This window comes from Neiella marina (assembly GCF_002165625.1).
Lineage (GTDB): Bacteria > Pseudomonadota > Gammaproteobacteria > Enterobacterales > Neiellaceae > Neiella > Neiella marina.
The window spans coordinates 1-47,289 of the sequence record NZ_NGNS01000030.1 but is presented as its reverse complement, the minus strand read 5'-3'; the positions used below and the strand labels follow the sequence as shown (position 1 = coordinate 47,289).

General features: G+C 49.8%; 36 protein-coding genes and 1 pseudogene. 24 read left to right on the top strand and 13 right to left on the bottom strand.

Going from position 1 to position 47,289, the window contains the following annotated elements; genetic code table 11:
- Positions 1 to 306: 306 nt before the first annotated feature.
- The 6 genes from CBE68_RS17415 (at position 307) to CBE68_RS17390 (ending at position 10,712) form a co-directional block, all read left to right on the top strand.
- Positions 307 to 3,714: a transporter substrate-binding domain-containing protein gene (locus CBE68_RS17415; protein WP_087507479.1), complete on the top strand. Its 3,408-nt coding sequence runs from the start codon at positions 307 to 309 to the stop codon at positions 3,712 to 3,714.
- Positions 3,715 to 4,005: 291 nt separating this feature from the next.
- Complete coding sequence (locus CBE68_RS17410) at positions 4,006 to 4,656, top strand: response regulator (RefSeq protein WP_087507478.1); 651 nt, start codon at positions 4,006 to 4,008, stop codon at positions 4,654 to 4,656.
- Between the two features lie 23 nt (positions 4,657 to 4,679).
- Positions 4,680 to 5,813, top strand: coding sequence for a GGDEF domain-containing protein (locus tag CBE68_RS17405; protein ID WP_087507477.1), 1,134 nt, complete (start codon positions 4,680 to 4,682; stop codon positions 5,811 to 5,813).
- A 207-nt stretch (positions 5,814 to 6,020) separates the two neighbouring features.
- Positions 6,021 to 6,236, top strand: a complete 216-nt coding sequence (locus tag CBE68_RS17400; protein ID WP_087507476.1) for a hypothetical protein — start codon at positions 6,021 to 6,023, stop codon at positions 6,234 to 6,236.
- Positions 6,237 to 6,432: 196 nt separating this feature from the next.
- Entirely contained in the window at positions 6,433 to 7,560 is a 1,128-nt protein-coding gene (locus tag CBE68_RS17395) for an efflux RND transporter periplasmic adaptor subunit (protein WP_087507475.1), read from the top strand.
- 5 nt (positions 7,561 to 7,565) lie between these two features.
- Positions 7,566 to 10,712, top strand: a complete 3,147-nt coding sequence (locus CBE68_RS17390) for an efflux RND transporter permease subunit (RefSeq protein ID WP_087507474.1) — start codon at positions 7,566 to 7,568, stop codon at positions 10,710 to 10,712.
- A 69-nt stretch (positions 10,713 to 10,781) separates the two neighbouring features.
- On the opposite strand, the gene gorA is transcribed toward CBE68_RS17390, so the two are convergent.
- Positions 10,782 to 12,131: a glutathione-disulfide reductase gene (gene gorA / locus CBE68_RS17385; RefSeq protein ID WP_087507473.1), complete on the bottom strand. Its 1,350-nt coding sequence runs from the start codon at positions 12,129 to 12,131 to the stop codon at positions 10,782 to 10,784.
- 145 nt (positions 12,132 to 12,276) lie between these two features.
- Here gorA and prlC point away from each other — a divergent pair, with 145 nt between their 5' ends.
- Complete coding sequence (gene prlC, locus CBE68_RS17380; RefSeq protein WP_371870523.1) at positions 12,277 to 14,310, top strand: oligopeptidase A; 2,034 nt, start codon at positions 12,277 to 12,279, stop codon at positions 14,308 to 14,310.
- Here the strand turns inward: prlC and CBE68_RS17375 are convergent.
- A complete protein-coding gene (locus CBE68_RS17375; RefSeq protein WP_143824614.1) occupies positions 14,307 to 17,822 on the bottom strand; it encodes an ATP-binding protein in 3,516 nt (1,171 codons plus the stop codon). The genes prlC and CBE68_RS17375 overlap by 4 nt on opposite strands.
- 114 nt (positions 17,823 to 17,936) lie before the next feature.
- Here CBE68_RS17375 and CBE68_RS17370 point away from each other — a divergent pair, with 114 nt between their 5' ends.
- The 5 genes from CBE68_RS17370 to CBE68_RS17350 all read left to right on the top strand — a co-directional run bounded on the left by CBE68_RS17370 (position 17,937) and on the right by CBE68_RS17350 (position 25,079).
- Positions 17,937 to 18,692, top strand: coding sequence for a class I SAM-dependent methyltransferase (locus CBE68_RS17370; protein WP_087507470.1), 756 nt, complete (start codon positions 17,937 to 17,939; stop codon positions 18,690 to 18,692).
- Between the two features lie 121 nt (positions 18,693 to 18,813).
- The gene (locus CBE68_RS17365) at positions 18,814 to 20,790 is read left to right on the top strand and encodes a methyl-accepting chemotaxis protein (RefSeq protein WP_087507469.1); all 1,977 of its coding nucleotides are present in this window, start codon (positions 18,814 to 18,816) and stop codon (positions 20,788 to 20,790) included.
- A gap of 68 nt (positions 20,791 to 20,858) precedes the next feature.
- The gene (locus tag CBE68_RS17360; protein WP_229744801.1) at positions 20,859 to 22,010 is read left to right on the top strand and encodes a multidrug effflux MFS transporter; all 1,152 of its coding nucleotides are present in this window, start codon (positions 20,859 to 20,861) and stop codon (positions 22,008 to 22,010) included.
- 331 nt (positions 22,011 to 22,341) lie between these two features.
- A complete protein-coding gene (gene fabV / locus CBE68_RS17355; protein ID WP_087507467.1) occupies positions 22,342 to 23,535 on the top strand; it encodes an enoyl-ACP reductase FabV in 1,194 nt (397 codons plus the stop codon).
- 146 nt (positions 23,536 to 23,681) lie between these two features.
- A complete protein-coding gene (locus CBE68_RS17350; RefSeq protein ID WP_087507466.1) occupies positions 23,682 to 25,079 on the top strand; it encodes a GAF domain-containing sensor histidine kinase in 1,398 nt (465 codons plus the stop codon).
- A 39-nt stretch (positions 25,080 to 25,118) separates the two neighbouring features.
- Here CBE68_RS17350 and CBE68_RS19095 read toward each other — a convergent pair.
- Positions 25,119 to 26,510, bottom strand: a pseudogene (locus CBE68_RS19095) (alpha/beta hydrolase family protein).
- 795 nt (positions 26,511 to 27,305) lie between these two features.
- Between CBE68_RS19095 and CBE68_RS17335 the strand changes: the two are divergent.
- From CBE68_RS17335 to CBE68_RS17325, 4 genes are all read left to right on the top strand, one after another.
- Complete coding sequence (locus CBE68_RS17335; RefSeq protein WP_087507463.1) at positions 27,306 to 29,345, top strand: S9 family peptidase; 2,040 nt, start codon at positions 27,306 to 27,308, stop codon at positions 29,343 to 29,345.
- Positions 29,346 to 29,353: 8 nt separating this feature from the next.
- Positions 29,354 to 29,485, top strand: coding sequence for a hypothetical protein (locus tag CBE68_RS19035; protein ID WP_268234496.1), 132 nt, complete (start codon positions 29,354 to 29,356; stop codon positions 29,483 to 29,485).
- Between the two features lie 58 nt (positions 29,486 to 29,543).
- Positions 29,544 to 29,798 (top strand): hypothetical protein, encoded by a 255-nt coding sequence (locus tag CBE68_RS17330; protein ID WP_087507462.1) that lies wholly within the window; start codon positions 29,544 to 29,546, stop codon positions 29,796 to 29,798.
- 126 nt (positions 29,799 to 29,924) lie between these two features.
- Positions 29,925 to 30,761: an alpha/beta fold hydrolase gene (locus tag CBE68_RS17325; RefSeq protein WP_087507461.1), complete on the top strand. Its 837-nt coding sequence runs from the start codon at positions 29,925 to 29,927 to the stop codon at positions 30,759 to 30,761.
- Positions 30,762 to 30,788: 27 nt separating this feature from the next.
- On the opposite strand, the gene CBE68_RS17320 is transcribed toward CBE68_RS17325, so the two are convergent.
- The 5 genes from CBE68_RS17320 to CBE68_RS17300 all read right to left on the bottom strand — a co-directional run bounded on the left by CBE68_RS17320 (position 30,789) and on the right by CBE68_RS17300 (position 34,420).
- Entirely contained in the window at positions 30,789 to 31,775 is a 987-nt protein-coding gene (locus CBE68_RS17320; RefSeq protein ID WP_087507460.1) for an alpha/beta fold hydrolase, read from the bottom strand.
- Positions 31,772 to 32,272 (bottom strand): hypothetical protein, encoded by a 501-nt coding sequence (locus CBE68_RS17315; RefSeq protein ID WP_143824613.1) that lies wholly within the window; start codon positions 32,270 to 32,272, stop codon positions 31,772 to 31,774. Before CBE68_RS17315 ends, CBE68_RS17320 begins: the two co-directional genes overlap by 4 nt.
- A gap of 123 nt (positions 32,273 to 32,395) precedes the next feature.
- Positions 32,396 to 32,905: an S-ribosylhomocysteine lyase gene (gene luxS, locus CBE68_RS17310; protein ID WP_087507458.1), complete on the bottom strand. Its 510-nt coding sequence runs from the start codon at positions 32,903 to 32,905 to the stop codon at positions 32,396 to 32,398.
- 85 nt (positions 32,906 to 32,990) lie between these two features.
- Positions 32,991 to 33,863, bottom strand: a complete 873-nt coding sequence (locus CBE68_RS17305) for a cation diffusion facilitator family transporter (protein WP_087507457.1) — start codon at positions 33,861 to 33,863, stop codon at positions 32,991 to 32,993.
- Between the two features lie 92 nt (positions 33,864 to 33,955).
- The gene (locus CBE68_RS17300; protein ID WP_087507456.1) at positions 33,956 to 34,420 is read right to left on the bottom strand and encodes a Spy/CpxP family protein refolding chaperone; all 465 of its coding nucleotides are present in this window, start codon (positions 34,418 to 34,420) and stop codon (positions 33,956 to 33,958) included.
- A 209-nt stretch (positions 34,421 to 34,629) separates the two neighbouring features.
- Here CBE68_RS17300 and CBE68_RS17295 point away from each other — a divergent pair, with 209 nt between their 5' ends.
- The 4 genes from CBE68_RS17295 to CBE68_RS17280 all read left to right on the top strand — a co-directional run bounded on the left by CBE68_RS17295 (position 34,630) and on the right by CBE68_RS17280 (position 40,649).
- A complete protein-coding gene (locus CBE68_RS17295) occupies positions 34,630 to 35,322 on the top strand; it encodes a response regulator (RefSeq protein ID WP_087507455.1) in 693 nt (230 codons plus the stop codon).
- Complete coding sequence (locus CBE68_RS17290; RefSeq protein WP_087507454.1) at positions 35,322 to 36,677, top strand: ATP-binding protein; 1,356 nt, start codon at positions 35,322 to 35,324, stop codon at positions 36,675 to 36,677. Before CBE68_RS17295 ends, CBE68_RS17290 begins: the two co-directional genes overlap by 1 nt.
- Before the next feature lie 120 nt (positions 36,678 to 36,797).
- Positions 36,798 to 37,268 (top strand): tRNA (cytidine(34)-2'-O)-methyltransferase, encoded by a 471-nt coding sequence (locus CBE68_RS17285; RefSeq protein WP_087507480.1) that lies wholly within the window; start codon positions 36,798 to 36,800, stop codon positions 37,266 to 37,268.
- Positions 37,269 to 37,445: 177 nt separating this feature from the next.
- The gene (locus CBE68_RS17280; protein ID WP_158100658.1) at positions 37,446 to 40,649 is read left to right on the top strand and encodes a tetratricopeptide repeat-containing diguanylate cyclase; all 3,204 of its coding nucleotides are present in this window, start codon (positions 37,446 to 37,448) and stop codon (positions 40,647 to 40,649) included.
- 7 nt (positions 40,650 to 40,656) lie between these two features.
- Here the strand turns inward: CBE68_RS17280 and gpsA are convergent, their stop codons facing one another.
- From gpsA to CBE68_RS17265, 3 genes are read right to left on the bottom strand one after another with little or no spacing between them, the layout of a single operon-like run.
- Positions 40,657 to 41,670, bottom strand: a complete 1,014-nt coding sequence (gene gpsA / locus CBE68_RS17275; RefSeq protein ID WP_087507452.1) for an NAD(P)H-dependent glycerol-3-phosphate dehydrogenase — start codon at positions 41,668 to 41,670, stop codon at positions 40,657 to 40,659.
- A gap of 5 nt (positions 41,671 to 41,675) precedes the next feature.
- Positions 41,676 to 42,179, bottom strand: coding sequence for a protein-export chaperone SecB (secB, locus tag CBE68_RS17270; RefSeq protein WP_087507451.1), 504 nt, complete (start codon positions 42,177 to 42,179; stop codon positions 41,676 to 41,678).
- Between the two features lie 58 nt (positions 42,180 to 42,237).
- Complete coding sequence (locus CBE68_RS17265) at positions 42,238 to 42,666, bottom strand: rhodanese-like domain-containing protein (protein ID WP_087507450.1); 429 nt, start codon at positions 42,664 to 42,666, stop codon at positions 42,238 to 42,240.
- Positions 42,667 to 42,921: 255 nt separating this feature from the next.
- Between CBE68_RS17265 and gpmM the strand changes: the two genes are divergently transcribed.
- From gpmM to CBE68_RS18805, 3 genes are all read left to right on the top strand, one after another.
- Entirely contained in the window at positions 42,922 to 44,466 is a 1,545-nt protein-coding gene (gpmM, locus tag CBE68_RS17260; protein WP_087507449.1) for a 2,3-bisphosphoglycerate-independent phosphoglycerate mutase, read from the top strand.
- A 12-nt stretch (positions 44,467 to 44,478) separates the two neighbouring features.
- Complete coding sequence (locus CBE68_RS17255) at positions 44,479 to 45,609, top strand: murein hydrolase activator EnvC family protein (RefSeq protein WP_087507448.1); 1,131 nt, start codon at positions 44,479 to 44,481, stop codon at positions 45,607 to 45,609.
- A 182-nt stretch (positions 45,610 to 45,791) separates the two neighbouring features.
- Positions 45,792 to 45,938: a hypothetical protein gene (locus tag CBE68_RS18805; protein WP_158100657.1), complete on the top strand. Its 147-nt coding sequence runs from the start codon at positions 45,792 to 45,794 to the stop codon at positions 45,936 to 45,938.
- 45 nt (positions 45,939 to 45,983) lie between these two features.
- Here CBE68_RS18805 and CBE68_RS17250 read toward each other — a convergent pair whose 3' ends face one another.
- Positions 45,984 to 46,367, bottom strand: coding sequence for a hypothetical protein (locus tag CBE68_RS17250; RefSeq protein ID WP_143824612.1), 384 nt, complete (start codon positions 46,365 to 46,367; stop codon positions 45,984 to 45,986).
- A gap of 92 nt (positions 46,368 to 46,459) precedes the next feature.
- Positions 46,460 to 46,729: a YkgJ family cysteine cluster protein gene (locus CBE68_RS17245; protein WP_087507446.1), complete on the bottom strand. Its 270-nt coding sequence runs from the start codon at positions 46,727 to 46,729 to the stop codon at positions 46,460 to 46,462.
- A 41-nt stretch (positions 46,730 to 46,770) separates the two neighbouring features.
- Here CBE68_RS17245 and panM point away from each other — a divergent pair, with 41 nt between their 5' ends.
- Positions 46,771 to 47,166: an aspartate 1-decarboxylase autocleavage activator PanM gene (gene panM, locus CBE68_RS17240; protein ID WP_087507445.1), complete on the top strand. Its 396-nt coding sequence runs from the start codon at positions 46,771 to 46,773 to the stop codon at positions 47,164 to 47,166.
- Positions 47,167 to 47,289: the final 123 nt, after the last annotated feature.

Sequence of the window (47,289 nt, the reverse complement as noted above, 5' to 3'; positions counted from 1 at the left end):
TGTTCTATAGTGACTTGCTGTTATCGGTGGGCCGATGTTGTTAAGTCAGTGTTGTTTTGTTGATGTAAATGTTATGTGGTTGGTGGCTTTGTCGATACTCGCAAAACCACGGGTCTGGGGCAGGAAAAAACACCGGCTGAAGGACTAGTAAAATTACGAGTAGGGCTGCTGAGTTGGGCTGGGTAAAATAACCTCAAGAAAACAATTCGCTATTTACAACAGGAGTTTAGTCATCCTGTTGGTCCTCTCAGGGCTATCTTTAGTGATCCTTGGAATTACTAGTAAAGCAATCAGGTAGGTATTTTTATGAAGCCGATACTGAACACGCCATCTGGGTGGCAAGCGCTGCTTGTTGGGTTGTTGTTGCTGTTCAGTTTCCGAGCCTGGGCTAATCCCGTGTTGACGCCTGAGGAACAACAATGGCTGCTGGAGCATCCGGTGGTTACTGTCGGCAACATCTCGTCAGCGCCACCATTTAGCTACAGCGAAAATGGTCAGGCAAAAGGTTTCTTACCTGAATTAGTTGAACTGATCGCCGAACAAGCAGGCTTCAAAGTAGCTTGGCAAACTGAGTTAACGTTTGAACAGTTGCTATCTGCAGGACAGGCAGGGCAAGTGGATTTGCTGGCTGGTGGCGTTAAGACTGACCTGCGTAGCCAACACTTTTACTTTTCTGCTCCTGTTATCGATCGCTCCTTGGCTGCTTTTACCAATCTCGCGCCAAGCCATAATCTCATCGATCTAACGACTAACGTTGCCGCGATGCCAGCTGGCTCTTTTCTCATCGACAAGCTGCAGCAGGATTATCCAGCTTTGACGGTGATCCCAACCCAAGGTGTTGCTCAAGCATTTGAATTGGTTTCGCAGGGCAAAGCCGACTTCACCATTGCAGACGAGCCAACAGCGGCATTTATCGGCCGAAGTTTGGCCATTGACAACATTCGCGTGGCGCAAACAAAACAAGAGCTATCTCTCTATGGTCGGCCAATCCATTTGATGGCACCGAAAGCTCACCCACAATTGAAGCGAATTGTCGATAAGGCCATGAATAGTCTCGAGCCGGCCAAGCTAAAAGCGTTGCGGCAGAAATGGCTGAGTGTTGACGACCCCTTGAGCCTGACTGTCGAAGAGCGCCAATGGTTAAATCAAGCGCCGGTAATTCGGGTGCAGGCATCGGCTGAATACATGCCGTTTGATTTCCTTGACGACGGTCGGCCAAGCGGATATTCGCAGGACTTATTGGCACTGCTCGCCCAAAAACTAGGGCTGAAGCTTGAGTACGTCAAAGGCCTCGAATGGCACGATTACTTGGCCAAGATGCAAAACCGCGAAATTGACCTGATGGCATCGGTGTATTACTCCGCGGAACGTCAGGCATACCTGACTTATACCGATAGCTATCTGCAGGGCGGCGCTCATATGTTGTATGGTCGCTCTGGGAGTGACAGGGTTCAGCGGATTGAGGACTTGAAAAACAAGGTGGTCACGGTGGAGGCCGGATCGCTGCCTCATACCTTCTTAGCTAACAATTATCCTGAGATTGAATTACGATCGGTCACTTCTATTCGGCAAGGGCTAGAATCGGTATTGCGACAAGACAGTAACTATTTTCTGTGTGATGTGATTGTCTGTAATGCCTACATTTACCATTACTTTATGAGCAACCTGGAAGTGAGTGGCTCACTTAATATTGGTGCATTGGAAGGTGGACTGGGACTGCATTTCGCGGTGCGCTCTGATTGGCCAATACTCGCGGCTATATTGCAAAAAGCTCAGGATGCAATTACTCCGCAGGAAGAAGCGACGCTCAGAGAATCTTGGATTCGTCAAATTGGCGGGCCGCAGGCCTACCTGACAGATTTAACAGCGAGTGAGAAACAGTGGCTGGCCAACAACAATCGATTGATATTCTCAGCAGCGGCGAAAGCTCGCCCATACAGCTACTTGAATCGAGACAATGAGTTTGCCGGTGTCAGCTCGGATATTGTCGAGCGTCTAGAAGATACGCTTGGCATTGAAGCGTTCTACAAACCGGCTACCTCTTGGGCAGAAGCCCTGGCTTTGCTCGAGACCGGCCAAATTGATTTCATTCCATGGATATACATCACCGAGCCTAGAACCCAACATTTTTTGTTTTCGGAGCCTTATTTTACCGACAACTTGGTGCTATTTACGCGCAGTGATTTTCATTATGTCAGCGGCTTGGAGGATATGACTCATCGTTCACTGGCAGTGGTAAGAAAATCGGCCATTGCCGACAAGATCAGTGCCGACTATCCGCTAATCAAGCTGGTTTCATACCATAGCATTGACGATGCATTGCAGGCTGTGTCATCCGGTCAGGCCGATGGCTTAGTACACTCCAATGCCATTATGGATCAAGTATTGCGCTTGTCGGATATCGACAACATTGAATTTGCCGCCACCACACCTTATCGCTCTGAGCAGGCATTTGCTGTTCATCCATCGAAACCCGAACTGGTGCCGTTGATTAACAAAGTGATTGCGGCCATTTCTGAACAAGAGCGTGCTCTGTTACTCGACAAATGGACCCATGTTCGAGTGGTTGAAAAAACAGATTGGCGCGCTGTGTTGCTGTGGCTTGGCATCATTATCTTGCTCGCAGCCGCGGCCGTTGGCGCCATCACTATTCGCAATCGCCGAATTGCCTTTCAGGCTGTCCAAAAGAGTGAAGCGCTGCTGGCCAATGCGCAACGAATGGCAGGTATGGCGAGCTGGCAGTGGCTAGCGACTGACGATTCGATGATTTGGACTGCAGAAGGCGACCAAATCATCAACTTGCCACATAATCGCCAAATGACTCGACGTGGTTATTTGAAACTCATTCATCCAGATGACCAACTGGCGGTTAAACAACGTTGGGCGCAATCGATTGATCAGGGGGTATATCAATCGGAGCACCGACTGATTATTGATGACAAGGTTAAGTGGATACGGGAAATTGCCGAGCTGAGCACTGATGCAGAGGGTAATTTGGCGACTGCTGCAGGCACCACACAAGATATTCATGGTCAGAAAATGAATGAGTTGCAGTTGGCAGAACATGCTGGTGTGTTGCAGAAATTGGCAGCCAAATTGATCAACGTGCAAGAGGAAGAGCGCCGTCGCGTGGCGCAAGAGCTACATGATGATTTCGGTCAGCGCTTGGCGGCGATATCCATTGACGCTGGAAGTTTGGAGTTAGAGCCCAGTATCAGTTCGGCGCGTGAGCGAGTCACGCTGCTTAAATCCAAACTCATTCAAGTGGCTGCTGATGCCCATGACCTATCGCGCCGTCTTCACCCAGCAATGATTGATGATCTTGGCTTAGCCGATGCGTTAACCACAGAAATTGATAGCTTCACTCGACGCGAGTCGATTGACGTTGCTTTTCATGTCACTAAGCAATTGCCAGAGTTAAGTGCTGAGGTAAGACTGAGTTTATTCCGCATTGTTCAAGAAGCGTTGGACAATGTTAGAAAACACTCGGAAGCGTCTATGGTGCAAGTGACGATTGAGCTCGAAAATAACGGCTTGCTGTTGCAAGTCATTGATGATGGCATGGGCTTTGATGTTGACCAAGCGATGACATCACCAGGTCTGGGGCTGCAAAGTATGATTGAACGGGCCAAGCTGATTGATGCCGTGCTCAATGTCAGTTCGGAGCTAAATCAAGGCTCAACCATTGAGCTTGAAGTCCCGTGCGATACCTAATGTGAGTGTCGTTGAGTAGATTTATTACCAGTAAATACAATAGATTAATTTAATGGTGCCAACTTCCAGCCTGCTCTTTGAGTGACGTTCTCTATAGTTATCTACACAGTGATTATGGCAATGTCATCGGCGAATTTGCTGGATACCGGCATGGAGTGCGTTAACAAGTCAGCAATAAACGTTGGAAAACTGTGAGTTATCCGGTTGGACCTGAGTTAGTATCAACAGTAGTGAACTTTGGGTCCCTAACAGCGTAGTTGTTGTGAAGACGTCGAGGACAAAGAGCCGGACATGAAAAAGACTGTAATCCTAGCCGATGATCATGTGCTTGTTGCTGAGGGCATCAAGAACTTATTGGCCCAGCAATATGATGTGTTAGCAACTGTTGAAAATGGTCGTGAACTGATTACCGCGGCCAAACAGCACAAGCCAGATGTGATTGTCTCAGATGTATCGATGCCATTGCTAAATGGTATTGATGCGCTGCATAAACTTAAAGAGCAAAAAATTGATGCCAAGGTGGTGTTTCTCACCATGCATCCAGACGTCAAGTACGCAATTCGAGCCCTTGATGCTGGCGCAGTTGGTTATGTGCTGAAGCACTCGGCAGCCGAGGAGCTGCTCACCGCGGTTGAAGCAGCGTTGGCGGGTAGAACCTTCATCACTTCGTTGCTCGCGGCAGAAGTGATGGAAGCCTATCGCCAAGGTGGCGATAAAGGTGCCGCTGATCCATTGGCTCAACTGTCGCCTCGGCAGCATGAAGTGCTGCAATTGTTGGCGGAAGGAAAGACGGCAAAGGAAGTCGCCAACATAATGAATATCTCGAGTCGTACGGTTGAGTTTCATAAGTACAAAATGATTGAAGTGCTGAAACTCGATAACGCCAGAGAGTTAATTAAATTTGCAATTGAAAATGGCTTAGCGGCGACCAACCCGAACTAAGTCAGTTTGGGAATGGTTGATGTATGCGCAGTTTTTTTAGAAATGCTTTTCAAGCCAATCAGCCAGAGTGTTGTGACCTGTTTGGTTCACTGAAAAAAAGCCTCATCAATGATGTTTGGATTGCACTTATCATCCTCGCCCCGTTTGGCACTTTTGCAGGCGTGTGCAGGGCGTTGCAAACTGGCGTCACCTATACCTTGGTGATCCAAAGTCTGCTCATTGTTGCCATCGTTGGCTTCTTCTTTGTTCGTAACAATTTTACCGTACCCACTCAAGCTATCGTTGCCATCGCTTGTCTATTCGCTATTGGCACGCCTGCCTTGTTCCAGTTTGGTTTTTACAGCGCATCGTTTCTTTGGTTTTTCTTTGCCACTTTGATTGTCGCTTACTGTTTTCCTAAGCACTTGGTGTACTCGGTGTTAGCAACATCGGCCATGGTGCTATTTGCTGGCTACCTGTTTGTTTCTGGGCGGCAGACGTTGCCGGTTGATGCCAATGTGTTGATTCATCAACTTGAAGGTTGGGGCGCGGCAATATTTGCCATCTTGCTGTTTGGTATGTTGATGATCAAAGCGATATCAGCTTACAACGCTCGCTTTCATGCTTTGAACATCAAACTGGCAGAGCAGAAACAGCAAATTGAAAAGCTGGCTAATCATGATCAGTTAACTGGACTGCCCAATAAGCGGTTAGCGATAGACCGCTTGAAGACGGCGATTGAGTTAGCAAAACGTGAGCAACACAAAGTGGCGTTGCTTTACATCGACCTCGATGACTTCAAACCGGTCAATGACCGCTTGGGTCATGATGCCGGTGATTGGGTGTTAAAAACGGTGGCGCAACGACTGTCGACCACGATCCGCAAAAGTGACTCAGTATGCCGAGTCGGTGGTGACGAGTTTATCGCCATTTTACCGGCCATCAAGTCAGCTGCTGTGATGCAACAGGTCTGTGAAAAATTGATTGCAGCAGTTGCTGAGGACATTGAGTTTAATGGCCATCGCATTCACATTGGTGTCAGTATTGGCGTATCGATTTATCCGACCATGAGCGACTGCGAAGCAACTTTGCAGCAAATTGCCGATCAAGCCATGTACCATGCCAAGCAGCGTGGCAAAAACCAATTTGCCTTTGCCCAGGACGTCGCCTTCGCTTAACCATCTGGTTCGCCAAGAAATTAACTATTTTCGTAACAATTTAAGCCCGACTCACACTCGGGCTTTTACCTTTGTTGTGCCTGAAAGCCTTATCAGATATGACTTAAACCGTAATTTCCTAACTCCAAACTAGTAATTTTCCTAGCTCTCAGTTTGGCAACAACCTCATAAACTTTTCATTAACAAACGATGAGGCAGAGGTTAGTTATGCGCATTCAACAAAACAATTCATTAGCAATCGATCACAGCTCGATAGCAACCAGTCGAGCTGACACCGCACAGCTTGCTCGTTGCCCAGAGTCGGTTGCCAAGATGGTTCGCGCCGACAACCTCAGCTCGTTTGCCATCAGTGACGATGAACTCAAGCATCGCAGTTTATCCATGGTCATTGCTGAAAACATCATCCTTAGCCTTGCTCATTAGTGGCCGTTTCAAGGGAATTTAGGAGATCAGCGTCTGCATCCTCATTGGCTCGACGATTGGCCAGCAGAGCGCCCAGTTTGGCGCCGACATGCAACCGACTCCTGAAATTTTTTATCAGTAGACCCTTGCCACTGAAGAAGGCTGTTATCAACGCAGTAGCTTGGCTGACAAGCCAGCAAACATTAGGAATTTCATTATGTTTACCCGTAAGTTAAATCGAATCGTCAACGTTGCAGCCTTGCTGTTGCTATCGGCCGGCTGTGCTGACAGTTCCGACTCCAATCAAGCAGCGCCACCGCCAACGGTGACGGTTGCTGCAGTTGAAGTCTCAGAGTTAACACCATCCTCTGAGTTTACCGGCCGTGTCGAGGCAATAGACAGCGTTGAGCTTCGCGCTCGGATTGAGGGTTTTTTGAAGCAGCAGTTTTTCAATGAGGGTGAAAGTGTCAACCAAGGGGATGTGTTATTTGAAATTGAAAAAGATAACTACATTGCCGATGTTGAGAATGCGCTAGGTGCCATCGAGCGTTTACAAGGTGCGAAAAAGCTAGCAGAAATCGAGCGTGATCGCCGAGCAAAGCTGGTTAAGACCCACTCTATTGCCCAAGAGCAGCTCGATATCGCAGTTGCCAAAGTGGAAGAGGTCAATGGTGATCTGCTGTCAGCCAAAGCAGCATTGAAGCGAGCAGAGCTGGCGCTGAGCTACACCGATGTAGTGGCACCTATTGGCGGTAAGATTGGTATTTTTCCTTACTCAACCGGCGATTTTGTTGGACCTGCAAGTGAACCGCTTGCGTTGCTGGTCAGTCAGGACCCTATGTATGTGACTTTCCCCGTGTCGCAAAAAGCCTTGCTGGACTTTCAGCAAGAAAATCGCCAGAAGGGCAATCCTGCGGATGCAGTAACTATGAAAGTTCGTCTCGCCAATGGCGATCTTTATGACCAGTCTGGCACCTTGAATTTCATTGATGTTGAGGCCAACCCTGGCACTGACACAATTTTGGTTCGCGCCCAGTTCCCTAACCCCGATGGCGTGTTAGTCCATCAGCAATTGGTGGAAGTGTTTGTTGAGGAACACACCGTTGAAACCAGCCTGACTATTCCGCAGGTCGCTATTCAAATCGACCAGGTTGGTGCCTATGTGTTGTTGGTGGATGACGCCAACAAAGTGCAGGTGCAACGGGTAGAAACCGGCCCAATTATTAATGGCAAGGTGGTGATCACCGGTGGTTTGAAAGAGCACCAGCAAGTGATCACAGTTGGCATCCAAAAAGTGCGCCCCGGTGTTGTGGTTAATACCGTTGCTGCCAGCAATGAGGTGTAATCATCATGTTTTCGTCGATATTCATTGACCGGCCGCGATTCGCGGTAGTGATCTCACTGGTCATTACCATTGCCGGCTTAATTGCCTTGAAAGCGCTGCCGGTGGCACAGTTCCCTGACATTGTGCCGCCTCAGGTAGAAGTTTCGACCTCATACCCCGGCGCTGGTGCCAGTGTGGTTGAGGAAACCGTGGCACAAACCATTGAGTCGAAAGTCGTTGGCGTTGATAACGCCATGTACATGAAATCAACCAGTGGTAGCGATGGCTCCTACAGCTTGGTGGTGACGTTTGAAGTAGGCACCGATCCGGATATCAATACGGTGAATACCAAGAACCGCGTTGACTTGGCAATGGCTCAGCTGCCTGCCGAAGTCCAGCGCCAAGGTGTTGATGTGCAGAAAAAATCGCCGGCATTGCTGCAGGTGATTGCATTGACGTCGCCAGAGGAAACCTATGACACGCTGTTTTTAAGCAACTACGCCAACATCAACCTGATTGATGATTTGAAGCGGGTCAAAGGTGTCGGTGATGTGTTCTTGTTCGGCATCGACTACAGCATGCGGATCTGGCTTGATACCAACCGCCTGACTAACCTTGGCTTGACCGTTAATGACGTGATTGCGGCGCTGCAATCGCAGAACTTGCAAGCTGCGGTAGGCCGCATCGGTGCCCAGCCGATGACTGACGATCAAGCATTCCAGCTCAACATTCAAACGAAGGGGCGTTTGGTTACCCAAGAAGAGTTTGAAGACGTGGTGATCCGAGCTAATCCTGACGGTTCCTATGTGCGAGTGAAAGATGTCGGCCGCACTGAACTGGGAGGCCGTTCGGTCGATTTGTACAGCCGCTTTAACGGCGGAGCGACTGCTTTGCTGGGTATTTATCAATCGCCTGGTGCGAATGCTATTGAGGTTGCTGAAGGTGTCCGTGAAATCATGGCGACTGCCGGTGAGCGTTTCCCTGACGGCATGGAATACAAAATTAGCTACGACACCACGCGTTTCGTTGAGCAGAGTATTGAGGAAGTACTGCATACCCTAGTTGAAGCCTTGGTGTTGGTGGTTATCGTGGTGTACCTATTCTTGGGTAACTTCCGCGCCACCCTGATCCCAATTATTGCTGTGCCAGTTGCCATTATTGGTGCCATGGCAGTGATGCTGATGATGGGATTTTCGGCCAACACCGTATCGTTGTTAGCGCTTGTGGTCGCCATCGGTATTGTGGTTGATGACGCCATTATTGTGGTCGAGAGCGTCGAGCACATCATGGAGCATGAGCCTGATTTGAGCCCAGCGGAGGCGGCTAAAAAAGCCATGGGTGAAATCACCGCACCGATTCTAGCCATCACATCAGTATTGCTCGCGGTATTTGTGCCAGTGGCGTTTATTCCGGGTATTACCGGTCAAATGTTCCAGCAATTCGCGGTTGCGGTGTCTGCATCAATGGTGATCTCGGCGATTAACGCATTAACCTTGAGCCCGGCGTTATGTGCGGTGTTCTTGAAACGTAATCATGGCAAGAAGAACAAGGTGGTTAGCTTTGTTCTAGGCGGCATTGATAAAGCCCGCGATGGCTATGTTTCTATTGTGCGCCGTTTGGTGCGGGTATCCATTCTTAGCTTAGCCGGTTTGGCCGTTGTCTTTGGCGGTATTATCTTCACCAATGAGCAAGTGCCCAGCGGTTTCCTGCCGGATGAGGACCAAGGCGCATTGATGGTCGAAATTCAGCTTCCTGAAGGCTCATCAGTGAATCGCACCGAGCAGATCGTCAAACATGCCGAGCAGATCGTCATGAATACGCCGGGTGTCGAAGATGTCAGTGCCACAATTGGCTTTAGTATCATCGATAACTTAGCTAAATCGAACAGTGGTTTCTTGATTATCGTACTTGAACCGTTCACTGAACGGGCCGACGAATCGTTGAGTGTGCATTCAATCATTAAGCAGTTGTATGGCGAGTTTCAGACCATTGGTGAAGCCAATATCTTCCCATTCAATTTGCCGCCGATTATCGGTTTGGGTACTGGCTCTGGGTTTGAATATCAGATCAAAGACCTACAAGGCCGGACGCCAGAAGAGCTAGCAGCTGTCAGCCGAGGCCTGATTGTTGAAGCCAATCAACATGAAGACTTAAGTGGTGTGTTTACCACCTACTCAGCAAACACGCCGCAAGTCTATCTGGATATTGACCGCAACAAAGCGCAAACCCTTGGCGTCAATGTCAGTGATTTATTCTTGGCGCTGCAAACCATGTTGGGTGGTTACTATGTCAATGACTTCAACTTGTTTGGTCGGACTTGGCAGGTGAACTTGCAAGGTGACATGGAGGATCGCAATGAGCTGGAAGATATTTTCCGTATTCACGTGCGTAACAACCAAGGTGACATGGTGCCAGTGCGTTCAGTTGCTGATGCTGAAATTGTCCTGCGACCACAATCGGTTGTGCGTTACAACAATGCGCGCAGTATCACCATCAATGGCAGTCCTGCACCGGGTGGCTCTTCGAGTGAAGCGTTGGCTGCGATGGAAGAGCTGTCGGGTGACGTGTTACCGCCGGGCTACTCGTTTGAGTGGACTACCACGGCTTTGCAAGAGAAACGTGCGGCAGGCCAAACCGGCCCAATCCTAGCGGCAGCTTTACTGTTCGTGTACCTGTTCTTAGTGGCCTTGTACGAGAGCTGGTCGATTCCTATTTCGGTCATTCTATCGGTATCTGTGGCTTTGTTAGGCGCTCTAACAACCTTGTGGATGACAGGCTTAGAGAACAACCTTTATGCCCAGATTGGTATTGTGGTGCTCATTGCACTGTCGGCGAAAAACGGCATTCTGATTGTCGAGTTTTCCAAAGAGCAGCGCGAGAAAGGGATGTCGATTCTTGATGCTGCGGTGGAAGGTGCCAAGTTGCGTTTCCGGGCGGTAATGATGACCAGTTTTGCCTTCATTGCCGGTTTGATTCCGCTGGTTATTGCTGAGGGCGCGGGTATGTTGAGCCGCCGAGGTGTTGGTACTGCGGTATTTGGCGGCATGATTTGGTCATCGGTGATTGGCATCATGTTCATCCCAATGCTTTATGTGGTGTTCCAGCGCATGCGTGAGAAGATTCACGGCAACAAGGAACAGCCGAAGCAAATCGAGCAATCCACAGCAGAGTAACTAATTGCTGGCAAATAAAAGACGCTACCCCGGCAACCGAGGTAGCGCCTTTTTGTGCTCATAGAGAGGTTAGCGAAGGGTAACGAACTCTTCGGCAGACGTTGGGTGAATCGCTACGCAGGCATCAAAGTCTGCTTTGGTGGCACCCATTTTGATAGCCACGCCAAAGCCTTGGAGGATTTCATCCATACCCAAGCCGATGCCATGTAGGCCCACTACTTTCTCGTCAGGGCCGGCGCAAATCAGCTTCATCCGAGTGATTTGGCGGTGACTGGTGACCGCAGTGTACATGGCGCCGAAACTGGAGTTGTAAACCTTAACCGCTTCTTCGCCGTATTCGGCAATTGCTTCTGGCTCAGTCATGCCAATGGTACCAATAGTTGGATGGCTAAAGACCACCGTTGGTACCAAGCTGTAGTCCATTTTCATCTGATCTTGGCCATTAAACAGGCGCTCTGACAGAATTCGACCGGCTTTTACTGCCACTGGGGTAAGCTCAATATAACCAATATTGTCACCAACTGCGTAAACGCCCTCGGCACTGGTTTGATGGTGTTCATCGACCTTGATGTAGCCACGTTCGTCAGTAGCAACGCCGGCTTTGTCGAGCGCAATGGTGTCGGTCGCTGGTTCACGGCCAATGGCCCAAATCAGACAGTCGACGGTAATGCCTTCACCATTTTCAAACTCAATCGTGAGGCTGCCGTCGTCGTGCTTCACCACTGACTTTGGCGTGCTGTGGGTATGCAGGGTTGGGCCATCTTCGGCCATCAATTCGACCAAGGTTTCACTCAGCATCGGGTCGAAGTTTCTCAGTGGCGCATGTTTACGGACCGCCAGATGAGTGACAGAGCCGAGGGAGTGAAGTACGCCGGCAAGCTCAACGGCAATATAGCCGGCGCCAACCACGCAGACCCGCTTAGGTTGCTCGTTGAGGGCAAAGAAGCCGTCTGAGTCAATGCCATATTCGGCACCTGGAATGTTCGGGCGAGTAGGGCGGCCGCCAGTGGCAATTAAGATGTGTGGCGCACTGTAGTGCTCGCCATTGACTTCAACAGTGTGGGCGTCGACAAACTTGGCAAAGCCGTTGATCACTTCGATGCCATTGTTGCCCAGCACCCGATCGTAAGAGCCGTGAATACGCTCGATGTATGCATCACGGCTTTTGACTAAAGTTTGCCAATTGAAGTTGTTGACGCTGACATCAAAGCCATAATCTGGTGCGTACTTGTGAATCGCTTCTGCAACTTGAGCGCCAAACCACATGGCCTTTTTCGGCACGCAGCCAACGTTGACGCATGTACCGCCAATATGGCGAGCCTCGATCAGCGCCACTTTTTGGCCATGCATTGCCGCTCGGTTGGCCGAAGCAATGCCGCCAGAGCCAGCACCAATACAGATGTAATCGAATGTTTTCATTAGGGCATCTCTTTAGGATTTGTGTCCGCAGTTTGCCAGATGGTCGGCCAGGTTAAAAGTGACCATTGAATTACCGGACTCTGGCTCCATATGAAGGTTATAGCGCGCTGCAATCCTTGCCGCCAGTGAATTAAAGAGAATGCTAATGAATCAAACCAATCCTCTGCTAGCAAATGCGCAACTGCCGCCTTTCTCGAAACTATCAGCTGAACACATTCAACCTGCCGTTGAGCAAGCCATTGAGCATTGTAAAACCGTTGTCGATGAGGTCTTGGCGCAATCTGAATCAGTCAGTTGGGATGCGATTGTTGCTCCGCTCGAGCAGGCAGATGATCGGCTTAGCCAGATTTGGTCGCCTGTCAGCCACGTTAATAGTGTCTTGAATACCCAGCAATGGCGCGAAGCGCACGATGCCTGTTTACCGGCATTGTCCCAATACAGTACCTATCTTGGCCAGCACAAAGGCTTGTTTGATGCCTACCAAAAGTTAGCCAATAGCGACGGCTATGCCAGTCTGAGCCAGGCTCAGCGTCAGTCGATCGACAATAGTCTGCGAGATTTTCGCCTATCGGGTATCGATCTCGATGCCGACAAACAGCAACGTTATGGCGAGATCAAAACTCGTATGGCTGAGTTATCGTCGCAGTTCAGCAACAACTTACTTGATGCCACCAATGCATGGCAGAAGCATGTTACCGATGCCTCGGTATTAGCAGGGCTACCGCAAACAGCACTCGATGCTGCCCAGCAAGCCGCCGCTGGCAAAGAGTTGGATGGCTATCTGCTGACCTTAGAATTTCCAAGTTACATGGCAGTGATGACTTATGCTGATCACTCGGAACTGCGACGGGAAGTCTACACCGCGTTTTGTACTCGCGCCTCGGATCAAGGGCCCGACGCTGGTAAGTGGGACAACGCCGAGTTTATGCGTGAGTTGGTCGCCTTGCGAGCAGAGTTAGCGGCATTACTTGGCTTTGATAACTACGCCGAGTTGTCACTGAGCACCAAGATGGCGGAATCGCCAGAACAAGTGGTGAAGTTCCTCAACGACCTTGCAGCTCGATCGCTACCGCAAGCGAAAAAAGAACTCGCTGAGCTGACCGAGTTTGCTCGAGAAACCCACGGTGTGAATGAACTCGATGTCTGGGATTTGACCTATTACGCGGAAAAGTTCAAGCAAGCCAAATATGCCATAAGCGATGAGATCCTGCGGCCATACTTCCCTGAAGAACGTGTCGTCAGTGGCCTGTTTGAAGTAGTTAATCGACTGTTCGGAATGCGTGTTGAAGAGCAGCAAGATTTCGACAGCTACCATGACGATGTGCGTTTCTTCCATATTTACGATAGCGCAGACGTTCATCGTGGCAGCTTCTACTTAGATTTGTATGCCCGCGAGCATAAACGCGGTGGCGCCTGGATGGACGAATGCCGAGTGCGCCGACAAACGGCAGAAGGCCAACTGCAATTGCCAGTGGCCTATCTCACTTGCAACTTTAATAAGCCAGTCGGTGACAAGCCGGCGTTGTTCACTCACGATGAAGTCGTGACCCTGTTCCACGAGTTTGGTCACGGTATTCATCACATGCTGACGCAAGTCGATATTGCCAGTGTTTCAGGGATTAATGGTGTGCCTTGGGATGCGGTGGAACTGCCAAGTCAATTCCTCGAGAACTGGTGCTGGCAACCGCAAGCATTGAGCTTTATTTCCGGCCATTTTGAGACTGGTGAACCGCTACCTGCTGATTTGTTGCAACGTTTGCTGGATGGCCGCAATTTCCAATCGGCACTTGGCATGATGCGCCAGCTGGAATTTGCCCTGTTCGATTTTGAACTGCACTTGTCGGCTGGTGATGTGGCTGAGGTACTGGCGTCGGTGAGAGAGCGAGTGGCAGTCATTCAACCGCCTGAGTTTAATCGCTTCCAGAATTCATTTGGTCACATTTTTGCTGGTGGTTATGCGGCCGGTTACTACAGCTACAAATGGGCTGAAGTATTGTCGGCAGATGCGTTCGATAAGTTTGAACAAGACGGTATTTTCAACTCTGAAACCGGCGCTCAGTTCCTCCATACGGTATTGGAGCAAGGTGGTTCTCGGCCTCCAATGGAATTGTTCAAAGCATTCCGTGGCAGAGAGCCCGACATTCAACCATTGTTGCGTCATAGCGGCATTGGCAGTTAGTCGGCGTTGTTTAACTCGGTCCCTTGCAGTTGCCGTTGAGCCATATCGATGTGATCAGCAAGCTGAGACAACAATTGGTTGTTCAGCTTGCGTTGCTCGATGCTGACGGATAACTCTGTCAGCAGTTTGCCCAGCTCTGTTTGTCTAATCTCGTTAGCTGCTTTGGAAGCTGCATTGAGCAGCTCTCTGGCGTCTTGCCAAGCATCGATTTCAATCAAGGTTTTGAGGTGAACGTCAATTTTGCCGTAGCGTTGATAGAAGTTGTTCTGCAGATATTGTTGATCGGCCAATTCGGTCACAAAGTCACTGGTTCCAGAGTTGCTATTGCCGCCGTCGACTGAAAAGCTCAAATAGCGGGATAGCACTCGAGTTAGCTCGCCCATGACCACCGGTTTACCGATGTGATCCTGCATACCGGCTTCAAGGCATCGTTTTCTGTCAGCGACCGACACGTGAGCCGTTAAGGCGACAACAGGTAGCGCATCCCATTCGTGGTTTTGGCGAATGATACCCACTGCCTCAATACCATCCATCTCCGGCATTTGCAGATCCATCAATACCAAATCAAATGGCTGTTGCTGCAGCTTATCCAAGGCGATGGCGGCGGAAATAGCGCCATCAGCTTTCAAGCCCAAGCGCGACAGCATCAGCTGAGTGATTTGCAAATTAACGCCGTTGTCTTCGACCACCAACACGCGCTGACCATTAAACATGATGTTCGGAGATTCCGCTGTCGCTGAAGGGGTTTGCAGCAACTGGGCAGTTGGCGCAGCAACTGGCAGCTGAATATCAAACCAAAATCTGCTGCCTCGATCAGGAATACTGGTGACTTGAAGCTGTCCTCCCATCAGGCCCACTAGACGCTGGCAAATCGCTAAGCCAAGACCGGTGCCGCCATATTGCCGAGTTGTGGCGTTGTCGGCCTGAGTGAATGGCCTAAACAAATTGCCCAGTTTTTCCGGTGCAATGCCAATGCCGCTGTCTGCAACGGCCATTCTGATATGAGCTTTGTCACTATCACATTCGGGCAGCTGGGTAACGGTCACTGTGACATGACCATGTTTGGTAAATTTGATTGCGTTGGACACTAGGTTCATTAGCACTTGACTGAGGCGCAATGAGTCACCTACCAAGCCGACTGGGACGTCGGTTGCTAGTTCCAAATTCAACTGCAACTGCTTTTGTTCCGCTTTCGGTAACATCAACAGCTTGAGGTTGTCGAGCAGCGCTTCTAAATCAAAAGCTTGTTCGTTGAGTTCTAAATGACCGGCTTCGATTTTGGAAAAATCCAAAATATCATTGACGATGGCCTGCAACAGTTCGGCGCCATGGGCCATTCGTTTCAAATATTGTTTCTGCTCCGATGATAAGTTGTCGCGACCAAACAGCTGAATAAGACCGCCGATAGCATTGAGAGGGGTACGAATTTCATGGCTGACATTGGCAACAAAGTCCGACTTTGCTTGAGCTGCCAATTCGGCACTGCGGCGGGCATGCTCGACATTACGCTGGATTTCCTTGCGCGATGTGGCGTTGCGCAGCATGACTACAGCGCCAACATTGCCATCTTCAACGGCGGTTGGTGCAGCATTGAATTCTAACTCAATCAGAGAGCCTTCCTGCCGCAGCTGTCCCTCGCCTTCGGCCATGGTGCGGGTAAATCGCGCTTCGTGGACACATTGCTCAAGCGTCATTGAACCGCTGACCGGAAGCAATAGCCCTTCAATGGACTGGCCGACCAAGTCTTCCGGTTTTTGTTCCAACCAGTCTGCCAACGTTTGATTGGCGAAGTTTACTCGACCTCGGCCATTGACCTCCAGAATACCGTCAGAAGACGCTTGTAACACGCGACTGAGGCGATCATTGAGCATTTGCAATTCTTGGGTGCGGGTGCTTACTTGCTGCTCTAACGAACTGTGATAACTAGCCAGTGCCTTGGTTTTGCGCACTATGTTGGCAAATAACTGGTGTTGCTCGCGATAGTGAAAGTTCTGACTTTGCGATTGGTCTTGCGGGATCGGAAAATTATCCTGACTTGAGAATCTCAGCAGTGCATCGAGTGGTTGAGTAAACAAGTTTGCCAGTAATTGCCCCAATACGACCGATGCCAGCGAGGCCATGACAATAAACAAAGCCCACTTCAGATAGTGGTGTTGTAGCTTCACCAAGACTTGGTTGGCTGGCGTCAGTAGCATGACTTCCGTTTGTTGGTCGATCGCTCGCCGATGGAAGAAGTAGTCGGCTTTGTGACTACCAAACTCACTAGTTAGCGCTGGCAGCGGTAAAGGCAGCGCTGACAAACTCTGGGTATCAAACACAAAGTCGCTTTTTAGCGGCAGGCTTAAATTGCTGCTACTGAGATTTACCTGTTGCTTGCTATTGAGAATGACAAATTCAAAAGGCGTTCCGGCAATGTAAGCATCAAGATTTTTTTGATGCTGAGTGAGTGGCAGAACGCCCTGCACGTACCCTTTGATAGTGAAGTTGTCTGGCCTATAAATTGGTCGAGTCGCAATAATCGTCGGTTTAAAACCAAAATCTGAGCTAGCCACTGAGTGAGACAGTCGAGTTTGCCTACTGCCTGAGGCCAACTCTATTTCTGCCGCGTTCACTGTTGGTTCTGGTGCTCGACTTCTCAGTCCTTGTTGAAAATCTCGTTGCTGGCTATAACGCAGCAATTGGCCGTCGCTGGTTGTTAGCATCAGCGCCAAATATCTTGGGTTAGCGTCGAACATGGCGTCAAGCTGTGCTTGTGATGGCATCACGCCGGCACCTAAGTTGGAGCGCCAAAGCGCCACCAGCGAGTCGAGTTGACGCCGCTCTAGCGCTTTTTGTTGCAGCGCATAAGTGCGAATCTGTTCGCTGTAGTTATTCAGATCTAGCTCTAGCTGGTGTTTGACATTATCGGTGTAGTGGCGCTCACTGACTAAGCCGTAGGCAAGTAAGCTTAGGGTTGCCAGCATGCCAAATGCTTGGGTGAGATAAACCTTTAACGGCGGCAGCGCCAGAGGCCGTTCAGATAGGAATTTGCGACACCAAGGTAACATCGCGATAAATGCCGCTAACAGGGTATACAAATAGCCATTGAGTGCCTGTTTCACCAAGATGGTGGCCAACATGGGTGGCGACAATTGTTGGACGCTGATCAACACCAAATAAACTAGCGGCATACCAACAAGTAACCAGTACAGCAGATCGGCGACCAAGGCGTGGACTCGTTGCCGAACCATCCAATTGACAAACAACACTTCGAGAGGAAACCAGATGTAGCCCCAACCGTGTTGCCAATTAATGACTAAGCCGGCGGTAGCAATAACAGAAGTCAGCAGGGCGTGATGGGGCCGCATCAGAATGGCAGCCAGCATGCTAAATAGACCGCCGAGGACCAGGCTGGTGTTGGCGAACATGGGAATGGTAAACAAGTTGGTGACTGCGCCGAGCACACCGAGACCAATCGCTACTAATAGCGACTTGTTCTGTAATCTTGCGGGAGAGAACCATTCTCTGGCCAAAATAAACCGTCCTGGTGACCAACTAACCAAGGCTAGATTAACAAGTTGTTGTCTGAAAGCGAATCGGATTGGTGTAAAATAGCGACCATGTCTATGCCTGCCCAATTGTTTTGAATGACTGCCATCTCTGTTATTGCTGAATGCGCTGAACTCGTCGATGGTGCTAAACAACTTGCTCGTCGCTTCAATCTGCCTTTCGGGCCGAGCAACGCCCCCGGATTACAATTAATACTGACCGTTCGTGGCTTAGTGCTACGCGACCGTGAACAACCCAAGCTAGGCGATGTTTGGGTCGACTGGACGGGTGGCGCGGTTGCTCATCGGCGCAATTTTGGCGGTGGCCGAGGGCAAGCAGTTGCCAAAGCAGTGGGCTTGAAAAAGGGCCAAACACCATCGGTGTTGGACGCTACGGCGGGCTTAGGGCGAGATGGTATGGTGTTGGCTAGTTTGGGGTGCCAGGTGTCGCTGGTTGAGCGTCATCCTGCGGTCGCAGCGTTGTTGTACGATGGCTATCAGCGAGCCTGCTTGGATAGTGATATCGGTCAATGGATCACTGAGCGCGTGCAATGCCATCATGGTCAGTCGCGAGAGATGATCGAATCTTTGCCCCAGCATGATGTGATATACCTCGATCCGATGTTTCCCCACCGGCAGAAATCAGCCCAAATCAAAAAGGAGATGCGGCTATTTCAGCAACTGGTTGGAGCAGATGAGGACGCTGATGCGGTATTCACTGTGGCGCTGCAACATGCTGGCAAGCGAGTGGTGGTAAAACGCCCCGATTATGCTGATTTTATCGCAGGCCAGCAGCCCCATCATCAAATCGTCACGAAGAAAAATCGCTTTGATGTATACATGACAAACCCCTGAATTTTTTACTGGAATTCGTTAGATTGTGATGGTAACTCATTAGCCAGAAAGAAATTTCATAAAACTGTCATATATCTTGGCTACTGTGCCAGCCGAACATTAACTACAGGCTGACACTGCGATGCGCGTTTCCCACTACTCTAGGTTTTCTGCCATTACGTTGTTTTCTGTCAGCCTTGCCTTTACCGGTATGTTGTACTGGGCCAAGGGGCAGTTAAATGATTCCAGTGAACAACGAACTACCTACCAAACAATCAAAGAAGACGCTTCGCTTGGGGTTGTTGCATCGTTGCAGAACTATCTGCTCAAAGGCGATGCTGTGCTGTTGGTCGAAGTGGAACAACGGTTGATGAAACTCAACCAAGATCTCGCTACCTTGCCACCACAAATCTCAGCGCCAATTAGCGAACAAGTCGCCTTGTTGCTCAGCAAAACAAAATCTGATTATCGCGCTATTGGCAAGCTCAGTGGCGACCCGATGGCACTTTTGAAAAATGCTGAACGGGAAATGCTTGCAAGTAGCAAGGCGTTGATTCGTTATGCGGCCGACGGCTATGACAACAAGCCCGCCGCCGCGAGGCAATTCACTGACATTAGCGCTGATATTGCCAGCTTGCTGCATGAGCTGAGTGATGCTCGACAAGACCTGTTCAACAATCAACCGCAAGCGCGAGACCATATCAATAAGTTAGTGTCCAATTTAGAAGAATTGAGCCGACGAATTCAGGCATTGCCGCTGCTTGGCGTTTACCTAGAGGCTGAAGAGGATGAATTTGCGCTAGGGGATGAAGAAGAAGAAGCGGAAGAAATTGGTGAGCTTGCTGTCGCTGATCTGGCGAGTTTGATCAAGCGTTACCCTGGCGAACTGCAACAAACGCAGAAGCTAGCCTATCAGCGCGAGCAAAGTTTGCAGGCTCTGGAGCAAGACATGCAACGCTTTGGTGATGAAGTGGCCAAGGGTGAGGCGGTTGTTGCCGCCGAACGCGAGGCAATGCTCAACAAGTTACAGTTAGTGGTTGGGGCGCTGGTGGCAATTTTGCTACTTATCGCCATTCTCAATTACTTGTTGCAGTTTAACTATGTGCTTAAGCCCTTGCGGCAATTGCGAGCTGGCTTCAAACAGTTGCTGGAAAGCGATGAGCTGACCACCATTGATATTCGCAACAAGCAATCGGAAATGGGTGAAATCGCCGCCTTCTTCAATCAGCTCATCGAGCAAGAAATGGCTGACATGAAACGACGCCAAGAGCAGTTGCAGGTGGTATCGGATGCTCTAGAGAGCATCAGCGGCCAGGTCAACCATATCTGCGAGTCAAACAGCGACACCGAGAAACAATTGCTCGGCTCTCGAGAAGTCACTTCGGCGTTGGCAGAAATCACTACCGAACTGAGCCGTATCTCCGCTGAAGTTGAGGCCAATGCCAGAGAGACTGAGGCGGCGATGACCAATAGTCAGGGGGATGTTGCGCAAGTTATTGCCGCTAGTGAGCAGACTGCGGTGGCAACCAAGCAAGGCCTGACATCACTGCGAGATCTGACTGCATCGGTTGGCGACGTAAGTGCTATTTTGGATGTCATTCGGACCATTGCAGAGCAAACTAACCTGCTGGCGTTGAACGCTGCGATTGAATCTGCCCGTGCTGGCGAGCACGGTCGTGGCTTTGCCGTAGTTGCAGATGAAGTGCGCGGCTTGGCGATGAAAACGCAGAACTCTCTGGGTGAAATCACCCAAATCCTCGACTCCCTGACTCAGGCTTCAGAAAGCCTCGAGGGCAACATTAACGAAGTGCAAACCGCTTCGAGTAATCAAAAGCAAATTGCTCAGCAGCTGCTGGATACTTCAGAAAGTGTTCGGGAAAAGTCACAACAAGCAGTTAGCGTTGCCCACCAGGCCAATAATTTCGTGCAACAGCAAGAACAGCAAGTGAGTTTGTTTAATGACGCCATGGACACAGTGCAGCAGCAGGTTGAAGGCGCCCGCGGACTAGCCGTGGAGATTCAAACTGACGTTCGTACCCAAGCCACTCATATCACCCGAACGCTGATTGATACTGAGGCTGGTAACGACGATTATCATCAAAGTCGCAGTGCGTCTTAAGTCTGACCTCAACAGCCGTTATACTTGCTGTCCTTTTTTTTAGAAATGCGAGTGTCGTCGTGGCAGGCATGATTACGTTATTGGCCATGGTTGTGGCCATGACGCCTCTAGCTATCGATATGTATCTCCCAGCAATGCCCACCATTGCTCAGGACTTCAATACCCCGTTGGCCGATGTCCAGCGTTCACTAACAACCTTCTTGATCGGCTTTGCTGCTGGTCAGTTGATTCATGGACCGTTATCTGATGGTCTCGGTCGACGCCCGGTGATGTTAGGTGGCTTAGCACTGTTCGTTGTTGCCAGCGTGGCGGCGGCAATCGCTACGACTGTCGAATCCTTTATGATCTGGCGGATTATTCAGGCCTTTGGTGGTGCCGCAGGCGCGGTGGTGATCAATGCCATTATCACCGATAAGTTCGATGGCCCTGCCGCTATCAAGGTGCGTTCGGCAATTTTGTCGGTGATGCTGGTGGCGCCATTGTTAGCGCCCACTGTTGGTTCATTTCTGCTTCGGCTCGGTGATTGGCATGCTATTTACTGGGTGCTGGCGGCCTATGGCGCAATCGCGCTTGTTTGGTCCTGGCATGCTTTTGGTGATTTGGCTCCAGGTACCGGGGAGGCAAATGTATTGGCGTTGTTTCGCCGCTATAAAGTGGTATTGACCGAGCCCAAAGGGTGGCTTTGGTTTATTGGTATGGCTTTCCACTCGTCGACTATGTTTGTCTTCATTGCTGGCTCGCCGTATCTGTACATGGAATATTTTGGTGCTAGCCCTGAACTGTACGGTATTTTGTTTGCCGCCAATGTCGTGGTCATGGCAACTTGCGCCTTCTTCAATGGCCGTCTTGCTGGCCGAGCACAGGCGCGGGTGGTGTTGCGGCGAGCACAAACTGTGCAGTTAATGGCGTTAATCTGCCTTGTCACTCTGGTTGCCTCAGGGCTGGGCCAACTGATGACGATTGTGCCACTAATGGCATTGGCGATTGGGGTCAACAGCTTTGTTTTTCCCAATGCGACTCAGCAAGTGATGGAACTATTTCGCACTAATGCCGGTACTGCTTCGGCGCAGCTTGGTGCGAGCCAGTTCGGTATGGGCGCGCTAGCGAGCGGCTTGGTGACCTTGGGCAATGATCATGGCCCGTTGCCGATGGTAGCGCTGATGGCGACGACCGGTACCTTGGCGTTTGGCTTGATCGGCTTAGCCTGTCGGCAAAAGTAGCTAGCAACTGGTGATGCAGTGGGACGGGTTTGGGTAACAACGTTACTTTTCAAGACGCCGTGAAATCGTCCCTGATGGCTCAGCCGCCGCCTCCATGCGGCGGATGCTTTCGCAGCAAAGTTGTTACCCAAGCCGCAAATGGCTCAGAGTAAACGTGGAAAAGAAGTGGTCGAGTTTGTCGAAAACTTGAGACATGGATAATATGCCGCCACTATTAGCAACTTAATTGTTAGGGTCAGCAACGATCAGCCGACCCTAAGCCCTGACCTCAATTTCAAGGGCTTTTGACTAAAAAGCTCCGAGATTCGGTGCACACGAGGACAACACCGTTATGATCATCAAACCGCGCGTACGTGGCTTTATCTGCATTAACGCACACCCGACTGGCTGTGCTGAAAACGTCAAACAACAAATCGAATACACTCGTCAGCAGCCTGCCATCACCGATGGCCCAAAACGCGTGCTGGTAATTGGCGCATCCACTGGTTACGGCCTTGCGTCTCGGATTACCGCCTCATTTGGTGGTTCTGAAGCAAAAACCGTTGGTGTGTTCTTTGAGAAGCCACCAACAGAGAAGAAGTGTGCATCGGCTGGTTACTACAACTCAGCGGCATTTCATGCCGCTGCCGATGAAGCAGGCATTTATGCTAAAAGCATTAATGGTGATGCATTCTCTGATGCCATTAAGCAACAGACCATTGATCTGATTAAACAAGATTTAGGTCAAGTTGACATGGTGGTGTATTCGTTGGCATCGCCGCGCCGTACCGATCCTGTATCAGGCGAAACCTTCACCTCGGTATTGAAGCCAATTGGCGAGGGTTACACTGCCCGTACGTTGGACACCAGCAAAGAAGTCATTCACGAAGTATCGGTAGAGCCAGCCAATGAGCAAGAGATTGCTGATACCGTGAAGGTTATGGGTGGTGAAGATTGGCAGCGCTGGATTGATATGATGGCCGAAGCAGGCGTGTTGGCTGACAATGCCCGCACTGTTGCGTATAGCTACATCGGTAAAGAGCTAACTTGGCCGATCTACGGCCATGCCACTATTGGCCGCGCCAAAGAGGATTTGGATCGCGCCGTTAGCGAGATGAACAAGCAATATGGCGACAAAGGCATCAAGGCTAATGTTGCTGTACTGAAGGCGCTGGTGACTCAGGCTTCTTCTGCCATTCCAATTATGCCGCTGTATATTTCACTGCTGTACAAAGTGATGAAAGAGCAGGGCACACACGAAGGCTGTATCGAACAAATCAGTGGTTTGTTCGACCAGCTGTATCTGAGCGAAGAAATCCTCGATGAAGCCAACCGTATTCGGGTTGACGGCAAAGAACTGGATGACTCGGTTCAACAGGCAGTAACCGATTTGTGGCCACAAGTTGAAACCGACAACATTTTCGAGCTGACCGATTACGCCGGTTACAAGTCCGACTTCCTGAAGCTGTTTGGTTTTGATTTCGACAATGTCGATTATGAAGCAGATGTTAGTACCTTGGTTGATTTGCCGCTCGAAGGCGAGTAACCGCTACTGACTTAGTCATAAAGCGAGCTTCGGCTCGCTTTTTTGATCTGCAGATAATGATAATCACGTAATTCGCTAAAAAAGCAGTCTCGCTCTAAAATTAAAGTTGTATTTCATTAGTTCCTAATAGATGAGTACGGTATTCGGTGAATTGCGCAACGTTCGACAAAAACGCAGACTATTGGCAACGCTTGAGCCGGCTGGAAGCAGGCCGGGCTGAGGTATTGAAGTTCGCCGCCCAAGGCGAATCCATAGATGTCATTCTTAATTTTCTCTGTGCTAAATCAGAGGAATTTAATCCGGCCATGAAAACCTCTGTGCTGGCCCTTAATGACGATAGTCAAACACTTCATCCACTTGCCTCGGTGTCGTTGCCGAAAGACTATTGCGATGCACTTGAAGGGGTCGCTATTGGTTTGGGGGTTGGCTCTTGTGGTTCGGCGGCTTTCTCTAAAAAGCGTGTGGTGGTCGAGGACATTAATACCCACCCCTACTGGTCGCAATACAAACCACTGGCATTGAAGGCTGGCTTGCAAGCTTGTTGGTCGGAGCCAATCATTGGTTCCGGGGGCAAAGTTTATGGCACCTTTGCGATCTATTACGGTGAGCCACAATCGCCCACCGCTGAAGATATTCAGTTTATCGAAACATCGGCCAATCTAGCCGCGGTTGTGTTTGAAAACTGGAATCATCGACAGCAGTTGCTTGAAGCCAATCGCCAGTTAAGTCAGACCGTTGACGACCGCAACAAAGAACTAGAGCAAGTGAACAGTGAACTGTCTGACTTGGTCCGGCGTCAGCGCGACAATGAAGCTTCGCGGTTGGAAGCTGAAAAGCAGGTCACGGTAAAGACGTTGCTGACCGGTATCGCGCATGAACTCAATACGCCGCTGGGCACTGCCATGACCGCCATCTCGTGTGCCCAAAATGATATTAACGGCTTGTTGAGCGGCATTAGCAACAAGACTTTATCTCAATCTCAAGCCACCGCTTTGCTCGCCAGCCTAGAAGAAAAGTTCAAGCTAACCGAATCCAATCTTTATAAAAGCTCGCAGCTCATTCAGATTTTCAAACAAGTCGATTCGAGCGGTTCTTTCCAGTCCGAAGCGAAGTTCGACATTGGTGAGTTGCTGACCGAATTGAAAACCAGTTATCGCCAGAAAACTGGTTTTAACAACATAGCGATTGAAGTGAATTCAGCGATCCGCTGTCGTTCCCGTTATACCTTGTGGCAAATTCTTAGTGCGCTGGTCGATAACTCTTTGGTGCATGGTTTCAATGGCTCTAATCGGGGCCATATTTCCATCGGCGTGTCAGAGTCCAACTCTCATATTCATATCACCTACCACGATGACGGTATTGGCATCGCGGCAGATGACAAGGAAAAGGTGTTTGAGCCGTTCTACTCGCCTAATAAAACCAAAGGCAAAATGGGGCTTGGGCTTAACATCATCCGCAATATTATTTACAACGCTTACAACGGCTCCATCAAGTTAGTTGATTCGCCTGTCGGTGTGCGCTTTCAAATTGCCTTACCCAAATAAGCAGCCAGTTTAAGCTGACTGCCAGCTGGTGATTTAGTTTTAAGCCGATTTCTTCAAGTGTTTGTGGAGAAATTTGTCGACCGCTTTCAATGTCGCCAGTTTTGACTTTGTTTTGCGCAGGCTATGCCCTTCATCGTCAAGTTCAACAAATTCAAATTCTTTATCGTTGTCTTCCAGCTTGTCGGCCATGTCTTCGGATTGCTCCAGCGGCACCACCTTATCAATTTCACCGTGGATCAGAAGTACAGGGGCCTGAAATGCCTTGGCATGATGGAGTGGTGAAATAGATTCGAGAAAGTCGTCTGACAAATTATTGTTGGCAATTACTTTGCGCCACTAGGTCAGCACCCAACTGTCGGAATTGTGTCTGTCCTCTTCAAACTCCAGCATTTCCGGAATTCCACTGACGCCATTAATAGAGACCACACATTGATACAAGTCCGGGGTAAAGGCGCCGCCAGCTAGCGCAGCATAGCCGCCGTAACTAGCGCCTATAATGCAGATGCGGTCAGGATCCACTTCACCTGCGGCGATATAGTGCTTCACCGCATCAGTGATGTCGTGTTGCATTTTCTTCCCCCATTCACCGTTGCCTGCTGTTCGATGGGCTCGACCAAACCCTCTCGAACCGCGAAATTGAGGCTGAATGACCAAGAAACCTCGGCTAGCGAGATACTGGGCCATCCAATTGAATCTGATTTTGTCATATGACGCAGGGCCGCCATGGGGGTAAACCGCAGTGGGCAGCTTTTTGGCTGGTTGCGGCGAGGTGTTGGGGTAGGTCAAAAGGGTTGGGATGGTCAGGTCATCTCGTGCTTGAAAGGATGTTGCAATCACCGGGTGAACTTGCGAGGGGTGAACATATCGGCGCGCGGTGTCGACGAACGAGAACCCGCCATTCTCATACAGCATGTAATCGCCTGCGCTTCCTTTGCCCTCTACATAAAACAGGATTTTCGACCAGTCAGGAGTATGATCGGAGATGGTAAAAGAATGGCTCGGTGATGATTTTTGAATATCCTGATAGAGCTTATCAATCTTCGGATCAAAGAAGGCATAGCTTGGGTGAAAGCCAGAGAACCTGACTCCGTAGACGACTCGGTTTAGATCGCTCATCACCGCTTCGACATCTGCGTTTTTATTCTGGAACAGAGGCTTAGAAATAGTGCCATCTGTTAGTGACATGGTGAAGTAATTTCGCCGCCCAGATCTGTCGGTTTTGAGCATTACCAAACTGCTGCGATCTGGGGGTAAACCGACGAAGCTGCGCTTCCTGATTTTAGCTTTCTCTTCGAAAATAGTCACCCAGCGGCCATCTTGTCGGGCTTGCACACGATGAATATCATTCTTATTGCTGTAATACTCTTGGGCGATGAGTTCGCCGTTCTCGTCAACGAAGAAATCGGTCGCATCATGGGCTCCGCGCGTCATTTTCCGTGGTTTACTTTTGCGATCAAGGCGAACTGACGTAAGGGTATAGATCGGATCAGCGCCACTATACATGTCACCGATATAGGCAGGCATGAAAATGCGATTTTGTTCAGGCATGATCCCCACGACTTTACCAAGGCCCCCTTGGCCCTTGAAAATGCCGTAGCCGGGGAACAGCAGTTGCCTCACCTTTTGCTCCTGTAAATCATATACCCAGGCCATGGATACATTGTGTTTGCCTGTGAAGCCACCAACAACGGTGTACTCATAGGCTCTTAAAATCAGCCGATTTTTGTCAATAAAGTAGATGTTGCGTGGGTTGATACTTTCGATGTCGATGGCGCCAATCGGTTTTTCTTGGCCGAACTCCTTCACCACTAAGTATTTCTTTTCGCCTCTCGTCAGCCGATAGGCATATCGCTTGCCATCGGGAGAAAGGCGCATCATGCCGATCTCTGCGGGGTTGGCATAAACTTCAAGTGGTAAGGCGGGTTGGGAAGGGGCCGCGTACGCTCCGATGGCGCACAGCAGAGTTAGCAAAGCGAGCAATGCTCGAGTTGGGTGCATAGTTAAATTCATTTAATTAATCAAATTCGGGCAGATAATATCAATATCGATCATTTGCGCAATAAAAGAACAACGAAGTCGACGTTGAAAACGGCAGACTGTGATCTCGCCCGAGGGTCTGCGGATTCGGTATAATCAGCGCGCAAAAAACAATAACAGCAACAACTACCAACCCCTGCTAAGAACTCGAAAGCAGGCTTTCAGGACATATTCACTAGGAGTTTACCGATGAAACACAAGCTTTTTGCATTGGCGTTATCTGCCTGTGCAACCAGCGCTTATGGCGATACGCGAGGGCTAACGGTTGATACCATCGCAACGCTAAACAAGATTCACAGCGTGACGGTTTCGCCAGATGGCAGCCAATTGGTTTATGGCGTTAAGTCGCCAGCAGTTGACGAACAGAAAAAATCAAATGCGCTGTTCCTCCAAGACCTCGACGGCAACGGCGAAGCCCGTCAAATCACCAGTGGTCAAGGCGAGCATAATGTGGTTTGGGCGCCGGACGGCAGTGGCCTCTTGTTCCTCACGTCGCGAAGTGGCTCTTCACAGATCTGGCGGCTTCCGCTTAATGGTGGAGAAGCGCTGCAGGTATCTGATCTGCCACTGGATGTTGAAGGCTTTAAGCTGAGTGCTGACGGTAAAACCTTGGTGTTATCGATGAGTGTTGATGTCGATTGTAAGACGTTGCAATGCTCGGCAGACAAGATCGAGGCGCACCAATCGCAGAAGGCCACTGGTCGGGTCTACGATCAATTAATGGTTCGTCACTGGGATACTTGGTTATCGCCATTTAAGCGCCACCTGTTCACTGCAACAATCGATGGCAAGATGATCGATGATGCCGAACCTTTGATGCAAGGTTGGAATACTGATGCCCCGGCGCGGCCTTTTTCTGGTATGGAAGAAGTGGCTATTACCAATGATGGTAAGGCAGTAATTTTTGCTGCCAAAGCGCCGGGTCCTGATCAGCCTTGGCACACCAACTTTGACTTGTACTACAGCGAGATTGGCAGCGGCAAGATCAGCAACCTCACCACAGAAAACAAGGCTTGGGACAGTCATCCGACACTGTCGCCGGATGGCAAAACGCTTGCCTATCTAGCGATGAACAAGCCAGGTTTTGAAGCGGACCGTTTTGGTATCGTTTTGCGCGATCTGAAGACCGGACAATCAAAACAAATTGCCACTGATTGGGACCGCTCAACCGGCTCACTCATTTTCAGTGCTGATAGTAGCAAGCTCTATGTAACTGCTCAGGATGTTGGCCAGCGCAGTATCTTTGTGGTTGATGTCAATAGCGACAAAGTCACGCGTTTATTCAGTGACGGTTACGCCGGTGATTTGAACGTAGCTGGTGACCGCTTGGTGTTCAGTCGTCATGCGCTGAATGCGCCAAAAGATATATACGCATTGGATCTGAGCAGCGGCAAAACAGCAGCTTTAACTGCGGTCAATAAAGCACGTCTGGCAGACGTACAGTTCGGCGAATTTGAGCAATTCAAATTCAGCGGCTGGAATGATGAAACCGTCTATGGTTACTGGCTAAAGCCGGTCAATTATAAAGCTGGTAAAAAGTACCCAGTGGCATTTTTGATCCACGGCGGTCCACAAGGTTCATTTGGCAATATGTTCCACTTCCGCTGGAATGCCCAGCTATGGGCTGCCCAAGGTTACGGTGTGGTGATGATCGACTTCCATGGCTCAACTGGATATGGCCAGCAGTTTACCAACTCGATCTCGCGAGACTGGGGAGGCAAACCGCTGATCGATTTGCAAAAAGGTTTTGCTGCGGTGGCGAAGCAGCAACCTTGGTTGGATCAGAGCAATGCGTGCGCCTTGGGAGCATCCTACGGCGGATACATGATCAACTGGATAGCAGGCAACTGGAATGACGGTTTTAAATGCTTGATTAACCATGCGGGCTTATACGACTTACCCGGGTTCTATGCCACCACCGAAGAATTATGGTTTCCAGAGCATGAATGGGGCGGGCCGCAATGGCAGGGCGCCGATGACTACGTCAAGTTCAATCCAGCTAACTATGTCGACAACTGGAAAACGCCGATGTTAGTCATTCATGGCGAAAAAGACTTCCGAGTGCCTTACGATCAGGGCATTGCCGCATTCACAGCATTGCAGCGTCGGGGGATTCCAAGTCGCCTTATCATGTACCCGGATGAAAATCATTGGATTTTGAACATGGATAACCTTAAACAGTGGTATGCCGAGGTGTTCCGCTGGATGGATGATTGGACTAGCAAGTAGTCGCGATCATGGCAAATACTGCCGCTGAAACTGGCACCAATAAGCCAGAATTAGCGGCAGATCTCGATAAGTTAGCAGCAGCTAACATTCCAGTTGACATTATCCCTCAACGAGGCAAGGATATGGTTGCGCTTGACTAGAATATGACGACTGCCAAGAACATGGCGGTTGCGATAACAATTTTCCAGTGAGGAATTCATGGTTTTTGGGGTACGCTCGGGCTTTGCTTTGAAAGAGCGTCGAAAAAGTGCTGCTGTTCCGGAGCAGCATTCAAAAAAATTACGCCAATTTCAGATGGATCGCGTCAGTGACTTAATTCACATGGGCGCTAGCTTATTGTTTGTGCGCAATGCTGAAATGGCGCCGCTAGCTGTTTTAGAACATGGCCATACGTTATTAACGGTTGATCACCATGGCCTAATTCAAAGCGATCCTGATCTCCGCGTCCGCTGATCTGCTGCGCACTTCAGCTGTTCTTTTTTAGCCTCAGATTGAACTGGTCAGACCATTCGTCTATCTTAACCTTCAGTGGATACTACCAATCCAACTCAGCATTAGCCGTTGTTTCATGGAGTAGCGATGACACCACTGATCCTTCATTCAGAGAGCCGTCAACAGGGGGCAACCCCGCTGGTGCTGTCACCCGCTAATGGCTTTCCACCGATGGTATATCAACCGCTGCTTCGGCAACTCAGCGGTAACTTGGAACTCTGGTTAACCGAACACCGGCCGTTGTGGCGCGGCCAGCAAAAGCCGCCTGCGCGATTGCATTGGCAAACATTTGCTTCCGATTTGATCGCCCAGATTGAAGCTCAGCAGTTGCCGCCGGTGGTGTTGTTGGGTCATTCACTTGGCGCTGTAGTGGGAATGATGGCGGCGCAACGGCGGCCGGAGCTATTCCGACAACTGATTTTGGTCGATCCGGTGATGTTTCCGTCGCACAAAGCACACTTCCTACGTTGGCTTCCTTGGTCCATGAAGCGGCGGATTCCGATGATTAAGAAAACCCTAGGTCGGCCAGAGGCGTTCTCCGACCGACAAGCGGCATTTCGTTTTCATCGCCGTGCCGCAGCGTTTCGAAACCTGTCAGATGATGCACTCCATGCCTACATTGAGCATGGTTTTGAAACCATAGGTGACGAGCTCCGGTTGCGGTTTGGTAAGGCTTGGGAAGCGGCGATTTATGGCTCGTTGCCTAACATATGGACCACCTTACGGAAGTTGCAAGTACCTACCACTGCTATTCGCGCGGAATTGTCGAATACTTTAGCAGCGCCTCAATGGCGTCATTGGCAGCAAATTCAGCCTGCCCATGAGTTTATCGAACTGGAAGGAAGTGAGCATTTATTGCCGTTAACAGAGCCAAATCGACTAGCCAGTGTGATCAATCCAATCATCGCCAATTTGCAGCAATAATCGTCGCCATAGGACTGCTGTCAGACCCTAGTTGCTGGTGGTAAAGAAATGGAAAATTTGTTCGATTAATGGGGTTCGAACTGCATCGATTTCGAGTAACGGCTCATGGCGGCAATGTTCCAGTTGCAGCCACTGTTGAGTTATCGAACTCGACGCCAATCGCTGTCGCAGTTTGTGTTGGCCGGTTGCCGTCACTACCCGCTCGTCGTCGGCAAGGGCCACTAGCATTGGCTGATCGATTTTATCCACTTCGCTGAACACGGTTGCGATTAAAGCCAGCGCCGCGCGCAACCAGCCAGACGTTGGTCCGCCCAGTTGCAGTTTAGGCTGCTGCTCATACATTTGGCGAAATGCATTATATCGGACCAGACTTGAGGTCAGTGGGTTGTTGCGAAAACCTCCGTCGTGATACTCGCGGCGGCCTGGTGATATGTACTCTGGGGGCTGGCGATGTTTACGCCAAGCGATGCGCTCTGTCGTCGTTCGCCACCACAAATATACTCGCATTAACATGGCAGGCATCGGCAGTGGTAGCGACAGCATTGGCGCCATTAGCGCAACTCGAGCAAACAACCCCGGTTCCATTTGGCAAGCGCGTAAACCAATTGTCGCGCCCATTGAGTGAGCGATCAGATAGCAAGGTTGATGATTGAATTGAACTCGTTTGGCTAATTGTAGTAAGTCTTTGGCGGCGTATTCAAAGTCGTCCATATGGCCCAGCTGACGATTGGGGAAAAAACGCTCTGATAAGCCTTGTCCGCGGTGATCGATTACCGCGACTTGAAAGCCGCGCTGATAAAAGTCTCTTGCTAGTTCACGATACTTGAAAGCCGCTTCCGCACGGCCAGGGGCAACGACAATGGTGGGTTTATTGGCTTGCGGGTAAAAAACATAATGCAGCCGCATACCACGACAGCCCGTCATGATGTGTTGCTGTTCGTGGCGCTCGACAAATTGCGTCAGCTTGACCTGACGTTGGGGATCATCTTCCGTTAATGGCTCCGCATGGTTCACGATGATGTCGATGTTTCTGCTTGTTTTGCTTCGCTGGTTGAGTGGCTCATCATTGCATTCATGAGCTTCATCAGGGCGTTAGGATCGCGCATTTGCCATAATCGAGCCCAAGTTTTATTGCGCTCTTTAAAGTAATCGGTTAACTCCTCAACGCTGCAACCTTCTGGTGACGGCAGAGTTTTCAATACCTGCACATAATTTTGGCCAGTTTGCGCCTGAGTTTGAATGATTGCTGGCAGGCGCTCAATCAGGTGCTCTAAGACCTGAGAGGTTCGCTGTTGGATAGCGCCTTGTTTGGCGTTCACTTGTCTCAACATTTGCTCTTGCAACTGATGAGTCGTGTGGGTCAGCGTTTGGCGGGTTAGCTGCAGCTGCTGGTTAGCGCTTCTGAGCAACTTGTCGCCTTTGGCTATTTTCTTGAGCAGTGATAACCGCTCGACGAATAGCAGAAGGTTAACCAATAAACTAGCGACGAGAATTACAATTAGGTACATCATAGAGCGAACAAACAATTGGAAAAGCCAGTCGGTATATTGGCTAACCGCAAGGGCGAAGTAAAGAGATGGTTACGCTGTTTTACATCATCGCAACCATCTGCAATTGCATTGTGCCAACTGCGGTTAAAGCTGGCTTAATAGCGACTGAGGTAGGGCAAGAGCGTCGTTACTATTGATACCAATGCCCTTGCCTTTAATTGCCTGAGCAATTTGTTGGGCTTCCTCAAGTGAATGCATGTCGTAAGTACCGCATTGATATTCATTGAGTTCAGGGATTTCATTTTGGTTAGAGACAGCCAATACATCTTCCATTGATGCTAACCAAGCGTCAGCAACTTGTTGCTCAGTCGGTGTTCCTATCAGGCTCATGTAAAAGCCGGTACGGCAACCCATCGGTGAAATATCAATAATTTCAACTTGATCAGAATTGAGATGGTTGCGCATAAAGCCGGCAAACAAGTGCTCAAGGGTGTGGATTCCACGCTCAGACAAAATTTCAGCATTTGGTACGCAAAAGCGCAGATCGAATACTGTAATGGTGTCTTGCTTTGGCGTTTGCATGGTTTTGGCGACGCGGACAGCAGGGGCTGTCATCTTGGTGTGGTCAACCGTAAAACTATCGAGCAGAGGCATAGTAAAAACTCTTTAGGTGGAAAAGTATCAATGCTGCCCAGTTTAGCAAGTTCAATGGAGAATATCCCACTACCGTCTGTGCGGGCTATTTGGCAGCAACGTCTTGGTGAATAATAACGTCTGCTAGCTCAAATAGATCAGCGACATCGCGCTCGACTTGATCACAAATGGTGTGTGCTTGAGTCAACGATAACGAACCGTCGAGTTCAAGATGGAGCTGAACGAAGCGAGTACCGGCAGATTGTCGGGTGCGCAGATCGTGGTAGCCGCGCACCTCAGGGTGTTCAAGGACTTTGTCGATAATCAACTGGCGCTCATCAGGCGATAGCTCATGGTCCATCAAATGGGAAAACGCATGGCGAATGATGGCCACCACACTAAACAGCATGTAACAGGCAATCGCCAATGCAAACCAAGCATCAGCCGCTTGCCAACCATACCAAGTCAATGCCAATGAGCTGAATACTGCGAGATTCATTAGGATATCGGATTGGTAATGGAGGCGGTCGGCGCGGATCGCTGTGCTATCAGTTTTAGCAATGGCAACGGTTTGAAATGCAACCAAAGCCACGGTTAATAGCATGGCAATAGCCATTGCCGTCAGACCTATCGGGAGGTTTTTGACAATTGTCGGGTTGAGCATTCGATCAATGCCATGCATTGCCAACAGTAGCGCTGAACCGGCAATAAAACCGCTTTGTGCGAGGGCTGCAATGGCTTCTACTTTGCCATGTCCGAAACGATGATTGGCATCAGGAGGCTTGGTCGCCCAGCGAATGGCGGCATAATTAACCGCTGATGCGAGGGCATCGATAAGCGAATCGAGAAGCGAGGCAAGTAGGGCGGCGGAGCCGGTGTAAAGCCAGCAAACCCCTTTGATGATGACCAGAATGATGGCGACGACGATAGCCGCAGTGCTGGCTCTTTTAACCCATGTAGCGTAATGGTTGGCTGGCATGATAACTCAGGCAGCAGTCACAAGTGTGCCACATGCTGCCTGAATATTTCTCTCAGCTCAATGAGTTGAGGCAATGTTTGGCTAATTAGCTGTTAGAAGCCACTGCCGCCCAAGTTTTGGCCTTGCTTGCCTTTTTTACCTTTTTTGTCGCCACGCTTTTTTTGTTGTTCCATCAGTTCGATGAATTGAGTTTGCTGTTGCGGCGTCAGCACCTGCATGATGGCATGGTGAGCGCGCATTTTCTCAATACTACGTGCTTTTTGTTGCGCATTGCGCTCATCGATCAAACGAGCAGCTTCGTCTTGGTCAAAGGTTGGGTTAGTCATTAGAGCTTTCATCGCTGCTTTGTGAGCGTCGCGAGTTGCCGAGTTGGTCTCTTTTTGAGCTTGGCCAACTTCGCGTTGCTCGCTGCGTAGTTCTTTAATCTGAGTTTTTTGCTCTTCTGTTAAATCTAGTTGGCGGAAGATTTTGCCCATCGGCATTTGGCCTTTGGCAAACGCTGGAGCAGCGATACCAAGCGTACAACATAAGGCCATGACAAGTGCTTTAGCTTTCATTTTGTTAATCCTTCAGGTTGGGTAGCTCAAAGATCTGTTACGTTCAATTCAGTTTTAGTCGTTGGGGGAACAACGATGATTGAAGTCTAAGGGAAGCAATGCAAAGCAACGTCAAGGCAACGTAAAGATTCGTAAAATTGAATCGAGTCGCTAGAGTTGCCTGGCTGCGGCAAGTAATCTTGAGCAGTACGGTAACAATCGAGGAAATCATGAATCGGGTACTACTGATTGACGATGATACTGAATTGGCCAGTTTACTGACTGAGCTGCTGCAATATGAAGGCTATCAGATTGATGCAGTTCATGATGGCCAGACGGGGTTGCAGAAGGGGCTTGAGGGCCAGCATGAATTGATATTGTTGGATGTCATGCTGCCACAACTCAATGGCTTTGAAGTCCTTAAGCAATTACGTCAACAGTCGACCGTGCCGGTGATCATGCTAACAGCACGGGGTGAACCCGCTGATCGTGTACTTGGCTTGGAACACGGCGCTGATGATTACTTACCAAAGCCGTTCACAGAGGCTGAATTAGTAGCGCGCATGAAAGCTGTGTTACGGCGCTATCAACCAGCGCAAGATCTAGGTGACGGTCTATTGTCCGCTGGTGTGTCGGTCAATATCGCCAAGCAAACTGCCCATTGGCAGCACCAAGATTTGAGTATGACCAGCGCCGAATTGGCGATTTTAGCATGCTTGATGGAAAACCCCGGACAACCAGTGGATAAAGAAACCTTGAGTTTGAGAGCGCTTGGACGTCGGATGATGCCGTTTGATCGGAGCATTGATATGCATGTTAGCCATGTCCGCAAGAAGCTGGCTGAGTACTTAGATGAAGTGCCTATCAAAACTCTCCGTGGTCGAGGATATAGTTGGTCTGCAGAAGTGGTGCGGAGCAGTTAATGTCGTTATCAATACGGATTTTCATCTGGCTATGGGTTGCGCTACTAGCGGTGGCTGCGCTAATGCTAGCGTGGCCTATGTTAGTGCCGGTTGGTCCTCAGCAACTCGATCCACGGTTGGCAGAATACAGTGAGCGACAGGTCAGCAAAGTTGATCGTATGTTATCTCGGGGGAAAAAGGGCAAGTGGTTGAAGCACCGTCAAGTCATGCCCGATGGCGCGATGTTGTGGCTCTATGATTCCGAGCAAAGTCAGTTCATCACGGAAAAAATTCCTCCTCAGTTCATCGAGCAAGTTCAGCCGTTACTCGATCTCGAGCAGCCACTGCTCAACAAAATGGGCCCTCATTGGATTGTTGGTCCGCTCAAGGTTAGTTATTCCGATCATCAATATTTGGTGTTCTTAGGCCTCCCCGAGCGGATTAGCCGTGGCGTTTGGTTGCGCAATATGTTGCGCCAAAGTCCGCTGCTGCTCACTTGCGTGGCTTTGTTGTTGGGCGGATTGGCCTACTTGGTTGCGCGGCAAATCGTTAAACCTCTTGCTGAGCTCAGGGGCACTGCGAATTTAATTGCCGCTGGTGACTTTAACGCACCCGTGGCGGAGTCGGTCCGCAAGCGCAAAGATGAAATTGGTTCGCTGGCGCGATCGGTTAGTTCCATGGCAACCACTATCGATGATGCTCTGGCCGCTCATAAACGCTTATTGAGTGATGTTTCCCACGAACTGCGTTCGCCTCTGACTCGATTGAGTTTGGCTAATTCACTGCTGGTCAAGCGATTGGGCAATAACAACGAAAGTGACCGCATTCGCCATGAGAGTGAAGTACTGAACGACATGATTGAACAGCTTCTGAGCCTGTCTCGGATGCAACTGATGCCAGAGCATGACAAGCAGGCATTAGAATTCAACTCTGTGCTCCACCATTGTGTCGACAATTTGCGTTTCACTCACCCTGAACTGAAGATTTCATTGACCATCGAGCCAGCTGAAGCCGCAGCCATCAGCATGACCGGCAATGGCGATTTGTTGAAGCGGGCTATTGGCAACGTACTGGAGAATGCCAGTCGCTATGCCGACTCAATGCTGCAAATTAAGCTGACAGCCACTGACCAACAGTTAGTGCTGACCATTGAGGATGATGGCTGCGGTGTCCCTGAGGGAGAGCATAGCAAGTTGTTTGAGCCTTTCTATCGGCCCGAGTTTGCTCGTCAACGTGAGCGCGGTGGCGCAGGCTTAGGGCTTGCCATTGTTGCGCAAGCGATGCGTTTCCATCACGGTGATGTCCGAGCGGAAGCGGCAGAGTTAGGGGGGCTGAGAATTGTATTACGCTTTCCTAGGATGGCGATCGATGACTGATGGGCTCGATGGCTGATGAGGCCGAGCGACGCGGAGCGACAGTGTGCATGGCAGGTGAAGTAGAGTCGAGGCCATAGAGCGCGTACAATGGCGCGATTGCATTATTGGCCAGAGCTCGACATGTTTCATATTGCCCTACACGAACCTCAGATTGCGCCCAATACCGGAAACATTATCCGGCTCGCCGCTAACTGTGGCGCCCAACTTCATTTAATTGAGCCATTTGGCTTTGATCTCGAAGAGAAAAAGTTGCGCCGCGCTGGGTTGGATTATCATGATCTAGCGAGAGTGAGTCGTTACCCAAACTTTGACACATTTGCTGAAGCAATGGCTGGGCGGCGGATGTTTGCACTGACCACAAAAGGCAGCCGCCCTCACACTGAGCCGACTTATCAAGCCGATGATGTGTTGCTATTTGGCTCTGAAACCACTGGCTTACCGGATTCCATTCGCAATGGCTTTTCGCCAGATCATCGCATCCGCATTCCAATGATGGCTGATGCCCGAAGCTTGAACTTGTCTAATGCGGTGGCAATTGTCAGCTATGAAGCCTGGCGCCAAATGGATTTTGCTGGCGCGGTCAGCCAATAATTTAGTGACTAGGTTATAAAACCAAGTAGATCAATAAGCTATGCTCATGTCGAGGTCACATAATTGGCATTTGTTGGTGGATTTGTGATTCATTGGCGATTTACTAGTCAGACCAATCCGCAGATAATGGTTCGATAGTCAAAACAAGGGACTTGTAGTGTCACCATGGAACCGCTTGTGAGCGAATCTTCAGTCACTGAATCGGCAACATTTAAGCGCTTGAGACAACGTTGGCAGCAGTGCCAGCAAGGCGTAGCCAATGTGTCCTTTGTCCGAGGTGACCGTCGCGAACCGAGCTGCCGAATGATGGATCATTGGGCTGCTAGTGAGGGCTTAACAGCATTTCGCTGGCGCTTGTACGAACGTGATACCAGTCACCCGTTTAGTCCACTGCTGCCGCTCATTGCACAGGTTATCCGGCAACGTCAAATATCGCCCGAGCAGCTGCTTGACGGCATTGCTGTGCGTAACCAATACCGCGCCATGTTGCTGCGCTATTTCGCTGGTAAGTCTCCCTCTAGAATTGAGCTGCCACTGCCGGGAGAACTGGTCTATGAGCGCAATTTTGCCGCCGATTTAATTGTTTCCATGTTGCGTTGGCTTGCTCAACAAACGCCGTTGTGCCTGCTGGTTAGCGATTTCCAGTTCGCTGGACCTTCGACGTTACAGGTGGTGAGACGACTTGCAGACATCCAATCAGCCCACTTCATGTTGGTCATGTCGCTTGATCCAGAGTACATCCATGCTGATGAACGAATTCAGGACTATTGGCACGGATTTGTTGAGTGGCTAGATGGTGAACAAGGCTTTCTCGACGTTCATGAGCATGAAGTGACGGGAGCAAGCCAGGTTTGGCCTGAAAGCCCGTTTATAATGGCTAAAGATCCGCGAGCCATGTTGCGCGATTGCGAGGCGCTGTTGGCACTCATGTGCTTGCCCGAAGCGAGTTATGCTGCGGAGCAAACCGAGCGTAATTTTGTCGTCAAAGGGTTAAGTCACGACACCAGTTCGCGCTTGCACCTGCAGGCTTTCAAAGGCCATTGTTTGCTGTACTTGGGGGAGTTGGATGAAGCGTTCGATGCTCTCGATAGCATCTTGGAGCAAGCGCAGTTAGGCTCTGACCGCCGTGCATTGGCACGCGCCTATCGACACCTTTGCTGGGCATACATATACAAATCGGATTTAACTCAAGCACTTAGTTGTGGCCGCCAGGCAGTGAATTATGCCTCAGGTTTGGCTGACGAGCGCGAGCGCGCCAACTGCTTGTTTAACTACTTTGTCGCTTGTAATCGCGCCAACGCAGGTTTTGGTTTGGAACGCATTGCCGAGCTACTGCAGTTGTTGCAGCAATTAGAGATGCACAATGGCCAAATTTATGTGTGTCGGAATATTTTTGGTCAACTTGAACATTCATCAAAACTCAGTGAAACGCAGGCCCTAGAGGCCGCCAAAGAAGCGATCCGAATAGCGAGGACAACCGATCAGCGAGCGGGGTTGGCTGCGGCCTATCATTCGCGTGCTGTGGTGTTGGAGTCGATGCGGCGGATTCATCCAGCAAAACGTTGCTTCGCCATTAGTGAGCGACTCCGTAATCAATTACAAGACCCGGTAGAGATAGCCAGAGTGCGCAATGGGTTTGGCTATTTCTATTGTCAGCAAGAGCAATTCTTAGATGCGTATGACTATTTCAATGGTGCTTTGAAGCAAGTCATTAAGGCCAATGATGTTGGTGAGACCATTGCCACCATGTACAACTTGGCATGGCTTTATTTAATGGTCCGTAATTACCGCCACAGCGCCACCATCTTAGAAAAATTACGTCGTTTGATGGTAAGCCAGCATTCAAGTTACTTTGCCTATCGCAATCTGCATGATGTCCATTTGATTCAGGGGGTCGTGCTAGTCTTGAGTGGCGAATCGCTGAGGGCGCAGCAATGCTTGGAACGCAGCAAGCGCCTGTCGATTCCGATGTCGCAGTCCGCCAGTTTACTGTTGCCGATTTTGCAGTTGCTGTTAGGCGAGAGTGGTGGTCCAAGCAAACTTGATCGCGACAGCACCATCAGCAATATTGACCAGCGCCTTGCTACAAGTGTCCGATTACGCAATCAATTTCAGTTGTTGTGGTTAGAGGTGCAGGTCCGTTGTGCCCCGTCTCAAGAAGCTGCGATCGCGGCGCTTGAACAAGCCGATGCCATCAAATCACGGACGCCGGCAGGCTGGCAGGCATGTCGCCAATGGCTATTGGGCAATGAGGCTGTGCTGGTTAACTTGCCGCTACCGACGTTGGAGCTTGACCACCTGTTTTTACTCGCGCAGCAAGAGGCGCGATTAAACCAGTTATGGAAGCGAATGCGAGAGGTGCGCTTGATTAGCGCCCTGCAAGCAATTGGCTCGGATTGCTCTAGCGAATCGATGATTGCTCGAGAAACCGTCCGTTTACTCTGTGGCCATTATGATTTCCAAGTAGCGATGGTAGTGAACTGTCAAACGGAAAAAGCTGAAGTCATGGCTGTTCACGTTGACGGCCAAGTGCAAAATTTCCCAGTCGATGAACTGGCAGAGGACGTTCGTGATTATCGCAATCAGCAGTTGCTATTGAATCGCAGCTGGTTGTTCCGTGGTGGCAGCCAACGCTTGAGCTCGGTTTGTGTTTTGCCGCTACGAGATGGCAACCTACGTTGTTGTCAGCTAGTGCTGATTAATATCGATCAACCATACTCTCCCAGCAAGCATGATCAAGAAGTGCTATCGCTAATCGGCAACCAGCTTGCCAGCCAGTTGCTGGCGGTGCGGCAGCAAAACAAGTTGATTGAGTTAAGTTCGATCGACACCTTGACGGGTTTGGCCAACAGACAAGCGTTGCAAAGCACCATTCAAGATGAGATCAACAGGGTTCGCCGCTACTCCGGAAAAACTGGCTACATGTCGCTTGCCTTTATGGATCTGGATAACTTTAAGTACTACAACGATACCTTCGGTCATGATGCCGGTGATTTGTTGCTGCAGTGGTTTGCCGATTTGTTATTGGAGCAGTTAAGGGACGTTGATGTGGCTGGCCGTTGGGGCGGTGATGAGTTTATCGTATTCATGCCAGAAACAGGAGCCGAGCAGGCCCAGTTTGTCGGTGAACGGATTCTGCAGGCGCTCGTTAGTAAACGAGGTTTCACGGAGCCACTGAGCAAAGCGCTAAAGCGTCCGGTGGTTATTCCTCAGGAGAAATGGTTGAGTTGTTCAGTGGGGGTGACGCAGACGGATTATCGCTTGCATGCGCCCAATGCGGCGAGCATGCTGACCGAAGCGGACAAGGCTCTTTATCAGGCTAAAGGTAATGGTAAAGGGCAGGTGATTCGCTTTCAGAGCAACGAAACACCTGCTCAGTAAACACGCCCTAGCTGGCTTTCCCTTCGCTGGTCTGCTCGCGTGCTAACAAGTCAACCGCGGCAAGTTGAGCGGGCTTACCTTGATAGAGCACCTGATAAACCTGATCAACGATCGGCATTTCAATATCGAGGCGCTGAGATAAACGGTATACCTCATTGGTGTTGCGGTAGCCTTCTACTACTTGGCCAATCTCTTCAGCAGCTTGTTCAACGGTTTTACCTTGCCCTAATGCCAGACCAAAGCGGCGGTTGCGAGACTGGTTGTCGGTGCAAGTCAGCACCAAATCGCCAAGGCCAGACATACCCATAAAGGTTTCTGGTTTAGCGCCTAACGCAACGCCGAGCCGGGTTAGTTCCGCTAAGCCTCGAGTGATCAGTGCGGTACGCGCATTGGCTCCAAAGCCCATGCCATCAGCCAAGCCTGCGCCAATAGCAATAACGTTTTTAACCGCGCCGCCGAGCTGAAGACCGATGAAATCATCGTTGCGATAGACCCGAAAACGCTTGGCGCAGTGAAGTAAATCAGCGAGATCGGTGTCAAGCTGATCATCTTCACCGGCAACGGCAATTGCTGTTGGTAATCCCTTGGCAATTTCCATTGCAAAGGTAGGCCCTGAAACGACGGCTAGCGGGATGTCACCACCCAACTGCTCTTTGGCCACATCGCCAAGCAGTCGACCGGTTTCGGCTTCTAAACCTTTGGTTGCCCATGCCACCCGGGCACCTTCTTGGAGGTGTGGTTGGATACGCTTCAATACTTCAGCAAACGCGAAGCTAGGTACCACCACGAGAATGGTATTGCAGGCACTTGCTGCCTCGGCAATGTCATTGGTGACAGCGAGGGTGTCTGGAAACTCAACGCCGGGCAAAAACTCTTTGTTTTCGCGATCGGCTTGTAAGCGTTCAACGTGATCGGCTTCATGCCCCCAAAGCAGGGTTTGATGGCCATTGCGGGCGATCAATAAAGCCAGAGCGGTGCCGTATGAGCCCGCTCCTAATACAGTAATTGCTGGCGTTGGCATCGTGATTATGCGTCGCTACCGCTGGCGGCAGCAGCAGCTGCTTGAGCTTCTTGCTGGCGCTTTTGAACATAAGAAGCAAATAGCGCATCAAAGTTTACTGGCGCTAGGTTCAACTGCGGGAAGGTACCGCGAGTAACCAAGTTCGTCACTGCTTCACGAGCGTATGGGAACAAGATATTCGGGCAGAAAGAGCCCAACATGTGCGCCAGTTGTGCTTCGTTCACTTCACCAATACCGAAGATACCGGCTTGTTGTACTTCACACAGGAAAGCTACTTCGTCGCCAACGTTAGTGGTCACAGTCAGGGACAATACAACTTCATAGGCATCGTCAGTTAGTTTGCGGCTCTTGGTATCCAGATCCAATTTAACTTCAGGCTTCCACTCTTTTTGGAACACATCTGGCGCATTTGGCGATTCGAATGAAATATCTTTGATATACAAACGTTGAATGGCGAATTGTGGCGCTTCTGGCGCTGCGGTGCCGTTTGCTTGTACTTCTTCTGACATGGTTTTATACCTTATTCTGGCGTTGGCCTTTGGCCAACGAATCAAATTAAAAAATCTGTTATTTGCTGGCAACTGGTAAATTAGCCTGGCGCCATTCATTCATGCCGCCGCGCAGGCTGTAGATGTTTTCCAGTCCCAATTGTTTCAGCGTTGCGCAGGCTTTGTTTGCAGTCATGCCTGCTTCACACACAACTATAATGGGTTTGCCTGCCAGCTTTTCAAGCTCTGAACGATTGCTTTCTGTGATCTTGGACGCAGTGATGTTCTTTGCTCCAGCAATATGGCCCTTACGGAAACTATCGACAGCACGGATATCAACCACGGTGGCGTTGTCGCGATTGACCAACATGGTCAGCTCATGTGGAGAAACCAAGTCATAGCCACGAAAACGGCCGCCAATAAAGCTGTAAATCAACATACCGGCCAAAATGATCCAAGCTCCGCTCAATAGTGGATTGGCTGATACGAATTCAATTAGTTGATCCATCGTGTCTCTCTTCGTGAGGGTGAAAACTTATTTCGCCGAACGCTACGGTAGGCCGCGAAAATTGCCAACGGATTATACATAGAATATCGAATCGGGAGCACCCGTTTGTATGGCGCATTTTTCAACTCGTTGCCTTAAGCTGATTTGTGTCATAATAACGGCCAACAAAAGGAAGCAAAATTCGACGCCATGTGTTTGCCACCGAAACATCTGGCAGCAGTTTTAATTCATTGAAGGTACAAGAGAAACGCTAGCATGAGTGATCAAAAGAAAACGCTGGCCCTAATCATCCTTGATGGTTGGGGTTATCGCGAGGATGACACCAGTAACGCCATTCACCACGCCAACACGCCAAATTTAGACAAATTGGCTGCCCACTACGCCAGTGGTCTGATTTCTGGTTCAGGGTTAGATGTGGGTTTGCCTGACGGTCAAATGGGTAACTCGGAAGTAGGCCACATCAACATCGGCTCTGGCCGCGTGGTTTATCAGGAACTAACGCGGATTGCCAAAGCAATTAAAGAACGTACGTTCTTCGAAAACGCTGCGCTAGCTGGCGCGGTCGATAAAGCCGTGGCTGGCGGCAAGGCTGTTCACATTATGGGCTTGATGTCTCCGGGTGGCGTTCACAGCCACGAAGACCACATCATGGCCATGGTTGAACTGGCTGCAGAGCGTGGCGCCGAGCAAATTTATCTGCACGCTTTCTTAGATGGCCGTGATACGCCACCGCGCAGTGCTCAAGCAACATTGGAACGCTTTGCTGCTAAGTTCGAGGAACTAGGCAAAGGTCGTATCGCATCATTGTGTGGCCGCTTCTATGCCATGGACCGTGATAAGCGTTGGGAGCGCGTGCAGTCGTGCTACGAATTGCTAACTGAGGCGAAAACAGATTACACCTACCCAACAGCAGTTGAAGGTCTGCTGGCGGCGTACGAGCGTGACGAGAATGATGAATTTGTTGCGCCAAGCGTGATCAAAGCAGATGGCGAAGCTGACGCAGCTATTAACGATGGCGATGCGGTTGTATTTATGAACTTCCGTGCCGACCGTGCCCGTGAAATCACGCGCGCATTTGTCGATCAGCCGTTTGATGGCTTTGAGCGTGCAAAAGTGCCTGCACTGAGCGATTTTGTCATGCTGACCGAGTATGCCGCAGACATTGACACTACCGTCGCATTCCCACCAGAAAAATTGACCAACGTATTGGGTCAATGGCTGGCTGACAATGGTCGCACCCAGCTGCGTATCTCTGAGACGGAGAAGTACGCTCACGTGACGTTCTTCTTCAACGGCGGTAAAGAAGACCCGTTTGAAGGTGAAGATCGCATTCTGATCCCATCGCCAAAAGTTGCGACTTACGACTTGCAGCCAGAAATGAGCTCTGAAGATCTCACCAATCAATTTGTTGAAGCGATTAAGAGCAACAAGTACGACGTCATTATTTGTAATTACCCGAATGGTGACATGGTTGGCCACACCGGTAGCTTTGATGCTGCAGTGAAAGCCTGTGAAGCTGTTGACCACTGTATCGGCCGTGTTGTTGACGCGTTGGACGAAGTTGGTGGTGAGTGTCTGATCACCGCAGACCATGGCAATGCTGAAAAAATGCGTGATGAAAGTACCGGTCAAGCGCATACCGCTCATACCAGCGAGCCGGTTCCTTTGATTTACTTCGGTCGTGAGGCTGAGTTGGTTGAGGGTGGCAAGCTGAGCGATCTGGCGCCAACTATGCTCAACCTACTCGGTATGGAAACGCCGCCGGAAATGACCGGCAAGGTTCTTGTCAATCTGAAGTAAGGTTTAACGCAGTTGTCGTTATTTTCTTCTCGTTATCAGGCCAGCATTGTTGCTGGCCTGCTGTTATTGGTGGGCGATATTGCCTACGCCGCGCCTGAGCAGCCGCAAGGCAGTCAGCTCAAAGAAGTGCAGCAAGAGCTTGAGAAGCGAAAAACCAGCCTTAGTAAACAACAGCAAGCGCAAAAACGAGCTCAAGCCGAATTACGTTCGGTTGAATTAGATGTTGCTGCTCAAGCGAAAGAGCTGCACCAAACTCGAAGCCGAATTAAAGATAATCAAGCCCAGCAACGCGATCTCCAAGCGAAACGCAGTAAATTGGAACAGACACGAGCGGCACAGCAAGAAGTGTTAGCAGCACAGCTTGAGAGTCATTTTTTGGCCGGTCGTCATGACTATCTGACCATGCTGATGAATCAGCAAGACCCTGCCACTATTGAACGAACACTGACCTACTTTGAATACCTAAACAATGCCAGAGCTGATGCTCTTGAAGCGATTCGCCAGACTGAGCAGCGGCTCGAACAAGTTGATCAGAACTTGCTAGCCAATGCGCGTCAATTGGAAGAATTGTTGGGTCAACAATCCGCCGAGCAGCAACTGCTCAAAGCCCAAGAGACGCGGCAACAGCAAGCCATTCGCTCGCTGAATCGACAAATTAGCTCAGAGCAAGAACGTATAGAACAATTACAAGCAAGCGAGCAGGAGTTGCGTCGGTTGCTGGACGAGTCGGCCAAGACTCGCAGCTTGGTGAAACTGAGTGGCCTAAAGAAAGGCGCATTGCGGTGGCCAACCAAGGGCAGACTAAAGCACAAGTACAATAGCCGCCGACATGGCCAAATACGTTGGAAAGGCGTGCTGATCGACAGCCCTGTGGGTGATGACGTGAGAGCGATTGCCAATGGCAAAGTGTTATTTGCCGATTGGGTTAAAGGCATGGGCCTAGTGATGATTTTAGATCATGGTAAAGGCTACATGAGCTTGTATGGCCATGCCCAAACGCTGTTGCTTCAAGCTGGAGACGAGGTTCGTTCTGGCGATACCATCGCTCTAGTCGGCCAGAGTGGTGGACAAACCAGTGCTGGACTGTACTTTGAAATGCGTCATCAAGGCACGCCAATGAATCCAGCTTCTTGGTGTAAATAACTGATTTATAACAGCTAAAAACTTTTATTTTACAATTTTGATTTTCATCAAAGTCAAGTGCGGTTGTCTATTTTTCCGTATTAATTTTACTGGTATTCAAGCTCGTTTTGTGAGTTAATTCACATCCCCGAGTAATGCTGTCCCAGAACATTTTACTCTTAACCAAATGCCAGAGGTTATCCATGCTTGAATCGCGCAACATGACAGATGAGCAAACCCAATCGCCGACCAACACATTGGGAGATATGCTCACGATGATTGCAGCATTAGATCAGGACAACCAGCAAGGGTCAGCTGAAGACCCAGATGAAAGCATCAAGCTTGCATAAAAAAACGCCGCTTAAAGCGGCGTTTTTTTATGCTCGTTAGCAATGTTATTGATTAGCTGCAGAGGCGACTTGCTCTAAGTTACATGGAATTTCCAGTTGCTCTAGCTTTTGTTGCCAATCACTCAATAACTCAGTCATATGCTCAGCAATGATATTCATTTCTTCTGCTGACAAATCAGTTGTATTCCACTGACCCAAACTATGGCAACTGCCAGTCAGTAATTCCACCTGCTGCAATTCACTTTCCGGCATGGCGTAAACCGCGTGCCAGCCGAAGTAGATTCGATCGACAGGTTCGGCATTGGGGTTGCGACAACCAAGCATGGCTTCCAACGTTACTGTACGTTGCTTGTCGTCTGTTGCCATCAAGAAGCAGGCAAAGTCCTTGGCTGCTAATTTGACAACTTTTCTCCAAAGAGTATGAGACATGTAAAATCCGTCCGTTGGTTTGCTTCTAGGAACGTCTGAACCTCATGTTAACAATGCTAACCTGCTCATACAATGCGCGATTTCTCAAAAACCTAGGGTTGGGTTGCTTGCTCCAGCTCGATTAAGTGATCGAACGCATACTGGTTGCTATTACCGCAGGTATCCTGTTGCGCTTTAAAGTCGTGACAAAACTGAGGGCGGTTTGATTGACCAAATAGCTTGCAGCGATTGAAATCATCCAATTGAACGCAGCGCACACCAGCAGGCTTTCCGTTTGGCATTCCTGGGATCGGAGAGTTAATCGAGGGTACAATACAGCAAGCGCCGCAGCCGGCGCGGCATGAAAAATTTGTTTTAGCCATTCATTGAGCTTTTGTTGTCACAATTGTTTTAGAGAGTCGTCATGCGTTTAACCGTGTTGCCATTGCAACAAATCACTCCCGCGCTTTGTCAGGATTTGGCAAAACTACCTTTGCCTGACGGGGTCAATGATATCGAATCTTGGTTGCAACAGCAGCAATCAGAAATTTGGTTGGCCACCTTTAATGCCAAAACTATTGGCTTGTTGCTGCTGTCTGTGAGTGAATCGCTGTTGAAAATTGACTGGCTGGTCGTTCGAGAAGCCACTCGTAGACGAGGAGTGGGTCGCTATTTACTGGAACAGGCAGTTGCAGCGCACGACGGTGTAGCAACTGTGGTGGAGGCGAAAGAGGGTGACATTCCCCAGTTACAACAATATGGCTTTCTAACGGCGCTTGGTTTTACCGATCAAGGCGGTGGCCGTTGGGGCAAAAAGTGACAGGAATTGGTCTCTGATGTGCCGTCCTAAAATAAGTTGACGGTTTTTGATTAAGCCAGCGTTCCTCCAACGCTGGCTTTTTTGTGCACTTCTTCTGGCGTTTTCATGCCAAGGCTCAAGTGC

Bases quoted from the DNA above. Each gene is read 5' to 3' on its own strand.
- CBE68_RS17305 (WP_087507457.1), bottom strand. From the start codon at position 33,863: ATGCCAGCCAACCATTACGCTACATGGGTTAAAAGAGCCAGCACTGCG.
- fabV (WP_087507467.1), top strand. From the start codon at position 22,342: ATGATCATCAAACCGCGCGTACGTGGCTTTATCTGCATTAACGCACAC.
- CBE68_RS17335 (WP_087507463.1), top strand. From the start codon at position 27,306: ATGAAACACAAGCTTTTTGCATTGGCGTTATCTGCCTGTGCAACCAGC.
- gorA (WP_087507473.1), bottom strand. From the start codon at position 12,131: ATGAAAACATTCGATTACATCTGTATTGGTGCTGGCTCTGGCGGCATT.
- CBE68_RS17295 (WP_087507455.1), top strand. From the start codon at position 34,630: ATGAATCGGGTACTACTGATTGACGATGATACTGAATTGGCCAGTTTA.
- CBE68_RS17315 (WP_143824613.1), bottom strand. From the start codon at position 32,272: ATGATGTACCTAATTGTAATTCTCGTCGCTAGTTTATTGGTTAACCTT.
- CBE68_RS18805 (WP_158100657.1), top strand. From the start codon at position 45,792: ATGCTTGAATCGCGCAACATGACAGATGAGCAAACCCAATCGCCGACC.
- CBE68_RS17290 (WP_087507454.1), top strand. From the start codon at position 35,322: ATGTCGTTATCAATACGGATTTTCATCTGGCTATGGGTTGCGCTACTA.
- CBE68_RS17360 (WP_229744801.1), top strand. From the start codon at position 20,859: ATGATTACGTTATTGGCCATGGTTGTGGCCATGACGCCTCTAGCTATC.
- secB (WP_087507451.1), bottom strand. From the start codon at position 42,179: ATGTCAGAAGAAGTACAAGCAAACGGCACCGCAGCGCCAGAAGCGCCA.
- gpsA (WP_087507452.1), bottom strand. From the start codon at position 41,670: ATGCCAACGCCAGCAATTACTGTATTAGGAGCGGGCTCATACGGCACC.
- CBE68_RS17330 (WP_087507462.1), top strand. From the start codon at position 29,544: ATGGTTTTTGGGGTACGCTCGGGCTTTGCTTTGAAAGAGCGTCGAAAA.
- CBE68_RS17415 (WP_087507479.1), top strand. From the start codon at position 307: ATGAAGCCGATACTGAACACGCCATCTGGGTGGCAAGCGCTGCTTGTT.
- CBE68_RS17300 (WP_087507456.1), bottom strand. From the start codon at position 34,420: ATGAAAGCTAAAGCACTTGTCATGGCCTTATGTTGTACGCTTGGTATC.
- CBE68_RS17325 (WP_087507461.1), top strand. From the start codon at position 29,925: ATGACACCACTGATCCTTCATTCAGAGAGCCGTCAACAGGGGGCAACC.
- CBE68_RS17395 (WP_087507475.1), top strand. From the start codon at position 6,433: ATGTTTACCCGTAAGTTAAATCGAATCGTCAACGTTGCAGCCTTGCTG.
- CBE68_RS17400 (WP_087507476.1), top strand. From the start codon at position 6,021: ATGCGCATTCAACAAAACAATTCATTAGCAATCGATCACAGCTCGATA.
- CBE68_RS19035 (WP_268234496.1), top strand. From the start codon at position 29,354: ATGGCAAATACTGCCGCTGAAACTGGCACCAATAAGCCAGAATTAGCG.
- CBE68_RS17250 (WP_143824612.1), bottom strand. From the start codon at position 46,367: ATGTCTCATACTCTTTGGAGAAAAGTTGTCAAATTAGCAGCCAAGGAC.
- CBE68_RS17390 (WP_087507474.1), top strand. From the start codon at position 7,566: ATGTTTTCGTCGATATTCATTGACCGGCCGCGATTCGCGGTAGTGATC.
- CBE68_RS17265 (WP_087507450.1), bottom strand. From the start codon at position 42,666: ATGGATCAACTAATTGAATTCGTATCAGCCAATCCACTATTGAGCGGA.
- luxS (WP_087507458.1), bottom strand. From the start codon at position 32,905: ATGCCTCTGCTCGATAGTTTTACGGTTGACCACACCAAGATGACAGCC.
- panM (WP_087507445.1), top strand. From the start codon at position 46,771: ATGCGTTTAACCGTGTTGCCATTGCAACAAATCACTCCCGCGCTTTGT.
- CBE68_RS17410 (WP_087507478.1), top strand. From the start codon at position 4,006: ATGAAAAAGACTGTAATCCTAGCCGATGATCATGTGCTTGTTGCTGAG.
- CBE68_RS17285 (WP_087507480.1), top strand. From the start codon at position 36,798: ATGTTTCATATTGCCCTACACGAACCTCAGATTGCGCCCAATACCGGA.
- CBE68_RS17405 (WP_087507477.1), top strand. From the start codon at position 4,680: ATGCGCAGTTTTTTTAGAAATGCTTTTCAAGCCAATCAGCCAGAGTGT.
- gpmM (WP_087507449.1), top strand. From the start codon at position 42,922: ATGAGTGATCAAAAGAAAACGCTGGCCCTAATCATCCTTGATGGTTGG.
- prlC (WP_371870523.1), top strand. From the start codon at position 12,277: ATGAATCAAACCAATCCTCTGCTAGCAAATGCGCAACTGCCGCCTTTC.
- CBE68_RS17365 (WP_087507469.1), top strand. From the start codon at position 18,814: ATGCGCGTTTCCCACTACTCTAGGTTTTCTGCCATTACGTTGTTTTCT.
- CBE68_RS17245 (WP_087507446.1), bottom strand. From the start codon at position 46,729: ATGGCTAAAACAAATTTTTCATGCCGCGCCGGCTGCGGCGCTTGCTGT.
- CBE68_RS17370 (WP_087507470.1), top strand. From the start codon at position 17,937: ATGACTGCCATCTCTGTTATTGCTGAATGCGCTGAACTCGTCGATGGT.